Origin of the sequence: Nocardia sp. NBC_01730, assembly GCF_035920445.1 — a bacterium.
Classification (GTDB): domain Bacteria; phylum Actinomycetota; class Actinomycetes; order Mycobacteriales; family Mycobacteriaceae; genus Nocardia.
This window is the reverse complement of sequence record NZ_CP109162.1, coordinates 1,095,273-1,152,167: the sequence shown is the minus strand read 5'-3', so window position 1 is coordinate 1,152,167 and position 56,895 is coordinate 1,095,273. Positions and strand designations below refer to the sequence as shown.

56 protein-coding genes and 1 pseudogene (2 of these 57 running past the window's edge) are annotated in these 56,895 nt (G+C 65.6%); 23 read left to right on the top strand and 34 right to left on the bottom strand.

Features of this window, described 5'->3' with window-relative positions:
* The 4 genes in view from OHB12_RS04400 to OHB12_RS04385 are tightly spaced (at most 9 nt apart) and all read right to left on the bottom strand, a layout consistent with a single transcriptional unit that may run on beyond the window.
* Positions 1–195 carry the 5' end (the start) of a VOC family protein gene (locus tag OHB12_RS04400; protein WP_327116384.1) on the bottom strand. The gene continues 1,011 nt to the left of window position 1, outside the view, so only the first 195 of its 1,206 coding nucleotides appear in the window; it begins with the start codon at positions 193–195; its stop codon lies beyond the left edge, outside the window.
* 8 nt (positions 196–203) lie between these two features.
* A complete protein-coding gene (locus tag OHB12_RS04395) occupies positions 204–1,214 on the bottom strand; it encodes a fumarylacetoacetate hydrolase family protein (protein WP_327116382.1) in 1,011 nt (336 codons plus the stop codon).
* Between the two features lie 8 nt (positions 1,215–1,222).
* Positions 1,223–1,612: a nuclear transport factor 2 family protein gene (locus OHB12_RS04390; RefSeq protein WP_327116380.1), complete on the bottom strand. Its 390-nt coding sequence runs from the start codon at positions 1,610–1,612 to the stop codon at positions 1,223–1,225.
* 9 nt (positions 1,613–1,621) lie between these two features.
* Entirely contained in the window at positions 1,622–3,100 is a 1,479-nt protein-coding gene (locus tag OHB12_RS04385; RefSeq protein ID WP_327116378.1) for an aldehyde dehydrogenase, read from the bottom strand.
* A 367-nt stretch (positions 3,101–3,467) separates the two neighbouring features.
* On the opposite strand from OHB12_RS04385, the gene OHB12_RS04380 reads away from it, so the two are divergent.
* The 8 genes from OHB12_RS04380 to OHB12_RS04350 all read left to right on the top strand — a co-directional run bounded on the left by OHB12_RS04380 (position 3,468) and on the right by OHB12_RS04350 (position 11,156).
* On the top strand, positions 3,468–3,782 hold the full coding sequence (locus OHB12_RS04380) for an antibiotic biosynthesis monooxygenase family protein (protein ID WP_327116376.1): 315 nt from the start codon (positions 3,468–3,470) through the stop codon (positions 3,780–3,782).
* Entirely contained in the window at positions 3,779–4,717 is a 939-nt protein-coding gene (locus tag OHB12_RS04375; RefSeq protein ID WP_327116374.1) for an SDR family oxidoreductase, read from the top strand. The genes OHB12_RS04380 and OHB12_RS04375 overlap by 4 nt, the downstream gene beginning before the upstream one ends.
* A gap of 124 nt (positions 4,718–4,841) precedes the next feature.
* Complete coding sequence (locus OHB12_RS36090; protein WP_442800067.1) at positions 4,842–5,006, top strand: hypothetical protein; 165 nt, start codon at positions 4,842–4,844, stop codon at positions 5,004–5,006.
* Positions 4,939–5,094, top strand: coding sequence for a hypothetical protein (locus tag OHB12_RS36085; protein WP_442800172.1), 156 nt, complete (start codon positions 4,939–4,941; stop codon positions 5,092–5,094). Before OHB12_RS36090 ends, OHB12_RS36085 begins: the two co-directional genes overlap by 68 nt.
* On the top strand, positions 5,072–6,370 hold the full coding sequence (locus OHB12_RS04365; protein ID WP_327116372.1) for an NAD(P)/FAD-dependent oxidoreductase: 1,299 nt from the start codon (positions 5,072–5,074) through the stop codon (positions 6,368–6,370). Before OHB12_RS36085 ends, OHB12_RS04365 begins: the two co-directional genes overlap by 23 nt.
* Complete coding sequence (locus tag OHB12_RS04360) at positions 6,367–7,569, top strand: cytochrome P450 (protein WP_327116370.1); 1,203 nt, start codon at positions 6,367–6,369, stop codon at positions 7,567–7,569. Before OHB12_RS04365 ends, OHB12_RS04360 begins: the two co-directional genes overlap by 4 nt.
* Positions 7,570–7,646: 77 nt before the next feature.
* On the top strand, positions 7,647–9,965 hold the full coding sequence (locus tag OHB12_RS04355) for an ATP-binding protein (RefSeq protein WP_327116368.1): 2,319 nt from the start codon (positions 7,647–7,649) through the stop codon (positions 9,963–9,965).
* 225 nt (positions 9,966–10,190) lie between these two features.
* Positions 10,191–11,156 (top strand): LysR family transcriptional regulator, encoded by a 966-nt coding sequence (locus OHB12_RS04350; protein ID WP_327116366.1) that lies wholly within the window; start codon positions 10,191–10,193, stop codon positions 11,154–11,156.
* A gap of 85 nt (positions 11,157–11,241) precedes the next feature.
* On the opposite strand, the gene OHB12_RS04345 is transcribed toward OHB12_RS04350, so the two are convergent.
* The 13 genes from OHB12_RS04345 to OHB12_RS04285 all read right to left on the bottom strand — a co-directional run bounded on the left by OHB12_RS04345 (position 11,242) and on the right by OHB12_RS04285 (position 23,089).
* On the bottom strand, positions 11,242–12,297 hold the full coding sequence (locus tag OHB12_RS04345; protein ID WP_327116364.1) for a maleylacetate reductase: 1,056 nt from the start codon (positions 12,295–12,297) through the stop codon (positions 11,242–11,244).
* Positions 12,294–13,160 carry a dioxygenase family protein gene (locus OHB12_RS04340; protein ID WP_327116362.1) on the bottom strand — a complete coding sequence of 289 codons (867 nt, stop codon included), beginning with the start codon at positions 13,158–13,160 and terminating at the stop codon, positions 12,294–12,296. The genes OHB12_RS04345 and OHB12_RS04340 overlap by 4 nt, the downstream gene beginning before the upstream one ends.
* 27 nt (positions 13,161–13,187) lie before the next feature.
* Entirely contained in the window at positions 13,188–13,997 is an 810-nt protein-coding gene (locus OHB12_RS04335; RefSeq protein ID WP_327116360.1) for an HpcH/HpaI aldolase/citrate lyase family protein, read from the bottom strand.
* A 35-nt stretch (positions 13,998–14,032) separates the two neighbouring features.
* Positions 14,033–15,196 (bottom strand): CaiB/BaiF CoA transferase family protein, encoded by a 1,164-nt coding sequence (locus OHB12_RS04330; protein WP_327116358.1) that lies wholly within the window; start codon positions 15,194–15,196, stop codon positions 14,033–14,035.
* Between the two features lie 35 nt (positions 15,197–15,231).
* A complete protein-coding gene (locus OHB12_RS04325; RefSeq protein ID WP_327116356.1) occupies positions 15,232–16,419 on the bottom strand; it encodes an FAD-dependent oxidoreductase in 1,188 nt (395 codons plus the stop codon).
* A 78-nt stretch (positions 16,420–16,497) separates the two neighbouring features.
* Positions 16,498–17,721: an NAD(P)/FAD-dependent oxidoreductase gene (locus tag OHB12_RS04320; protein WP_327116354.1), complete on the bottom strand. Its 1,224-nt coding sequence runs from the start codon at positions 17,719–17,721 to the stop codon at positions 16,498–16,500.
* A 4-nt stretch (positions 17,722–17,725) separates the two neighbouring features.
* Positions 17,726–18,544 carry an FAS1-like dehydratase domain-containing protein gene (locus tag OHB12_RS04315; protein WP_327116352.1) on the bottom strand — a complete coding sequence of 273 codons (819 nt, stop codon included), beginning with the start codon at positions 18,542–18,544 and terminating at the stop codon, positions 17,726–17,728.
* Positions 18,537–19,928: an MmgE/PrpD family protein gene (locus OHB12_RS04310; protein WP_327116350.1), complete on the bottom strand. Its 1,392-nt coding sequence runs from the start codon at positions 19,926–19,928 to the stop codon at positions 18,537–18,539. Before OHB12_RS04310 ends, OHB12_RS04315 begins: the two co-directional genes overlap by 8 nt.
* Before the next feature lie 13 nt (positions 19,929–19,941).
* Positions 19,942–21,126 carry a cytochrome P450 gene (locus OHB12_RS04305; protein WP_327116348.1) on the bottom strand — a complete coding sequence of 395 codons (1,185 nt, stop codon included), beginning with the start codon at positions 21,124–21,126 and terminating at the stop codon, positions 19,942–19,944.
* The gene (locus tag OHB12_RS04300; RefSeq protein WP_327116346.1) at positions 21,123–21,326 is read right to left on the bottom strand and encodes a ferredoxin; all 204 of its coding nucleotides are present in this window, start codon (positions 21,324–21,326) and stop codon (positions 21,123–21,125) included. Before OHB12_RS04300 ends, OHB12_RS04305 begins: the two co-directional genes overlap by 4 nt.
* Before the next feature lie 31 nt (positions 21,327–21,357).
* Complete coding sequence (locus tag OHB12_RS04295) at positions 21,358–21,888, bottom strand: flavin reductase family protein (RefSeq protein ID WP_327116344.1); 531 nt, start codon at positions 21,886–21,888, stop codon at positions 21,358–21,360.
* 8 nt (positions 21,889–21,896) lie between these two features.
* Positions 21,897–22,136 (bottom strand): hypothetical protein, encoded by a 240-nt coding sequence (locus OHB12_RS04290; protein WP_327120885.1) that lies wholly within the window; start codon positions 22,134–22,136, stop codon positions 21,897–21,899.
* A complete protein-coding gene (locus OHB12_RS04285) occupies positions 22,061–23,089 on the bottom strand; it encodes an acyl-CoA dehydrogenase family protein (RefSeq protein WP_327116342.1) in 1,029 nt (342 codons plus the stop codon). The genes OHB12_RS04290 and OHB12_RS04285 overlap by 76 nt, the downstream gene beginning before the upstream one ends.
* 205 nt (positions 23,090–23,294) lie before the next feature.
* On the opposite strand from OHB12_RS04285, the gene OHB12_RS04280 reads away from it, so the two are divergent.
* Positions 23,295–24,194 carry a LysR family transcriptional regulator gene (locus OHB12_RS04280; protein WP_327116340.1) on the top strand — a complete coding sequence of 300 codons (900 nt, stop codon included), beginning with the start codon at positions 23,295–23,297 and terminating at the stop codon, positions 24,192–24,194.
* Here the strand turns inward: OHB12_RS04280 and OHB12_RS04275 are convergent.
* From OHB12_RS04275 to OHB12_RS04260, 4 genes are all read right to left on the bottom strand, one after another.
* The gene (locus OHB12_RS04275) at positions 24,170–24,409 is read right to left on the bottom strand and encodes a hypothetical protein (protein ID WP_327116338.1); all 240 of its coding nucleotides are present in this window, start codon (positions 24,407–24,409) and stop codon (positions 24,170–24,172) included. The two genes, OHB12_RS04280 and OHB12_RS04275, sit on opposite strands and share 25 nt — an antisense overlap.
* Positions 24,410–24,786: 377 nt before the next feature.
* On the bottom strand, positions 24,787–25,806 hold the full coding sequence (locus OHB12_RS04270) for a dihydrodipicolinate synthase family protein (RefSeq protein ID WP_327116336.1): 1,020 nt from the start codon (positions 25,804–25,806) through the stop codon (positions 24,787–24,789).
* 69 nt (positions 25,807–25,875) lie between these two features.
* Positions 25,876–27,360: an NAD-dependent succinate-semialdehyde dehydrogenase gene (locus OHB12_RS04265; RefSeq protein WP_327116334.1), complete on the bottom strand. Its 1,485-nt coding sequence runs from the start codon at positions 27,358–27,360 to the stop codon at positions 25,876–25,878.
* A gap of 9 nt (positions 27,361–27,369) precedes the next feature.
* On the bottom strand, positions 27,370–28,350 hold the full coding sequence (locus tag OHB12_RS04260) for an ornithine cyclodeaminase family protein (RefSeq protein WP_327116332.1): 981 nt from the start codon (positions 28,348–28,350) through the stop codon (positions 27,370–27,372).
* An 89-nt stretch (positions 28,351–28,439) separates the two neighbouring features.
* Between OHB12_RS04260 and OHB12_RS04255 the strand changes: the two genes are divergently transcribed.
* Positions 28,440–29,201 (top strand): GntR family transcriptional regulator, encoded by a 762-nt coding sequence (locus OHB12_RS04255; RefSeq protein ID WP_327116330.1) that lies wholly within the window; start codon positions 28,440–28,442, stop codon positions 29,199–29,201.
* 10 nt (positions 29,202–29,211) lie between these two features.
* On the opposite strand, the gene OHB12_RS04250 is transcribed toward OHB12_RS04255, so the two are convergent.
* Positions 29,212–30,492 (bottom strand): response regulator transcription factor, encoded by a 1,281-nt coding sequence (locus OHB12_RS04250; RefSeq protein ID WP_442799963.1) that lies wholly within the window; start codon positions 30,490–30,492, stop codon positions 29,212–29,214.
* Positions 30,493–30,663: 171 nt separating this feature from the next.
* Here OHB12_RS04250 and OHB12_RS04245 point away from each other — a divergent pair, with 171 nt between their 5' ends.
* The 4 genes and pseudogenes from OHB12_RS04245 (at position 30,664) to fdhD (ending at position 35,455) form a co-directional block, all read left to right on the top strand.
* Positions 30,664–31,749, top strand: coding sequence for an S-(hydroxymethyl)mycothiol dehydrogenase (locus tag OHB12_RS04245; protein WP_327116326.1), 1,086 nt, complete (start codon positions 30,664–30,666; stop codon positions 31,747–31,749).
* Positions 31,746–32,378, top strand: a complete 633-nt coding sequence (locus OHB12_RS04240; protein ID WP_327116324.1) for an MBL fold metallo-hydrolase — start codon at positions 31,746–31,748, stop codon at positions 32,376–32,378. The genes OHB12_RS04245 and OHB12_RS04240 overlap by 4 nt, the downstream gene beginning before the upstream one ends.
* A gap of 46 nt (positions 32,379–32,424) precedes the next feature.
* Positions 32,425–34,625 (top strand): annotated as a pseudogene (locus tag OHB12_RS04235) (FdhF/YdeP family oxidoreductase).
* The gene (gene fdhD, locus OHB12_RS04230; protein WP_327116322.1) at positions 34,622–35,455 is read left to right on the top strand and encodes a formate dehydrogenase accessory sulfurtransferase FdhD; all 834 of its coding nucleotides are present in this window, start codon (positions 34,622–34,624) and stop codon (positions 35,453–35,455) included. Before OHB12_RS04235 ends, fdhD begins: the two are co-directional and overlap by 4 nt.
* Positions 35,456–35,506: 51 nt before the next feature.
* On the opposite strand, the gene OHB12_RS04225 is transcribed toward fdhD, so the two are convergent.
* Positions 35,507–36,433: a LysR family transcriptional regulator gene (locus OHB12_RS04225; protein ID WP_327116320.1), complete on the bottom strand. Its 927-nt coding sequence runs from the start codon at positions 36,431–36,433 to the stop codon at positions 35,507–35,509.
* A 99-nt stretch (positions 36,434–36,532) separates the two neighbouring features.
* Here OHB12_RS04225 and OHB12_RS04220 point away from each other — a divergent pair, with 99 nt between their 5' ends.
* The 3 genes from OHB12_RS04220 to OHB12_RS04210 are packed head-to-tail and all read left to right on the top strand — an operon-like array spanning position 36,533 to position 39,221.
* Entirely contained in the window at positions 36,533–37,711 is a 1,179-nt protein-coding gene (locus OHB12_RS04220) for a cytochrome P450 (protein ID WP_327116319.1), read from the top strand.
* An 11-nt stretch (positions 37,712–37,722) separates the two neighbouring features.
* Positions 37,723–38,046: a non-heme iron oxygenase ferredoxin subunit gene (locus OHB12_RS04215; RefSeq protein WP_327116317.1), complete on the top strand. Its 324-nt coding sequence runs from the start codon at positions 37,723–37,725 to the stop codon at positions 38,044–38,046.
* Complete coding sequence (locus tag OHB12_RS04210; RefSeq protein WP_327116315.1) at positions 38,043–39,221, top strand: NAD(P)/FAD-dependent oxidoreductase; 1,179 nt, start codon at positions 38,043–38,045, stop codon at positions 39,219–39,221. The genes OHB12_RS04215 and OHB12_RS04210 overlap by 4 nt, the downstream gene beginning before the upstream one ends.
* 255 nt (positions 39,222–39,476) lie before the next feature.
* On the opposite strand, the gene OHB12_RS04205 is transcribed toward OHB12_RS04210, so the two are convergent.
* Entirely contained in the window at positions 39,477–40,532 is a 1,056-nt protein-coding gene (locus OHB12_RS04205; RefSeq protein ID WP_327116313.1) for a cytochrome P450, read from the bottom strand.
* A gap of 31 nt (positions 40,533–40,563) precedes the next feature.
* Positions 40,564–40,755 carry a ferredoxin gene (locus tag OHB12_RS04200; protein ID WP_327116311.1) on the bottom strand — a complete coding sequence of 64 codons (192 nt, stop codon included), beginning with the start codon at positions 40,753–40,755 and terminating at the stop codon, positions 40,564–40,566.
* Between the two features lie 230 nt (positions 40,756–40,985).
* Between OHB12_RS04200 and OHB12_RS04195 the strand changes: the two genes are divergently transcribed.
* From OHB12_RS04195 to OHB12_RS04180, 4 genes are all read left to right on the top strand, one after another.
* The gene (locus tag OHB12_RS04195; RefSeq protein ID WP_327116309.1) at positions 40,986–41,852 is read left to right on the top strand and encodes an ABC transporter substrate-binding protein; all 867 of its coding nucleotides are present in this window, start codon (positions 40,986–40,988) and stop codon (positions 41,850–41,852) included.
* Positions 41,849–42,286 (top strand): PaaI family thioesterase, encoded by a 438-nt coding sequence (locus OHB12_RS04190; RefSeq protein ID WP_327116307.1) that lies wholly within the window; start codon positions 41,849–41,851, stop codon positions 42,284–42,286. Before OHB12_RS04195 ends, OHB12_RS04190 begins: the two co-directional genes overlap by 4 nt.
* 105 nt (positions 42,287–42,391) lie before the next feature.
* Positions 42,392–43,909: a bifunctional 3-(3-hydroxy-phenyl)propionate/3-hydroxycinnamic acid hydroxylase gene (locus OHB12_RS04185; RefSeq protein WP_327116305.1), complete on the top strand. Its 1,518-nt coding sequence runs from the start codon at positions 42,392–42,394 to the stop codon at positions 43,907–43,909.
* 38 nt (positions 43,910–43,947) lie between these two features.
* A complete protein-coding gene (locus OHB12_RS04180) occupies positions 43,948–44,886 on the top strand; it encodes a VOC family protein (RefSeq protein ID WP_327116303.1) in 939 nt (312 codons plus the stop codon).
* Between the two features lie 547 nt (positions 44,887–45,433).
* Here the strand turns inward: OHB12_RS04180 and OHB12_RS04175 are convergent.
* From OHB12_RS04175 to OHB12_RS04160, 4 genes are read right to left on the bottom strand one after another with little or no spacing between them, the layout of a single operon-like run.
* Positions 45,434–46,405, bottom strand: a complete 972-nt coding sequence (locus tag OHB12_RS04175; RefSeq protein ID WP_327116301.1) for a fumarylacetoacetate hydrolase family protein — start codon at positions 46,403–46,405, stop codon at positions 45,434–45,436.
* Positions 46,402–48,348 (bottom strand): acetoacetate--CoA ligase, encoded by a 1,947-nt coding sequence (locus OHB12_RS04170; RefSeq protein ID WP_327116299.1) that lies wholly within the window; start codon positions 48,346–48,348, stop codon positions 46,402–46,404. The genes OHB12_RS04175 and OHB12_RS04170 overlap by 4 nt, the downstream gene beginning before the upstream one ends.
* Complete coding sequence (locus OHB12_RS04165) at positions 48,345–48,920, bottom strand: cupin domain-containing protein (protein WP_327116297.1); 576 nt, start codon at positions 48,918–48,920, stop codon at positions 48,345–48,347. The genes OHB12_RS04170 and OHB12_RS04165 overlap by 4 nt, the downstream gene beginning before the upstream one ends.
* Before the next feature lie 14 nt (positions 48,921–48,934).
* On the bottom strand, positions 48,935–49,954 hold the full coding sequence (locus tag OHB12_RS04160; protein WP_327116295.1) for a fumarylacetoacetate hydrolase family protein: 1,020 nt from the start codon (positions 49,952–49,954) through the stop codon (positions 48,935–48,937).
* Between the two features lie 103 nt (positions 49,955–50,057).
* Here OHB12_RS04160 and OHB12_RS04155 point away from each other — a divergent pair, with 103 nt between their 5' ends.
* A complete protein-coding gene (locus OHB12_RS04155; protein ID WP_327116293.1) occupies positions 50,058–50,654 on the top strand; it encodes a TetR/AcrR family transcriptional regulator in 597 nt (198 codons plus the stop codon).
* A gap of 33 nt (positions 50,655–50,687) precedes the next feature.
* On the opposite strand, the gene fahA is transcribed toward OHB12_RS04155, so the two are convergent.
* From fahA to OHB12_RS04130, 5 genes are all read right to left on the bottom strand, one after another.
* The gene (gene fahA, locus OHB12_RS04150) at positions 50,688–51,893 is read right to left on the bottom strand and encodes a fumarylacetoacetase (protein ID WP_327116291.1); all 1,206 of its coding nucleotides are present in this window, start codon (positions 51,891–51,893) and stop codon (positions 50,688–50,690) included.
* The gene (locus OHB12_RS04145; RefSeq protein WP_327116289.1) at positions 51,890–52,723 is read right to left on the bottom strand and encodes a hypothetical protein; all 834 of its coding nucleotides are present in this window, start codon (positions 52,721–52,723) and stop codon (positions 51,890–51,892) included. Before OHB12_RS04145 ends, fahA begins: the two co-directional genes overlap by 4 nt.
* Entirely contained in the window at positions 52,720–53,913 is a 1,194-nt protein-coding gene (locus OHB12_RS04140; protein WP_327116287.1) for a homogentisate 1,2-dioxygenase, read from the bottom strand. The genes OHB12_RS04145 and OHB12_RS04140 overlap by 4 nt, the downstream gene beginning before the upstream one ends.
* An 82-nt stretch (positions 53,914–53,995) precedes the next feature.
* Positions 53,996–55,609 carry an FAD-dependent monooxygenase gene (locus OHB12_RS04135; protein WP_327116285.1) on the bottom strand — a complete coding sequence of 538 codons (1,614 nt, stop codon included), beginning with the start codon at positions 55,607–55,609 and terminating at the stop codon, positions 53,996–53,998.
* Positions 55,610–55,619: 10 nt separating this feature from the next.
* The gene (locus tag OHB12_RS04130) at positions 55,620–56,582 is read right to left on the bottom strand and encodes an MBL fold metallo-hydrolase (RefSeq protein ID WP_327116283.1); all 963 of its coding nucleotides are present in this window, start codon (positions 56,580–56,582) and stop codon (positions 55,620–55,622) included.
* A gap of 121 nt (positions 56,583–56,703) precedes the next feature.
* Between OHB12_RS04130 and OHB12_RS04125 the strand changes: the two genes are divergently transcribed.
* On the top strand, positions 56,704–56,895 hold the 5' end (the start) of the coding sequence (locus tag OHB12_RS04125; protein ID WP_327116281.1) for a MarR family winged helix-turn-helix transcriptional regulator. 348 nt of this gene lie beyond the right edge of the window; the window shows 192 of its 540 coding nt (coding positions 1–192); its start codon is at positions 56,704–56,706; the stop codon falls past the right edge of the window.

Here is a 56,895-nt window from a genome sequence, read left to right as displayed (position 1 = left end):
AACACCGTCCATCCACTCCCCTGGCTCGACGATCTTCAGATCGATCTTGTCGGAGACGGAGAATCCGAGCACATCTCGATAGAAGGCGAGCGCGCGGCCGGTGTCATCCACGCTGATGCCGAAATGATTGAGTCGGCGGATCTTGAACGGGCGATCGTAGAGAACCCCGCCGACCGGGAATTGACCTGTGGCCATGACTTCCTTCATTCGGTGGGCGCGACGATCTTGTTGCGGATGGATCCGATGAGGCTGGAGTAGATCTCCACGACGTCACCCGGCTTCACGAAGAGCGTGTCCGGGAGCGTTCCATCGGGCAGTTGCTTGCTGGAATCGACGGCCGTGCCCTTCGGAGTACCACTACTGATCAGATCGCCGGGCCACAAAGTCGTGTCGGCGGACAGGTATTCGCCCAATGCGGCGAAGCTGTGCACCATCGAGCTGGTGTTGCCGTTCTGTCTGACCTCGCCGTTGACACGGCATTCGAGCGGGATGTTCTGCGGGTCGATGTCCTCGTCCACGACGATCCAGGGCCCGACGGTCGCCGAGGTGTCGAAGTTCTTCGAATACAGGAAGTCCGGGCCGAAGGAGACGTTGTCGCGCACGGACCAGTCGTTGTGCAAGGTGTAACCCCAGATGTATGAACGGAATTCACCGCCGGGGATGTCACGGCCACGTTTGCCGATCACGGCCGCTACTTCGGCCTCGTAGTCCAGTCGCTGGGTTCGCCTCGGATAGCGTAGGGGCTGCCCGTCGGCGGACACCGCCCGCGAGTCCTTCAGGAAGATCTTCGGACCGCCCGACGTGAGCCGCTGAAGCGTCTCGGCCTGATCCTCGGAGCTGGAATTCTGTGCGGCGCTGTCCATGTGGTCGGCGAAGTTGGCCAGCGCGGCGAAGATCCGCGATCGGCCCTCCACCGGTGCGTGCAGGATGACTTCGTCCGTCTCGTAGCGAAGTCGCTCTCCCGACACCCCGCGATCGTCGTACGCCTTGGAGGAGAGATACTCCAGAGCGTTTCTCGCGCCGTCGAGAGCCCGGTCGCTTTCCTCGATGAAGTCGTTCAGCGAAGCCGGGACCTCCGCCGCGGCACGGGCCTGTGGCCGCGCGGTATCGGACGTCTCGGCCAAATACTTTGCGTACGCACCGTTGATATCGACGATGGATCCTTCATGGACGACACCGACCCGGCGGGCAGGTCCAAAGACTGCAATCTTCATTATTCTCCTCACGAATTATCTTCAGCAGCGTCGAAGAACTTCGGGTTTACCGGATTGAGGCTGTAGATCGCGAGGCGATGAATTTTTCCCTCGCGAACCGTGAAGAAATCCCCGAGCTTCATAGGCTTCCCGTCGGCGTTCAGATCGATCTCGACGGCGACCTGTTCGCCGTCGACCACCAGGGGGCCGGGGCTGGGCTTCATGGCGCCGGTCCGGAGACCGCCCTCGTACATCCTCGTAATCGCTTCCGCGCCCCGAAGCGTGCCCGCCGCATTGTGCAATTCCGCGTCCGGCGCGAAAAGCGCTCCCACGGCACTCGGGTCACCGGCCGCGACGGCGTCGAAATAGGCACGCACCACGGCAACGGGATCACTCATATTCCATTTCCTTTCCGGCATTCACACCGATCAGGCCGACAGGTATTTCTTCGATGCGTATACAGCCTTGTATTCGAGGTACGCGTCGATTCCCTCCGGCCCGAGCTCACGGCCGACGCCGGAGGACTTCATGCCCCCGAACGGCGCGCCCAGGTCGAGCTCGTAATAGTTGAGTCCGATCGTGCCGGTGCGCACCCGCCCGGCGATTTCGAGCGCGCGATCCTCGTCCGCGCTCCACACCGAACCCGCGAGCCCGTAATCGCTGTCGTTGGCGATCCGCACCGCCTCCTCATCGGTGTCGAATGGCAGCAGCGCGATCACCGGACCGAAAACCTCTTCACGAGCGAGTAGGTCGTTGTTGTCCACATCGGCGAATACGGTCGGCTCGACGAACCAGCCCCGATCGAGACCGGTCGGACGGCCACCGCCCGTGACCAGCCGGGCATCCGATTTCTTCGCGATGTCGATGTAGCCCAGAACCCGGTCCAACTGTGCACTGGTCGCCATCGGCCCCAAGGTCACAGCCGGATCGAGCGGATTTCCGATATCCATGGCGGACACATAACCGGCCACCGCGTCGATGACCTCGTCGTACCTCGAACGGGCCACGAGAATCCGCGACTGCGTCGTGCACGTCTGGCTGTTGTTGAGGAACGAAGCGCCACCGAGACCCGCGAGCAAGGTGTCGATGTCCCCATCGTCGAGGAAGATCGCCGCGGAATTCCCGCCCAGTTCCAGGGTGTGGCGCCGGAGCAACCGCCCGCACTCGGCACCGATGATCCTTCCGGCCGCGGTGGAGCCCGTAAACGCGATCTTGTCGACCAGGGGATGCGAGACGAGCGCCGCTCCCGAATCACGGTCACCGGCAACGATATTCAGCACCCCCGCGGGCAGCCCGGCCTCGAGCCCCGCTTCCGCCAGTACATACGCATCCAACGCCGTCTCCGGCGACGGCTTCAACACCACCGTGCACCCCGCGGCAAGCGCGGGCGCCACCTTGAACATCGCCAACGCCTGCGGAAAATTCCACGGCGTAATCGCCCCCACCACACCAACCGGCTCCCGCCGCAGGATCGTCGACCCCTTCGGGCTCGGCCGCACCTCCTCCAGTGGAAGCTTCTCGACCACCTCCGCATAGATCCGCAGCAGCACGCCCGGCAGGCCACCGTTCACCTGCTGCGAGAACTGAATGGGCATACCGTTCTCACGCGTCACCAAGGTGGAGGTGTGATCGGCGCGCCGCTCCAGCGCATCGGCGAACCGCCGCATCGCCGCCGCACGCTCGGCCGCCGACGTGCGACCCCATGGCCCGTGATCGAGAGCAGTGCGAGCAGCCCGGACCGCGGCGTCGATGTCGTCCTCGCCACCCAGCGCGGCGATACCGAGCCCCTCCCCGGTAGCCGCCTCGACCGCGTGGTACACGCGGCTGCTCCGAGGCTCGGCCCACGCCCCGTCGATGAAGAATCGCGGGCGGTCGAGGTCGGTGTGTCGCTCGGCAATGAGGGACATGTGGTCCTCCTGGATTTGTCATCAGAGGCGATGGGGTGAATTTGCGTGGCGCGGCGAATTCCGTCGTAGCAAGCATGCGTATCGCATCAATGACGCGTAAAGGCCAGGAATTTCAGGCAGACCATGCATCGCATGCATGATCTGCCATTTCATGACGACAGCCGAGGCCGAGTGCGCTAACGCGGCGGGATAAAGGAATTCACGCACCGACCACGCTTCTTATGCGGTCAGCGCATCGTCGACCTGAACTTCTTGACCTTTACACGCCCCATGACGAATCCGCATTCTGACTTCCACCCACTGCGTGATCTCGATCACGGCATCGTGGGTCGGCAACACCCGAACGAGCGGACCCGGACGTGACCTCATGATATACGAGCACACCGAACTCCGTGTCCGGCCCGGCGACGGGCCATGGCTCACAACGGATTTCGCCGGAGTCCGGCACCTGCTGCTGCAGTCGCCGGGATGCGTTTCCGCCGAACTGATCCGCGGTGTCGATCACCCCGATACCTACCTGCTTCGGGTCGGCTGGGAACGACTCGAGGACCACGCCGAGACATTCCCCGCCACACCCCAATCGGACGTGATCGCGAACGCGATTGCGGCCCACTGCATCGCACCGCCTCGGATCGTTCACTACGCGAGCCCGGACCAAAAATCGACAGGAGAAACTCAATGAGTCGGATTGTTATCAGCGGAGCCTCGGGCGACCTGGGGCGGCGGGTCACCGCTCTGCTCGCGAACGCGAACCCGCGCCACGAGTTGACGCTCGTGACCCGCACCCCGGACAAGCTCGCACAGCGCGAGACGGAAGGGATCCACGTGCGACGCGGCGACTACCAGGAACCTAATTCACTGGACGCCGCCTACCGCGGCGGAGACGTCCTGTTCTTGATCAGTGGGCTCAACCTCGGACGGCGAGTTCCCGAGCATCTCAATGCCATCAACGCGGCACGGCGGGCGGGCATCCGCCACATTGTGTACACCTCGGTGGGCGGCGTGCACCCCACCAATCCGGCGCTGTCGGCGAAGGACCACTGTCAAACCGAGATCGACCTCCGCGACTCCGGCATCGCGCACACCATTCTGCGCAGTTCGCTCTACTCCGAAATCGTCAGCCAAATTCTGGTCGCGCCCGCCGCGCAAGCCGGAGTGATGGCCCAGGCCACCGGAGATGGATACCTGGCGCCGGTGGCGAAAAGCGATGTGGCCACCTGCGCTGCCGCATGCCTGTTGGAACCCGGCCGGCATGCGGGAGCCGTGTATGAAATCACCGGTCCGGAGCTGTTCAATTTCGAGAATATCGCGCGACTCGGCTCGGAGGTCTTCGGCGTTCCGATCAAATACGAGCGAGTGACGGCCGACGAGCGGCTGGCGTTCTTCGACTCCGTCGGCATTCCCCGCACCTATGACCCCAGCATGCCGCCCAGCCCCGACGGGCATATGTGGGCCAGCGATGAACTGGTTTCCGCCGAAGTCGCGGTGGCCGAGGGATACCAGGCCTTGCTGTCGCACCACGTGAAGCTGATCACCGGCCGTGAGCCCGAATCGCTGCGCATCGTGATGGAGCGCGTGAAGACCCGGCGCTACGACGAGATCGGCGCGGTCTCGTAGCGAGCACGCGCATTCACGCAGACCGAGCTTGTCGGCCGACCAGGAGGTTCCATTGCATAAGATCATCTTTCACCACGTCGGAGGCGATACCGACATCGTCGAGACCCGGGCCGGTGTCAGTGTGATGCACGCAGCCGTACACAACGGCGTCACCGGCATAGTCGGTGAGTGTGGCGGGCAGGCGATGTGCGCGACCTGCCATGTCCTCGTGCGAGCCCTACGTGGACAGACTGCCGCCCATCGGCGAGGACGAGGAGGAGATGCTCCAGTGCACCGCCAGCCCGCGTGACGGTCAGCGCAGCCGTCTGGGGTGCCAACTGCTGATCGGCACCGATCTCGAGGAGGTGGAGGTCGATGTCCCGGAATCCCAGGTCTGATCCTGCCGTTCAGCGTGTGGTCGTCATCGGCGCCGGACACGCTGGAGTCGAGGTCGCCGACGCGCTGCGAGCGCGTGGCCACGCCGGGCCTTTGACGGTTGTCGGCGACGAGCCTGGGCACCCCTACCAGCGCCCACCGCTGTCGAAGGAATTCCTCTCCCCCTCGGAGGGGCCAACGGCGATGCCGTTGCGGACGCCGAAATACTTCGCCGACCGCCGGATCGATGTGCGCACCGGTGTCACCGCGACCGAACTGGACCGCCTGTCGCGGACCGTGCGGCTCTCTGATGGCGGTGAATTGCCTTACGACACAGTCGTTCTCGCCACAGGGGCAGCCAATCGCACGATCACCGTCCCTGGAGCGGACCTAGCTGGTATTCACGCGCTGCGTACGCTCGCCGAAGCCGAGATACTGCACTCCGTACTGAGCCGGGGCCGGTCGATCCTGATCGTCGGCGCCGGATTCATCGGCCTGGAGGTCGCGGCGGCAGCCCGCGAGCACAGGCTCGCGGTCACTGTACTCGAATCCGGGGACCGCCCGATGCGACGAGCGGTGTCCCCGACAATGGCGAACCACCTCGCTGCCGCACACCGCGAGGCCGGCGTCGATATCCGGCTCGGCGAGGCGGTCGCGCGATTCATCGGCACCGACGATCACGTGGTCGGCGCGGTCGGTACCACCTGTGAGCGGTACCGCGCCGATATCGTCCTGGTCGGCATCGGAGTCGTGCCCCGGGACGAACTCGCGGCCGACGCCGGGCTTCCCGTGTCTGACGGGATCGTCGTCGACGAGAACCTGCGCACCGCCGATTCCGCGATCTACGCCATCGAAGACTGCGCCAACCATCCGAATGTCTACGCCGGTGTCCGAATGCGGGTGGAGTCGATCCAAAATGCCACCGATCAAGCCCGCCACGTGGCCTCGGCGATACTCGGCGACACCGATGGCTACACGGAGCTGCCGTGGTTCTGGAGCCACCAGGGTGAGCTGAAGTTGCAGATCGCCGGGGTGCGCCGGCCCGACGACGCACACGTCGTAATCGGCGATCCCAGCACCGGCCGGTTCTCGGTCTGCTGCTACCGGCAAGGCCGTCTCGCCGCGGTCGAATCACTCAATCGCCCCGCCGACCACGTCGCGGCGCGCCGCCTGCTCGCGGCCGGCCGCTCACCGGATATCCGCCAGCTGAGCGATCCGGCGTTCAGTCTCAAGGCCTTCGCGCAGGCCTCCGAGGCACCCCATCGAGAATCCGCCCGCTCCTCGAGGAGCTCTTCATGACAACGAAGTCGACTTCCGCGGTCCCCACCGCCGACTGGGTCGATCCCGCCGCGATGCTGACCGACCCCTACCCCACCTACCGGCGTCTGCTCGACGAGTCCCCCGTGGCCTGGGTCCCCGCGCTGAACCAGTACCTGGTGACCTCCCACCAGGCCTGCCGCGCCGTCGAAGCGGACCAGGAGACCTTCAGCGCGAATGTCACCACCGGAGCCACTGCGCAGATGGCCAGGGCAGTGGGCTCGCAGCCGATGGTGAACAAGGACGATCCCGACCATGCGCGCGAACGGCAACCCGTCAATCCGACCTTGCGGCCGGGAAGCATGCGTACACACTGGGCCCCCATCTTCGAACGCAATGCCCGGACTCATCTCGCCCTCATGCGCGAGCAGGGTCCCGACCGGGCCGACCTCAATCGCGACTATGCCGCGCCGGTCGCCGCGCAGAACCTCATCGACCTACTCGGCTTCCAGGACGTCGAGGTCGAGGTGATGCGCCGCTGGTCGAACACCTTCGTCGAGGGAATCGGCAATATCTTCGACGATCCGGAAACCTGGCGGCGCTGCGACGATGCCCGCGCGGAGGTCGACGCCAGGCTCGCGGAGCTCGTCCCCTACTACCGAATGCACCCGGACCGCAGCATCATCTCCGCGTTCACCCATGCGGGTATGCCGATGACGCAGATCGCCGCCAATGTCAACCTCGTCATCTCCGGCGGTATGAACGAACCGCAGCACGCGATCACGAGCACGGTGTGGGCGCTGGACCGCCATCCCGACCAGCGCGACCGCGTGCTCGCCGATCCGGCCTTGTGGCCCGCCGTGTTCGACGAGACGGTCCGGTGGTTGTCACCGATCGGCTACTACCCACGGGAGACGACACGCGAGACCGTGCTCGAGGACGTACGGTTGCCTGCCCGCACGATGGTCGGCATTCTCGTCGCCGCGGCCAATCGCGACACCACGGTTTTCGAGCGTGCCGACGAGTTCGACATCACCCGCCCGCGGCATCCGCACCTGGCCTTCGGCGGAGGTGTGCACCTGTGCGCCGGCCACTGGGCCGCGCGCATCGGCATCGGGGAGATCGCGGCACCCATACTGTACGCGGAACTCCCTGGGCTGCACGTGGATTCACGTCGTGACGAGGCATGGTTCGGCTGGGTGTTCCGCGGGCTCACCGCGCTGCCGGTGGCCTGGAACTGACATTGCCGCGGCCCGCTGGTTCGCTCGACCGGAGAAATCCATGACGACCGGTTTGGCGCTGGAGCACAATGGCCGGGATGAGCAACCAAGTATCTCGGGCTCGAGCACTGGCGCCACCACCGGCCGAATTGTTCGGGCGCCAGCGCGAGCTGGCGAGCGCACGTGAATTGTTTTCCGCTACCCGCCTCGTGACACTCACCGGACCCGGTGGCGTGGGCAAGACCACGTTGTCCGCGGCGTTGTCCGCCGCACTCGACCGGGCATTCCGGGACGGCACCTGGTTCGTCGAGCTCGGCGCGCAACGCAGTTCGGACACCGTCGCCGAGGCCGTGGTTACCCAGCTCGGGCTGAGCGCCCTGGCCACCATGGATGCCGAAGAACAGCTCTGCCGGCACGTAGCCGATCGCTCGATGCTGTTGATACTGGACAATTGCGAGCATGTCCTGCCCGGATGCCGGCGACTGCTGTCCGCGCTCCTCGCCGCGTCCGCTGAGCTACGGGTTTTGACAACCAGCAGAGAGCCATTGGGAATCAGGGGCGAACGTGTGATCGGCGTCCGCCCGCTGGCGATCCCCCCGAGCCATCGCGACGTTACCGCGGACGAACTACGCGAGTATCCGGCCGCGGCCATGCTGGAAGCCCGAGCGAGGGCCGTCAACGATCAATTCGAGATCACCGAGCACACCACGGCGGCGGTCGCGAGGCTGTGCGCCACTCTGGACGGAATGCCGCTGGCCATCGAACTCGCCGCCGTGCGGCTGCGGTCGCTGTCGGTGCAGGAGCTGCTGGCCCACATCGACGACCGATTCGCGCTGCTGACCTCCGGCGATCCCACCGCCGCACCGCACCATCGGTCCCTGGACGCGCTGGTGCGGTGGAGCTATGATCTGTGCTCCCCGACCGAACAGCTGCTCTGGGAGAGAATGGCCGTGTTCAGCGGCAGCGCCGATCTCCCCGCGATCCAGGCGGTGTGCGGACTCCCGCCACTGGAAGGAACCCAACTTCTCGACGCGCTCGACGGCTTGGTGTGCAAGTCGATCGTCCTCACCGAGACGGCACAGGGTGGTATGCGTTACCGGTTCCTGGAAACGCTGCGCGAGTTCGCTCGAGAGCAAGCCCGGGACAGCGAAGACTGCGGCCGCGCCCGCCGTGCCCACACGGAGTACTACCGAACCTGGGCGACCCGAGCCGCCGAGAACTTCTTCGGCCCGGGCCAACCCGAAATCGTCCGGCGGTGGGAGTCCGATATCACCAACCTCGAGCTGGCCTTCGATGATCTCGTGCGGGCGGCCCCGGGCTCCCATGGCGCGCTGGAGCTCGCCGCGGACCTCCGCTTCTCGTGGATGAGCGGCCATCTCCGCGCAGGTCGACGCTGGTTGGAGCGAGCCCTCGCAGCCGACACGACCGCCTGCGCCGAGCGCGGCAACGCGCTGTGGGCAGCGGGGTGGTTCGAGGCACTGCACGGCGAAACGCGCACTGCCCGAGACTTTCTCGACGAGGCCGACACGATCGCCCGGGAGATCGGCGATCCGCGCATGGCCGCACGTGCCGCCACGTGGACCGGCCTGACAGCCATGATCGCCGGGGATTTCGAGGCCTGCCGCTCAGCTCTCGAAGCAGCCTACATCGGGCACCGGGAGCATGCGGATGCCGAGGGTCTGCTGATGACCTTGTTCCTGCTCGGATTGATCAGGAGCATGTCCGGCGATCATGAGGGAGCCACAGCCGCCGGCCGGGAAGCCGTCGAGCGAAGCGAGCGCCTGGGCGATACGTGGGGCCGCTCCTACTCACTTTGGATGCTGGGATTCGACGCGTGGACGCGCCAGGACCTCGATGTCGCCGAGGAGTACGCCAAGCAGAGCCTCACCCTGCGATGGGACTACCACGACAATTTCGGCAGTGCGGTCGTCCTCTATCTGATGGCCGGAATCGCCCTGGACAACGGCGATCCCAAGAAGGCAGCGAAGCTGTTGGGCGTCGTCGCGGAACTGCTCGCCATTGTCGATACCGAGGTTCCGGGCATGCTGGGCTCGCGCTACCAGGAGGTCAAATCCGCCACTCGGGATCGGCTCGGGGAGGACCTGTTCGCCCGCCATCACGACACCGGGCGGCGACTGGACCGCGGCCAGCGGATCCGACTTGCGTTGGGGTCGGCCGCCACCGTCCCACCGGATCAGGAGGATGCGGTAGCCGCTGCCGACCTGCTGACGCCGCGCGAAAAGGAGGTGGCGACGCTGCTGGCGGAGGGTCTCAGCAACCGTGCCATTGCCGCCAAGCTGGTGCTCTCCCCGCGCACGGTGGAGGCCCACGTCGAGCACATTCTGACCAAGCTCAGCGTCAACTCGCGCACTGAAGCCGCTCTGTGGGCGGCCACCGCCCTCGGCGGAAAGGCATGACGCACATCCCCGATCCGGTGGCCCACGTCACAGGCCACGTAGCTCCCCAGATACGTAGCGCATAGGTGTTCCTCCGCATGTGACGGAGCGCACTCGCGGGGGAATGTGGAGTTCTCATCCCGAGGATCCAGGTGCGAGGGATGGCTCCAACGATCGACTGGGACTCCAGCGCTGGAACCGGATAGGTGCGCCAGTGTCGGCGTCCCTTCCCGAGGTAGGTTGACCATGCAATTGCGCGAGCTCCAGTGGTTCACAACGCTGGCCGAGACCGAGCACATCACGGAGGCCTCGATCCGGCTGAACATCAGCCAGCCGACACTGTCCCGGGCGTTGGCACGGCTCGAGCGCAAGCTCGGAGTGCAGCTTTTCGATCGCCACCAGAACCGGCTGCGGCTGAACAAATACGGCGAGCTCTTCCAGGCCCACGCGTTACGAGCACTGAACGAGATCGACCGTGGGGAACAGCGGATCGCCGCTTTGGTCGATCCGGATCGAGGCTCGGTGTCGCTCGGGTTCGCGCATTCCTTCGGCGGCTGGCTGATACCAGACCTGCTCAATCGGTACCGCGGGGTCGCGTCCAGCACCTCCTTCGAATTGCATGGCGGCGCTTGCGATTCCGTAGTCGACAGCGTGCGGCAGGGGCGAATCGACATCGGCTTCGTGGCTCCCGAGCCGGCCACGGACGATCTAGAGTGGGTACCGCTCGGACGCGAGGCGCTATGTCTGAGGGTTCCCGCAGGCCATGTGTTCGAAGGCCGCGATCACGTCGCGATGGCGGACGTGGCGGACGAGCCGATGATCGCACTGAAGGCCGGGTACGGCCTGCGTCAGGTCACCGACCGGCTGTGCCGGGAGGCGGGGTTCAGCCCTCGGATCGAAATCGAGGTCACCGAACTCTCCACACTGCACGCCCTGGTCGCGGCCGGAATGGGCGTCGCGGTCGTGCCTGCCGCCCACTCGGGACACGCGTCCACGATCGGTAACGTCCCACTCAGCGACCCGACCGCCTTCCGGTGTTACGGAGCGGTCGTCCGCCGCCATGGTCCGAGCGGCCAGGCCGCACGGCGCTTCCTGAAATTCGTCGCCGATGTCTCGCCGATGTCGGCGCGATCCAATCGCTCGCCGTCCGAAGGCGATCCGAAACGTATGCTGCGGACCCCGGTACCTGCCGCCTGGCCGGTGTCGGCGTAGTACCGACGAACAGCACGATCACACCGTACGGGCCGCAATGTGAATCAGGTCCGCGCACGGACCCGCAAGCGGCCAGAGCGAAAACTCAGTGGATGCCCTTCCAGGCATTGTGGAGGAGTTCGATCAATTCCTCCCGCGTGAACGATCGGGGGTTCGAGTACGGGTTACTCACGACCTCGTCAGCGACGCGAGTCAGGTCACTCTCGTTCACACCCAGCTCGAGGAGAGTTCGCGGTGCTCCGAGGTCGGCGGTCAATGCCAGGAGGCCGGTAACCGCGTTGTCGGTGCGTAGTGCGCGGGCGAGGGCAGCGGCGGCCGTGCGAGCCGACGGGAGGTTGAATGCCGTGACGTACGGGAGCATTACCGCATGGGTTTCGGCGTGCGGAAGATCCAGCAATCCGCCGAGGACATGGCACAGCTTGTGGTGCAGGCCCATGGTCGTCGCCCCGAGGCAGGCTCCGGACAGCCACGCGCCCTGCAATGCTGTCGCCCGTGCCCGCGCGTCGTTCGGGGCAGCCGATAACGCTGGTAGCGCGTCGGCGAGGTCGCGGATGCCCTGTTCGGCCATGGCGGCGATCACCGGCGAGCCGTCGGGGGCGTAGAGCGCCTCGACCGCGTGCGCCATCGCGTTGATTCCGCTCGTGCAGGACACCGGAACGGGCAGTGTCATCGTCAGATTGGGGTCGTAGATGACGCTGCTCGGAAGGACTTTGCGGTCGCGGCCGGTTGTCTTCTTGTCGCCCTTCGTGATTCCCCAGATGGGGGTCATCTCCGAGCCCGCGTAGGTCGTGGGTACCGCTACGATCCCGAGGTCGCTGCCGAGCGCGAGCGCCTTGGCCAAACCGATCGTTGATCCGCCTCCGACCGCGACACAGCCGTCGATCTCGAGCTCGGAGGCCACCGACTCCGCTGCCTGGACGGTCTCCACCGGAACGTGCATCCGTGCCGAATCAAATACTCCCACAGCGGATTTCCCGATCAAGCCGACCGCCCTGTCGGCGAGGTCGCGCTGCTGCGGGGTCGACAGGACGAGCACGCGCCGCAATCCCAATCGGTCCGTTTCGGCCGCGAGCCGCTCGATGCTCCCGGACCCGAATACCACCCGCATGGGCAGCGCGTCATACGTGAAGGTGTCTGTCATTGCGGTCCGCCCTCTCGACCAAGTCGAATATCGAAGTGCGCATGGCGGAAGGGTCCGGTCATGCCGTAGTGCTCGAACCCCGCGGTATCGTCGATTTCGGTGAAATCGACAATGAGGCTCTTCTTCACCGCGAACACCGCATCACTGTCGATATACGCGCTGTCCGCGACGAACAGGTGTGTCGTCACCGGCCCGTACCCCGCCGCTTCGGCGAGTACGTGAATGTGCGCGGGACGGAATGGATGGCGTCCGGACGCACCGAGCAGATCGCCCACCGGCCCGTCCGTGGGAATCGGATAGTGACTGGGCACTACCGTTCGGAACCAGAAGCGCCCCTGCTCATCGGTCGTGAACAGACCGCGCCCGTTGCCCGGCGGCTGCTTGTCGGGCTCTTGCACGTCGTAGAAGCCGTCCACGCTGCATTGCCAGATGTCGATGGTGGTGCCCGCCAATGGCCGGCCGGTGTCGTCCACTACCGCCCCGGTAACCAAGCAGGGCGTCGAACCGCCCATCAAGTCGATCGAGTCGCCGAGCTCGCGACGTGGCGACTCGGTCATGTGAAAGGGGCCGAGAACGGTGCCCTCGGTGCCGTGCTCGTCACCATTGATCGTCTCGACCAACATCGATACGCCGAACACATCGGAGAGGAGAACGAATTCCTGCCTGGTGTCATCGCAGGTGTGACCGACAGCCGTGAGAAAGTCGATGGCCTGCTGCCACTCGGTCTGCGTCGGCCGTAACTCACGAACCAGGGCATGGAGGTGACGCGTCGTCACCTGCAATATCTCTTTCAGCCTCGGGTCGGACGTACCCTCGAAGCTTGCAGCGACGGCATCCAACGCGGTCGTCTCATTGAAATCCACAGCGGTTTTCCTTTCGCGGTCGCCTCTTCAACGCACATCTCGCAAGATCGCCCGCGCCCGCGCGACGACAGGCGCGTCGACCATCTGCCCCTCGATTCGGACCGCCCTGCCTCCGGCCTCGGACTCGACCACCCGCCGAGCCCAGCGGACTGCCGCCGCGTCGGGCCGAAACGCCGCATGGGTGCCCACCACCTGACGTGGATGCACCAGCAGCTTTCCCGTCATGCCGAGCTCCTTCGCACACCTGAGATCCTCGTCCAGGGCCGCGGCATCATCCAGAGCGGCGGTCACACCGTCGATCGGTCCCGGAAGCCGCGCGGCCCGCGATGCGAGCACGAGCGCGGAACGGGCGTGGAGCATGGCCGGCCGGCCGGTGTCGCACCCCAGGCCGAGCGCATAGTCCAAGTGCCCGAACGCAATTCGCGAAACCCCAGGGGCGGCGGCTAGAGACGGTGCACGCACCATCCCCAGCGCCGACTCGACCAACGCGATCACGGGTACCCCGACCCGCTCGGCGACGGCCGACAGTTCATCGGGGCTTTCGGCTTTGGGGACCATCACGGCGATCAGCCCGGGCAGGCCCTTCAGTGCCGCCACCTCGTCCCAAAAGTGTTGACCCGCTGGGGAAGCCACTCGCACACATGCCGGTCCACCGCGGGACAGCCAGTCGACTACTGCCCTTCGGGCGCTGTCCTTGTGCTCGTCCGCGACAGCGTCCTCCAGATCGAGCACGACGACGTCGGTCCCGGACCGGATCGCCTTGTCGAAACGCTCCGGACGATCACCGGGTACGAAGAGAAACGATCTGGCGACCCGAATGGTTTCCTCCCGATTCATGGGTTCTCCGCCCTTCTCGGTTCGGTGGCCGGTGCTCAGTTCGGTAATTCGGCTGCCGCTGAGGCGATTCCGAACTCGGCGAGTACGGCTTCAGTGTGCTCACCGACCCCGGGCACGGGGCCCATCACCGGCTTCGCTCCGACAAAGGTCGCCGGTGGAACGAGTGCCCGCAGCGAACCGACGGGTGACTCGTAGTCGAACCACCGTCCCCTCGCCTCGAGTTGCGGGTGCTCCGCCAGGTCGTGCATGTCCCGCAGGATCGCGTTCGCGATGCCCGCCGCCTCGAGCCGCTTCGCGACCGTTTCGGCGCTCCACGCCGAGAAAGCGCGCTCGATCTCCTCTTGCAACTCTCGACTGTGGCTCACCCGCAACGAGTTTCGAAGGAACCGGGGATCCGCCGCTATGGCGGGGTCGTCCAGGATCTCCGCGCAGAACGTCGCCCATTCACGCTCGTTCTGCAGTCCGAGGAACACCTGATTTCCGTCTCCGCACCGGAACGGGCCGTACGGCGCGATCGACGCGTGCCGCGCACCCGTCCGCTGCGGCGCCGTGCCGCCATACATCGCGTAGTTCAGCGGATAGCCCATCCACTCCGAGAGCGCCTCGAGCATCGAGATCTCGATGGTGGCGCCCTCACCCGTGCGATCACGCTGGATCAGCGCCGTGAGAACACCGGAGTAGGCGAACATTCCGGAGGCGATGTCGGCGATGGATATCCCGACCTTCGCCGGCTCGTCCGGGGTACCGGTGATGGAGACCAGGCCCGCCTCGCACTGCACGAGCAGGTCGTAGGCCTTCTTCGCCGAGTACGGTCCACCGGGACCGTAACCGGAGATGGAGACATGAATGAGTTCCGGCTTGACCCTTCGCAATTCGTCGCTGCCCAGCCCGAGTCGTTCCGCCGCGCCGGGAGCGAGGTTCTGGACGAACACGTCCGCGTTGCGGACCAGGGTCTGGATGCTGTCCTTGCCGTACTCGGACTTCAGATCGAGGCAGACCGATTCCTTCGAGCGGTTGAGCCAGACGAAATGGCTGGCCATTCCGCGCACCGTCTCGTCGTATCCGCGGGCGAAGTCGCCGACGTCGGGACGCTCGACCTTGATCACCCGCGCACCGAGATCCGCCAGCTGGCGGGTGGCGAACGGGGCGGCCACGGCCTGCTCGAGCGATACGACGGTGAGTCCGTCGAGGGGGTTCATAGGAATTCCTTCGTTCGATACGAAACCAGCCACACTCAGTGCGCGATCAGGGAGGGTGTTTCCAGGGTTTTCGTGAAGTAGAGGCATTCCGCGGCGAACTCTCGGTCGCGGGACATCTTCCGGAACACGTCCAGGTCACGATCGAGTTGGGCCGGATCGGTGGAATGGAACAGCAGCCGCTTGTTGGCGCTGGCACGTGGACTCGCGACATCGACGAACGCGTGGCGGCGTTCGTCGGAGTAGACGTTGAGGATGCCGTCGTCGGCGCGGCCGGAGACGACCGCGCCCAGGGCTTCGTTCAACAGGTACGCGTCGAACAGGCCCATGGTCAGCCCGAGCCCGCCGGTGGGATTCGTCGCATGTGCCGCGTCACCAGCGAGCAGCACCCTGCCCGCACGGTAGGCCACCGCACTGCGCTGATGCATCCGGTACGGCGAGATCGCCTCGAGTTCTGCTGCGGCAGCGATCTTTTCGCCGAACACCGTGGTGAGGAACTCGGGCAGGCGCTCGGCCGCCGACTCGGCGGGCAGGGCGTCGTCCTCCATGTAGGTGTAGCGCCAGAGGCCGTGCGCACCGGACTCGTCGATCTTGGCGATAATCGCCCCGAAGACGTCGTCGACATAGAACGTCGACTGCGCCCAGCCCGAAAGATCCTCGGCGAAGCGCACATTGGTGGCGACGAACCGCTCCGGCCAGGTGATCCCCTCGAAGCCGAGATCCAGCTCGCTCCGAATCCTGGAGCCCGCGCCGTCGGCGCCGATGAGCCAGGACGCACGGAGTTCCTCTTCGCCGCGCTCGGACCGAACGGTGACCCGGACTTCGGCGTCATCCTGGGTGATCGCGGTGACCTCGTGGTTCCAGCGCACGCGTGCGTTGTCGAAGGTCTCCAGGCGCCGCAGAATCACGCGCGCCAGAGCACCCTGCCCCAGGTGCAGGTTGTAGGGACGTTCCACCTTTCCCTCGAGCGCCTCCAAGCCGTACTCGATGATTTCACCGGTCTTGTGCACCCGATAGGCGTAGTCCTGCTTCAGAAATCCGGCCCCTACAGCGTCGTCGAGGAGATCCAAGCGGGCCAGGCCATCCAGCGCTGCCCAGTGATAGACGATCGCCCGCGGCGCCTCCGAGAGAGTCGACGCTCGCTCGAGCACAGTGACGACGACACCTTGCTGCGCCAAACCCAGCGCATTCAAGAGTCCCACGGGACCTGCGCCTACGACTATCACTTGCTGTTCTTCTCGCACTAATCCTCCACAGTGAAGATCCCGAATGCCCGTCCGTTACCGGCCGGAGCCCGGGAAAACTCAGCCGATGCGCACTTCTTCGTGATCCGGCACATCGGGAACGACTTGGCGCAGTGAGGGATTCTCTCGCCTCAGTGCCGCACGAATTTTGACGAACTCGGACCGCCGCTCGAAGGCCAGCACGCCGGTCACCGCCTGGCCGCGCCGGTACAGGAAGAGCGAGCCGTCGGAATTGCGGTTCTCCAGCAATTCCTCGTCGCCCGTCAGATATCCGGCGAATTGAATGCGAATGCCATGCTGGTCGGACCAGAAATACGGCACGTTCGCGCAGGCTGTGCCATCGAGTTCCCGGATATGGTTCACGGCGTTCATGGCGGCGATACGTCCTTGCTCCGCCGCATTGGTCCAGTGCTCGACCCGCATGATCGCGTCGAATCGTGGATTCGGCCACCGGACGGCATCGCCGGCGGCGAAAACACCCTCCGACGCCCGCAGCAGGGAATCGCACAGAATCCCGTTGTCGAGGGTCAGTCCCGAGCCCTCCAGCCATCGCGTGGAGGGACGCACCCCGGCACCGACGAGAATGACGTCCGCGCGAACTCGGGTACCGTCGTCGAGAACCAATTCCCGGCCCTCCACGATGTGGGCGACATCGGTGACCGCCCTGCCGAGGAACAGCTCGACACCGGCGTCTCGATGCAACGCCGCGTAGGTGTCGGCTACCGGAGCTCCGAACCTGCCGAGGGGCTTCGGGGCCATATCGACGAGCGAGACCCCGCGGCCCGCCTTAACGAGTGTCGACGCGAATTCACCGCCGATGAACCCGGCGCCCACGATCGCCACCGACTTCGAGGTATCGGCGACCGCTGCACGCAGGGCGCGGGCATCCGCGAAACTACGCAGCGGATAAACCTCCGGAAGCCCGGCGAACACAGGCGGCATCACCGGGTCGCATCCGGTCGCGATGACGAGCGCTCGATATCCGATTTCGCCCTCGGGGAGGCGGACCCTTCGCGCGGCGAGATCGAGGCCCAGAGCAGGGGTTTCGAGCCTGAATTCGACTCCGTGCCGACCGAGCTCGCCGACCGACCGGTAGACCAGGTCGTCCAGTTCGAGGGGATCGTGCAACGCGACTTTCGACAGGGGCGGGCGCTCGTAGGGCAGGTGAGCTTCATCGCTCACAACCGTCACGCTCAGCTCGGGAGCAAGTCGGACGACGGTTTCCGCCGCCCGCAACCCGGCGATAGAACCACCCACGATGACCACATCGGATACCGCTGTCATGCCCTCAGAGCTCCGCCAGCGTGCTGACAGCGCAGACGGCGCCGGCGGCACTGCGCGCCTCGGCCCCGTGGATCAACCCTTCGGGGCCGGGTACGACGGTGAAGGTCTGTGGTTTCGTCATGGGTGAGACGAACCGGTAGCCGAATGTCTTGCCGCGCAGTTCGATTCCCTCACGACGCATGTGCTCGCCCATCATGAGCGCGAGCAGCGGTCCGTGGATGAGCAGCCCGTCGTAACCCTCCTGCGCTGTCCACCCGAGGTCGTAGTGGATCCGGTGCGCGTTGTATGTCAATGCGGAGAACCGGAACAACGTTCGCTCGTCCACGGCCAGCTCCAGCGTCGGCCCGCTCGGCGACGCGGGAGCAGTCGGCGCGGGCGGCAGCGTGCCGGATCCGGGCGCGCGGTAGACGATATCCTGCTCCTCGCGAATCACCAGCTCGCCGCCCTGGAAGATCTCCTGGAGGACCGTGACCAAGGTCAACGGGCCGGTTCGGCCGTCCTTGTCGAGCAAGCTCTTGACCGAGGTCACTTTGGTAGCGGACTCGCCGATCACCAAGTGACCGAAGGTCGTCACGCGTCCACCCCCGAACATCCGTCGGCGGTCGGGCCCGGGAGGGGCCGGTATCCCGGTGACCGGATGGCCGTCCGGACCGAGCTCACGTTGTGGATCGCGCTCCAGCAGATACGCCCAATGCCACAGCGGCGGCACTGGATCACCGGCGGCACAGGGCATCTCGATGTCGAGCATGGCGGCGAGCGACTCGGTTGGCTCGGCCGCGATCATTTCCGTTCGCTCGATCGTCTCCGACTTCTGATTAGTCACCAAGGCAGTTGTCTCGTCTCTCTGCTCGGAGTGCACTCAGCAGTTCTGAAAGATCGGAAGCGTCTTCCAGATTCTCGACCGCGTGCACGAGTCGGCGGGGAATCTCGGGGTCGATCGGCGCCAGCAGTGCTTCTGCCTTTGTGACGACCTCCTCGTGGGACATCGGGTTCAGCGCCGAGCCCTTGGCGGTAGTCGGGTTTCCGGCGAACAGGGTGATCGTTTCGCCACTGGTGAACTCCACGTCCAGACGTGGTCCGTCCTCCAGTTCGATGCTGGTGTCGACGTGCATCGAGATCTTCGCGAAGGTCTCCGCCACCAGCGGGTCGTTCATGCGGGGTGGCTCGAACTGGTCCAGTCCGACACTGCCGTTGCACAGTGCGACACTCATCGCGTAGGCGAGGCTGAACTGGGCATCGAAGACGGTCTCTATCGGGTCGACCGACAGCATGTTCACCGCGGTCTCCGAGGCTTTGATCGAAATGTGGTGTATATCAGCGGGGTTCACGTCGCGCGCGCGAATCATCGCCAGAACCGTGTCGATCGTGGAGTGGCACCCCCGGCAGCAGGCGTAGGGCTTGATGTACGCGGTGGCCACGTTGTAATCCACGCCCAGGTCGGCGAGCGCCTGCTCAGGGAACCCCTGTCCGTTGTTGTAGGTGGCATACAGGCCACCCCATTCGGCTTCGAAAACCCGACGGGGACCGGTAATTCCGGCCTGGGCGAGGAGCGCCGCGTCCACGCCGGTCTCCCCCGCTTTGCCGGGATGGATGCGTTTGGTCATGGCGCCGTCGTCTTTGAACGCCCACACACCACCGGTGAACGAGCCGGCGATTCCGAGCGCGTCGGCGAAGCGTTCCGTGTCCAGGCCAAGGGTTTTCGCCGCGGCCGCGGCCGCGGCGAAACTGCCCATGGTGCCGCTCGAGTGCCAGCCTCGGCCGGTATGCGCGGCGAAACCTCCGATCGCCTGCAACGCTCGGTAGCCGATGTCGTATCCGGCTATCGTTGCCTCGATGAGCGTCCGCCCGTCGCCGCCCGCCGCCTCCGCCACGGCCAGCGCCGCGGGCAGCACCGTCGCCCCGGCGTGGCCCGGCCCACCTCCGTCGTCGAAGTCGCGCGCATGGGCCGCGGTGCCGTTCGCGAGCGCGGCATGAGCCGGCGAAACCCGAAAGGGGGTGCCCCACACCAGGCTTCCGGACTCGGCGCGCACGCCCGTGAGTGCGGTCCGCACCCGCCGGGCCTCATCGGTGTGGGCACCGGCCATCGCCACGGCCAGGGTGTCCAGAATATTTTTCTTGACACCAGTGACGACCTCACCCGGAATATCGTCGAATTGAATTTCCGCCCAATTCGATGCCAGGCGCTCCGTCAAAGACTCGGCATTCATCACCATATTCCCCTTACACCGGATTCAAGTTCACGGTGAGCGCCTTGACGAGCCAGCGGCCGCCACTCTGTCCGATTTCGGTGCCGTCGTCGACCACCACCGCATCGGGGTGGTGGTCGGCCAGATACCTGACCACTTCTTCCATTTCCACCCTGGCCAAGCTTTGACCGAGGCAGCCGTGACTGCCGGTGCTGAATGTCAGCGGGGAATTGGATTCCCGGTCGAGGCGGAATTCGGTGGGGCGTTCGAAGCGCGCCTGATCGCGGTTCGCGGACCAGACCGCCACATGCACATCGGAGCCTTCCGGAATGATGGTTCCGTTCAGCTCGATATCTTCGGTCGCCACCTTGCTCACGATTCCGGGCCGCGGATACAACCTGATGGCCTCGACCACGGCGGCAGGAATCAGCTCGTGATCCTCGACGAGTCGCCGCCAGGCCTCTCGATCACGCAGCAGTGTCCACACGACCAGGCCGGTTTGATGCGAGGTATTGACCGAGCTCGCCTCGAGCATGGCGGCGGCCTCGTTGAGCAGTTCATCCTCCGACAGCTTGCCCGCTTCCTGCTGGCCGATGAGGAAGGACAGCATGTCGTCGCCGAGGGCCTGTTCCCGCTTTCGCGCGATGAGAGCACGCAGATAGGCGAAGAGTTCGGCATAGGCGTTCACGATCACCGGGGTGAGGGACCGGTCCCGATGCAGCAGTGAGAGCGTCCGCTCCGACAGGCTGGCGACCAAGGGCTCGTCCGCCGCGGGTGCGCCAGCGAGATAGCAATAGATCCGCGCGGGAATGCGCTGGTCGATCCCGGTGTGGAAATCGACGGGAGCGCTCGTGTCGAGATCCGTGACAATGCCCTCGACGATCTCGCGAACAATTCTGCGGATTTCCTGCACAGTGTGCGGACCCATGAACCGCGCCATCGGCGCGCGCAGTCGGAAATGACGCGCACCCTCCGCCATGATGACGCTATTGGCACGGAATTCGTGAGCCAGTCCGTCGGTGATTCCGAACTGTTCCATCAGTTCGAGCGCGGCGTTCTTGAAGCGCGTATTGCGCAGGACCGTGGTCGCGAGATCGTAGGTCAGCACTGTGTAACCGGATGGACCGAGCGCCAGTGGGCCGTCCGGCAGGGCTCCGCCCTCGTGCGCCTGGGCCTGCGGAGCGAACGGATCGAAGCGGGGCAGTAGTGTCTCCGTCATCGAGAGATCGCTCCCATCGGGCAGCACAGCACGACTTCGTCGAACTCCTCCTGCCGATCGTCCTCGATCCGCGTCTTCAATTGTGCGAGCGAGCCGTCCGCGCCGATCTCGAATACATCGGGCATCAGTGCGGCGCAGGTGCCGTTGGCATCGCAACGGCCGAAATCTACTTTGACATTGATCATCTCGGGGTCCTTCATCTGAGATGCGGCGTAATGCCGAATAATTCGGCTAGCTCCGCTGGGATTTGTCCGAGCCGTCGCTCAAGTCGACGAACCCACCGCGCAGGAAGATCAGCGGTGGTTCGCTGGCACGCAGTTCCAGCTTCTCGACCCGGCCGACCACTTGGTAATGGTCACCGATCAGGTCCACCTTGAATCGCGTGCACTCCAGGGCGACGATCGCCTCGTCGAGCAATGGCACGCCGTTGACCGACTCGCTCCAGCCCACGTCGCGGAAGCGGTCGTCACTCGGTCGCGAGAACGTCCGGCACACCTCGCTCTGGTTGTGCCCGAGGATATTGACGCCGAAGCGACTCGCGCCGTACAGGCGCGGCCAGCTCCTGGAGGAGCGGTCGATGAAGAAGGCGATCAGCGGCGGATCCAGCGAGACCGAGGTGAACGAGCCGATCGTCATACCGACCGGCCCGGACCTGGTGGCCGCGGTGACCACGGCCACGCTGGTCGGGACATGGCCGAGAGCGTGCCGGTAGCCGATGGGAGCCGCGGCCGGTTCGGTGTCGACGGCTTTCACGGTATCCATGGCCGTCCCTACAGAACCGTCGTGGGCTCTTCGTTGCCCAGCAGGACCCGACCGTAGGCTTCCCTGCCGATGTCGGCGCTGACGTAGGCGTGCCGGGCCGCGATCGAGGAGTCCCGCCAAATTCGGCTCAGCACATTGACTTCGGCGAACGAACCCGAGCCATTGGCGTTCATCAGCTCGTCGATCGCTCGCGTGGCCAGCTCGGCGACCACGCCGGTGTCGTTCCGGATGCGCGCCCGGGTTTCCAGGTCGAGTCGCCGGCGTTCGGCGGCCGCCTGGTCGATGTCGAGGCAATCCGATTCAAGGTCATTTCCGCGAGGTGCAAATTCGTGGCTGCCTTCGCGACGGCGATCTGATGGGTGGCCGACAGCTTCGCGTGCGGGAAATTCGTGTAGGCTACGGGCTTTTCCGGCAATTTGGCTCGGGTGATTTCCAGCGCGTGCCGAACCATACCGATCTGTGCCGCTACGAGAATGGCCGAGGCGACAGCGGTGAAGCCGATCGATGCCATGTGTTCGTCTTTGTGCGGAGTGAGGTATCGGCCTTCGGTCATTTCTTGGAAGCGCTGTACCCGATGCTCCGGCACGAAATGGTCCTCCACCACGATGGTGTCGCTACCCGAGCCCCGCATTCCGGTGACGAACCAGGTCGGTTCGATGGTGAAGGCTTCGGCGGGAATCAGCGCCAGGCCCACCTCCTTGCCACTGTCGAGGGGAATACCCACGGTCGCCCAGTCGGCCGCGAAGGAACCGGATGCGTACGGCCAGCGGCCATTGATGCGATAACCGCCCTCGACCGGCTCCGCCTTACCCGGTGAGAAAATGCCACACGACGTCGCCTTCGGATGCGACCCGAACATGTCCTCCCGTGCGTTTTCGGAGAAGGTCGACGCGAATCCGGTGGCGGAGGCGAGCAATGCGGCAATCCACGCGGTGGAACCGTCGCCTCGTGCGACCTCGGCGACCGCCTCAACGGTCGTCCGCATGCTGGCCCCGTGCCCGCCGAGTCGCCGATCCACGAGCAGATGGAACAGGCCGGCCTCGGTCATCGCCTTGACCACCTCCGGGGCGATTCGGCGAGCCTCGGAGCCCTGCGCGGCGTATTCGCGGATCAATGGGACCAGATTGGTTGCGCGGCCAACCAACTCCGCGTCCGGAGCGCCGATGTCGGACCTGACGGCGGTCAACGACGACTGTGTCATGGTGCCTCTTTCCTGGTGATCATGCGAGAAACTGTCGTGATCGACATCACGGACCAGCTATTTCAGAATGCGGAATCGGCAGGATGGAGTACAAGACCAGGAACTTCGCACACACTATGCGTCCGGCGCATAGTCACATTCGGGCAGCTACCGACCTAAAAAGTCGACTCTCGGCCGCAACGTTTTTCGACGTATCATCCCCGGCATGCAATTGCGTGAACTCGAATGGTTCATCACTTTGACAGAAACCGGAAATATGACAACTACGGCCGAACAACTGAACATCAGTCAGCCGACGCTCTCACGGGCTTTGGCCCGGCTCGAACGCAAGCTCGGCGTGAAACTCTTCGACCGTAACCAGAATCAGCTGCGGCTCAATAGGTACGGCGAGATTTTTCGCGCGCACGCGGTCCGCGCTATCGATGAGATCAACCAGGGAGAAGAGAGAATCGCCACCCTCGTCGACCCGGACCGCGGAGTGGTCTCACTGGGGTTCCTGCATTCATTCGGCGGATGGTTGATACCGCGGCTTCTAGATCGCTATCGTGCCCTCGCGCCACGCACATCCTTCGAGCTCTGCGGCGGTGCATCCGACGCGGTGGTCGATGATGTCCGCCATGGGCGAATCGATATCGGCTTCGTCGCTCCCCATCCCACCGCGGACGATCTGCATTGGCTGCCGCTGGGCAACGAGGAACTAGGCCTCGGCGTCCCGCCGGGCCACGCGTTCGAGGGTCGCGGCGATATCGCGGTCGCCGACCTGATGGACGAGCCCATGGTAGCGCTCAAAGTCGGGTACGGCCTGCGTCAGGTGACCGACCGCCTCTGCCGCGAGGCGGGATTCAGCCCCAGAATCGAAACCGAGGTGACCGAGCTGTCCACCCTCCGGGCACTCGTGGCGGCGGGAATGGGCGTAGCCATCATCCCGGCAGCACAGCCGGGGCACCCGCCCACGACTCCTACCATCCCGTTTCGCGACCACGCTGTCTTCCGGCAGTACGGTGCGGTGACTCGCACACATGGTCCGAGTGGGCGCGCCGCCCGGCGGTTCCTGGAGTTCGTCGCGGAGCAATCCAGACATCAGCAGCCCCCCACGAGTCGATGAATCACCGCAACCGCTCGGACGAGGTGGGGCTCCTCGCGGTCGGCGCGATGGGCGACCGCGAGTTCCACCGTGGTGGCGGCCAGCCAGCGGCCGATAGGCCCGCCCTCGAGGGCCAGCGCGGTCACTGCCTCGGGAACTATCGTGGCGCCGACTCCACCGGCGACCGAGGTGACCAGGGTCGAGGTCTCACCGACCCGAACGGCCGTGCTGGACACCCGCGGCGACGAATCACGATGCGCCGCATGCCTTCGTGGTGCTCGACGAGCCGCACCCGGTGCGTTACGTCCGGGTTACGGCCGGTCGGCTGCCCTTCGACAGGTCCTTCGCAGGGAGCGGGCTGCGCGTATTCGGGCACGGCAATCTGCCTCCGCCACAGGCGGTCACAGCGCAGGCGCACCGCGTCAGCGACCGCGCCGCCCACCTGGAATGGGACGCGATAGCCGGCGCGCACGGCTACAACGTCCGCTACGGACGACACCCGGGGAAGCTGCACTCACAGCTGGCCGGTACACGAGCAGACCGAACTGGACATCCGTGCACTCGCGTTCGGCGAAGGCGGAGTGACACCAGGCCCGGTCGTCCCGTAACTCGCTTACGCGGGATTGCGGCCGATGAAGAACTCCTTGAAAGGGTCCATGCTGGGCTCGAAACCGGAATCGATCAGGCCCTTGCGCAGCGCGTTCATCTGGTGGTCGTGGATGCGCAGGGTGGGCATACGCAGTGGGCCGCCGTTGTAGCCCTGCAGCCAGCCCTGGAATTTCCACGCCTGACGGTTCAGGATGGACCCGCCGTGCAGTCCGTTGAACAGCGCGGCCTTGGCTTTGCGCGCCGGGTGCAGCTGCCAGTAGATCTCAGTGGCGTCGTCGTACTTGCCGTCCCGCAACAGCTGCATGACACGCGGGATCATCGGACCGAAGTACTCGTGGTCGCTGGTGGCCGACAGCTGAATGGGCATGACCTGCGAGAGCGGTATCAGTTCACCCTCGATCGGGTTCGAGATGACGACTTCCTTGCCGAACAGCCGCGTGCATTCGATGACGCTCTGGATGCTCGGGAATCCGCCCTCGGCTTTGATCACCGCGACGTTGGGAATCTCGTCGATCATGCGGCGGATGAGCCGGGTGGGGATATCGGACGGGTGGATCCGGCTGCTGAAGCCCCAGGACACCATCGGGAACAGAATTATGGCGAGGTTCGTCGCATCGGCCACCGCCTTGGTGTAGTCGAAGATCTCCTGTTCGGACTCGGGATAGAAGTTCGGTGGGTAGGACAGCAGCACCAGGTCGGCGCCGACTTCCTCCGCTCGCTTGACCGCCTCGATGTTCTGCTCGAGGTCGTTCCAGCTCGCGTGGTGGACGATGTAGAAGTCGCTACCGCCCTCATCCTTGGCGATCCGCAGGAAATTCACGTATTCCGGCAGCGTGATGCTGACTTCGGAAATACCCAGGCTGCCGATGAAGCCGTGCTCCTTCGCCAGCCGGATGTCGTGGCGAATGCCCTGCTCGTTGATGTCGCGCAGGTCGTTGGTGAACGACGGAATGGTGCAATTGATCGCACCGACAAGCTTTTCCCGAGCCCAGTCCCGGACTTCAGAAAGGTTGTACTCGGCCATGTGGGCCTCCTTGTCGCTGTTTCGATGGATGGAAGGTGATGAAGTGGGTGAGTTCTCGAACGGCCGCGATCAGAGCGCTCCGCTGCCCGCCCATGCCAGGTACTTCATCTCCAGGTATTCGTCGATGCCGTAGATCGATCCCTCCCGGCCGAGGCCGGACTGCTTGATGCCGCCGAAGGGTGCGGTCTCGTTGGAGATCAGGCCGGAGTTGATGCCGACCATGCCGGCCTCGAGGGCCGCCGCCACGCGCCAGATCCGCTCCGCATCGCGACTGAAAAGGTAAGCGGCCAAACCGAATTCGGTGTCATTCGCCTGCCGGATCACATCGGCCTCGTCGGTGAACGGAATCAGCGGAGTGATCGGGCCGAAGGTCTCCTCGCGGGTGATCTTCATACCGGCGGCGACATCGGCCAGCACGGTCGGCTGATAGAACAGGTCGCCGCGCTCATGCCTCGCGCCGCCGCACACCACCCGCGCCCCGTGCTCGACGGCGTCGGAGACGTGTTCCTCGACTTTCGCGATCGCCGCGCGATCGATCATGGGGCCCTGCGCGACACCGGATTCGAAGCCGTCGCCGACCGTCAGCTCGGCGACTCGCTCGGCCAGCCGCGCGGTGAAACGCTCGTAGATACCCGACTGCACATACACGCGGTTCGCACTGATGCACGCCTGACCGGTGTTGCGGTACTTCGCCGCGAGCACGCCCGCGACGGCGACCTCGAGGTCCGCATCGTCGAACACGATCGCCGGCGCGTTACCGCCCAGCTCCATCGACGCCTTCTTGACAGTCGCCGCGCACTGCTCGAGCAGCAGCCGCCCGACCTCCGTCGAACCGGTGAAACTCACCTTTCGGACCAGCGGATTGCCGGTGAGTTCCGGGCCGATCTCGCGCGCATTGCCCAGCACCACGTTGAACACACCGGCCGGCACCCCGGCACGCCGGGCCAGCTCCGCGAGAGCCAGTGCCGTCAGTGGTGTCTGCTCAGCGGGCTTGACCACCATCGTGCAGCCCGCGGCCAGCGCCGGCGCCGCCTTGCGGGTGATCATTGCGGCGGGAAAGTTCCACGGCGTGATCGCGACACAGACACCCACGGGTTCTTTGAGCACCAGAACTCGGTCCGCGGGATCCGGCGCCGGGAAGATGTCACCGCGCACCCGCTTGGCCTCTTCGGCGAACCACTCGATAAACGACGCGGCATAGGCGACCTCGCCCCGTGCCTCGGACACCGGCTTGCCCTCTTCGACGACGATCAGCCAGGCCAGGTCCTCGGCATGCTGGGTCACGAGGTCGAACCACCGCCGCAGAATCTGGGCGCGTTCCTTCGCGGACCGGGCCCGCCATCCGGGCAGCGCCCGGTCCGCGGCATCGATGGCACCGGCCACCTGCGTGCGGCTCAGGGACGGAAGCTCGGCCAAATGTTCGCCCGTCGAAGGGTTTTCGACGACAAAGCTGCCAGAGTCGCCCTGTTCGACCCACTCGCCGTCGATATAGGCCGCGCTGCGTGACAGCAGGGCGTCGGCGAGCATCGGCTTATCAGTGAGAGGAATTCCCATGGTGCGTCCCTACTTTCGAACGGGCTGAATCCGGATCGGAAGTTCCGACCCGAGCCCTGCTTTGCGAGCGGCATCCGCGCACATGGCGGCGACGGCCAGGTCCTGCACCGCGGAGCCCACGGACTTGTACACAACGATCTGCTCCGCGGTCGTACGGCCGGGGTGCCGTCCGGACACCAGATCCGACAGGGCGGCGATCCGGTCGGTCACGTCGATTCCCGCTGCGGCCGCGGCGATGAGATCGCCGCTGTCGTGCAGCACTTCCTCGAGTACGTCGGCAATGACGACATCGGCACGCGCGATCACCTCCGGATCGACTTCGCGCTGTTCCCGCACGGTGGAGCCGATGGAGACGACGGTCGTGCCCGGCTGGAGCCACTCACCGAGCAGGATCGGCGACTCGTCATAGGAGCGCGCCGCGCAGATCACCAGATTCGCGCCCGCCACAGCGGCTTGCGGCGACTCCGCCGGAACGATCGAGGTGTCCAGATCCGCCAATTCCTCGGCGAAGCGCGCGCGGCTCTCCGCGCGCGGGCTGAACACGCGTGCGGCATCGAACTCGCGTACCGCGGCGAGTGCGCGAACGTGCTTTTTCGCCTCGAAGCCCGAACCGATGACGCCTACGGTCACCGGTCCGGGCACGGCCAGCAGGTCAGCCGCCAGCGCGGATGTGGCCGCGGTGCGGAAGCCGGTGATCGAGTTCCCGTCGAGCAGCGCCACCAGTTCCGCGGACTGCTGATCGAACAGGGAGATGAGATAGGAGAACTGGCGCACGCCGATCGCACCGGCGATGGTCTTCAAGCCCATCAGCCCGCCGCTGCCCGGCACGCCGCTCATCGTCCGCAGCATCGAGGTGCCGCCGCGTGCGATCGTCCGCTCCGGGAAGCGCGATTCTTCGGACGCCGCCGCGTATGCCTCACGCAGCGCGGCGATCGCCGGTTTCCAGTCGAAGACCGATTGCACCGTGGTGTCATCCAGCAGGAGCGTCAATCGTCTCCCCTTCCCCTCCAAACGGTAGCGATACTAAACGGATCGTATCGGACACGGATATGATGCACCATAGCGTTGGACATTGGATATTGGATCTGCTGGACCGCCGCGAGCTGGCGACAGCACAGGGAGTGGTGAATATGGATTCGATCCATCGACGGGTGGCGGACAAAGTCTGCGATCGACTGCGTGAACGGATCGTCGGTGGCGAACTGGCTCCCGGAGACCGCATCGACCCGACCGAGGTCGCCGAATCCCTCGGCGTCAGCCGTACCCCGGTGCGTGAGGCACTCCTGCAACTAGAGGCGCAAGGGCTGATCGAGCGACTCCCCTACCGAGGCGTGGTGGTGACCGGCATCGATCTGGCCGAGGCGGAGGACATCGCCGCGCTGCGCATCCATCTGGAGACGTTCGCCACCCGCATCGCGGTGCCTCGTCTGCGCCCGGAGGACCTGGACCGCATGCGGGAGGCCAATGAGGAACTGACCCGGGCCATGGCCGGACCGACTGCCGCGCAGACCTCCTTCGGACGGTTCAACTGCGCGTTTCATCAGGCGCTGTACCAAGCGGGCGGCTCAAAGACGCTGTCGCGCATGACGAGCGACCTGTCCTCGCAGGCCGAGCGCATCCGAATGCACTTCGACCTCCGGCGCGGCAATGCCGTGGCCGAGCACGAACGCATACTCGGCGCGTGTGCGGCAGGCGAAGTCGAGGAGGCGGTGGCGGCCACCCGCGATCACCTGCTCGCGGTCCACCTGCGGGTGATGCCGGACGACTACCGGATTCCGCCGGGTTCGGCCCTCGAAGTCGCCCTGCTCGAAACCGGTTGGGAACCAACAGTATCGGCGTGACCTCGCGCGGCTACTGAGTGAGTGCGGCGCGCATGCCGATCGCCGCAGCCTCTCCGCGCGAGGACACCGCGAGCTTCCTGAGCAGCGCCGCGACATGAAACTTGACCGTGCTCTCGGCGACACCCAGCTGCGCCGCTATGGCCTTGTTGCGCTTACCTTCCGCGACCAGCGCGAGCACCTCTCGCTCGCGGGCATTCAAGCGCGCCAGTTCCGGCTGGTCGGGCAGCGACAGCGGTGGGTCGAGCGGAAGCCGGATCAGCACCCGGCTCCCCCAGCCCGGCACGGACTCGATCTCCAGTTCCGCGCGCAGCGTGTGCACCCGGCCTTCGAGGTTGCGCCACAACGTGTTCGAGTTCCAGCGGCCCGCGGCGCGATCGCGAATATCGACGACGAGCGCACCCGATTCGCATCCCCAGGCGATGCGCAGGCGATCGAGATCGGGCTGAGTGGCTAGGGCGAGCACCGCGGCCTGCGTCATCGCGCGGGCGCCGACCGCGACCTCACCCGGAATCGGTCGTCCGTCCAGCGGTGGCGCGACGAATTCCGTTTCGACCTGCCGATGACGCACCAGGGGTCCGATCTCGCGCTGCATCCGCTCGAAGGCCGCGACCGGCGGTTCCTCGGCGAATGCCCGATCGGTGGCCTGCCGGGACCGCAGTGCGATCAGCGCCTCCGAGGCGGCGGCCGTCGCTACCGTCCGGGCCTGACGGTCGTCCAGGCCCGACGATCGCAAGGTCACGAGAATGCCCGCCAGTGCCGCTTCATGTGAGGCGGTCAGTTCCGCGGTGGTGCGAGCCCGCGCGTCCGACGCCGCACGCGATTCGGCAAGGTACTCCGGGCTCGCCTGGATCACCTGTTGCCGAATCGATGTCGCGACGATCCCGAATGCCGCCGCCAACTCCGCTTGGCCGGGTAGCTCACCGGACGTGCGCGGGACCAGCACCAGCAAGGTGTTCGAGGTGTCCCGAATCGCCCAGACCCACCGGCCCTCGCCGTTCAGCGCGGCTGACCCCGCATAGGAACCACCCGGTGCGACCACCGATTTCAGCTCCTCTAGCTCAGCGATGGTGATTCGATCGATGATGTCGGCGGCGCCTGCGACCTTGCGTGGACGGCCGGTGCATTCCCGAGTGAAGATCACCAGTGCGCGGTGCGGCCACTGTTCGGCGAGGAAGCGCGAGAATCGACGAGCGACATCGGTGAGCGGACCATCGATCACTTCCCGGAGCCCTTCGAGGGCGGACACTCGCTCCACGGGAGGCAAGGCTACCGGAGTACTCACATGGTCCATTGTAAAACGAAACGGTTCGTATAGAATGGTCATGCGCGAGTCGGCCCACCAAAGGGATAGGTCGTACTGTCCGTCCGGCCAGGTCCGCGATCGGATCGCCCGGAGCTAGCCTCGCTGCCTAACCATGCGCGTGAACGCATGCTCGATCATTCATCGGAGGAACCGCCAGTTATGCCGCAGCAGGTCCGTGGAGTCATCGCCCGTAAGCCGGGCGCACCGGTCGAGTTGACCGACATCATCGTCCCCGATCCTGGGCCGGGCGAGGTTGTAGTCGCCGTCGCCGCGTGCGGCGTGTGCCATACCGACCTCACCTACCGTGAGGGCGGTATCAACGACGAGTTCCCCTTCCTGCTCGGCCACGAAGCGGCGGGCACGGTCGAAAGCGTCGGCGCGGGAGTCGATTCCGTCGAGGTCGGCGATTTCGTCATTCTGAATTGGCGGGCCGTGTGCGGCAGCTGCCGGGCCTGCCGGCGGGGCCGCCCTCAGTACTGTTTCGACACCTTCAACGCCACGCAGAAGATGACGCTGACCGACGGAACCGAACTCACCCCAGCACTCGGTATCGGCGCGTTCGCCGAGAAGACCCTCGTCCATGCCGGCCAGTGCACCAAGGTCGACCCCGCCGCCGATCCGGCGGTCGCGGGCTTGATCGGCTGCGGCGTCATGGCCGGGCTCGGTGCCGCCGTCAACACCGGGAACGTCGGCCGCGGCGACTCGGTGGCGGTGATCGGCTGTGGCGGCGTCGGGGACGCCGCCATCGTCGGTGCCCGGCTGGCCGGAGCGTCCACGATCATCGCCGTCGACCGTGACGAGCGAAAACTGGCGTGGGCCACCGACCTCGGTGCCACCCACACCATCAATGCCGCCACCACCGATACGGTGGCCGCCGTCCAGGAGCTCACCGGCGGGTTCGGCGCCGACGTCGTCATCGATGCCGTGGGCCGTCCCGAAACCTGGCGGCAGGCGTTCTACGCCCGCGATCTCGCCGGCACCGTGGTGCTGGTGGGCGTCCCCACCCCGGATATGCGGCTGGAGATGCCGATGATCGACTTCTTCTCCCGCGGAGGAGCGCTCAAATCCTCCTGGTATGGCGACTGCCTGCCAGACCGGGACTTCCCGATACTGATCGACCTGTACCAGCAGGGACGCCTGCCCTTGGACAAGTTCGTCACCGAACGCATCACCCTCGACGAGGTGGAGCAGGCATTCCACACCATGCACGAGGGCAAGGTGCTGCGGTCGGTGGTCGTGCTGTGAGTGGCCGGCTCCGCATCGAGCAGGTGGTGACTTCCGGAGTCTTCGAACTCGATGGCGGTTCCTGGGATGTCGACAACAATGTCTGGGTGGTGGGCGATGACGACCAAGTGATCGTCATCGACGCGGCCCATGACGCCAAACCAGTCATGGAGGCCATCGGCAACCGCGATGTCGTCGCCGTCGTATGCACCCACGGGCACAACGACCACGTCACCTTCGCCCCGCAACTCGCCGAAGATGTCTATGCACCCGTTCTGGTGCACCCCGGAGACGACTCGCTCTGGCAGCTGACACACCCTGGTGAGTCATACTGGCCGCTTACCGACGGACAGCGCATTGCCATAGCGGGGACGGAGCTGCACGTCATCCACGCGCCCGGCCACTCACCAGGGTCGGTTTGCCTGTACATCCCCGACGCCGACACCCTGTTCTCGGGCGACACCCTGTTCGCGGGCGGACCGGGGGCCACCGGCCGGTCGTTCTCGGATTTCCCCACCATTATCGGTTCCATCCGCGACCGCCTGCTCACGCTCCCGGAGCACACCCGTGTCTACACCGGCCACGGTGACGGAACGACCATCGGCACCGAAGCACCCCACCTGGCGGAGTGGATCGCCCGCGGGTTCTGATCTGCCAGCGCCCCTACACATTTCGAAGAAGAGAGTGGTTCCCGCCATGCACCGCAACGCGCCGACCCGAGATATCGACGAGTCCGAGCTCTCGGTCACCACCCCGAAAACCCAGGCGGCGGGCGTGACCGCGGTGATGGTGGCCTTGAACCACGCGGTCGGGGAGATGGGCGTGCTTCGCACGGCGCGGACGCTGGCGCGCGTCAATCAGCGGCACGGCTTCGACTGCCCGGGCTGCGCGTGGCCGGAGCCGGCCGGGCATCGGCGTCCGGCCGAGTTCTGCGAGAACGGGGCGAAGGCCGTCGCGGAAGAGGCGACGCTGCGGACCGTCGGACCGGAGTTTTTCGCCCGGCATTCGGTGCGGGAGCTGGCCGACGAGTCCGGGTACTGGCTCGGCCAACAGGGTCGGCTGACCCATCCGATGGTGTTGTGGCCCGGCGAGACTCACTACTCCCCCATCGACTGGGCGGATGCCTACCGATTGATCGCGGTCGCGTTGCGCGGCCTCTCGTCCCCCGGTGAGGCGCTGTTCTATACGTCGGGCCGTACCGCCAACGAGACCGCGTTCCTCTACCAACTGCTCGTGCGCAGCTTCGGCACCAACAACCTGCCCGACTGCTCGAACATGTGCCACGAGTCCTCGGGCACCGCGCTGACCAGATCCATTGGTATCGGCAAGGGCTCGGTGTCGATCGACGATTTCGAGCAGGCCGACCTGATTGTGGTGGCGGGTCAGAATCCCGGCACCAACCACCCGCGCATGCTGTCCGCGCTACAGCGGGCCAAGGCGGCGGGGGCGAAGATCATCGCGATCAATCCGCTGCCCGAGACGGGCCTGATCGGCTTCCGCGACCCGCAGACGGTCAAAGGTCTCACCACCGGTGTCGAGATCGCCGACGACCTTCTCCAGATCCGCCTGGGCGGCGATATGGCACTGTTCCAGGGGCTAGGCAAACTACTGTTCGAGGCCGAGGATCGCGCACCCGGCACCGTGATCGACCGGGAGTTCGTGGACCGGCACGCCGCGGGCTTCGAGGCTTACGAAAAGCACATGCGCGCAGTGGATCTCGCCGTCGTCGAGGAAGCGACCGGCCTGACTCGCGAACAGCTCGAACGCACCGCCGCCCGGCTCGCCGGTTCGAAGGCGACCATTCTGTGCTGGGCGATGGGACTGCCCCAGCAGCGCCACGGTGTCGCCACCATCGAGGAGGGCACGAACCTGCTGCTGGCGCGCGGCATGATCGGCAAACCGGGTGCGGGCGTGTGCCCGGTGCGCGGGCATTCGAACGTGCAGGGCGACCGCACTATGGGCATCTGGGAGAAGATGCCCGAAGCCTTCCTCGCCGCATTGGATTCCGAATTCGGGATCACCAGTCCCCGCAGGCACGGTCATGACGCCGCGAGTTGACCGTGCACGTCTCGACCAAACTCAATCGCAGCCACGTCGTGCACGGCACGATGGCGCTGATCCTGCCCACCCTCGGCCGCAGCGATCTCGACCTCTCCCCCACCGGAGCCAAACAGCAAGTTTCGGTGGAGGATTCGATGTCAATGGTGCACCTGTCCACCGGACGGCTGCGGCCGGTGAGCGAGCACCTGCGCAGCGAGGTCGCCATCGTCTGCGAACTCGCGCACGAGCTCTTCGGCCCCGGCCATCCGGTGCCGTGGAACGAATTCCGGCATGACTACGACGCCATTCGCGATGCCATCGCCCGCGTGGTGCCCGGCTGCGTCGACTACAACGAGCGGGTGCGCCACCGCGACGGCTTCCAGCTACCCCACCCGCCCCGCGACGCCCGCGAATTCCACACCGCCACCGGCAAAGCCAATTTCGCGGTCAACGATCTGCACTGGCTTCCGGTCCCGCAGGGCCGGCTCATCCTGCAAACCCTGCGCAGCCACGACCAGTACAACACCACCATCTACGGACTCGACGACCGGTACCGCGGAATCCACAACGGGCGCAAGGTCGTTCTTGTGCATCCCGACGATATCGCCGCCCTCGGTTTCACCGAGGACGACCTGGTGGACCTGGTGTCGGAGTGGACCGACGGCATCGAACGCCGGGTTACCGGTTTCCGGCTGGTCCCCTATTCCACGCCACGCGGCAATGTCGCCGCCTACTACCCCGAAACCAACCCGCTCGTTCCGCTCGACCACGTCGCCGAACGCTCCAACACGCCGGTCTCGAAGGCTGTCACGATCCGCCTGGAACCAGCATCGTTCCCGGCTGGAGCGCAGCCATGAGCAGGGTGACCGCACGCCGCAGAATGGTGCGGGTGACCGCGACCGGCGAAATCCGTCGCCCCGATACCTTGGCGGTCGAAGAACCCCTGGAAATGCGCATCGGTGGCGAGTCACTGAACGTCACCATGCGAACCCCGGGCAACGACATCGACCTGGTCCACGGATTCCTGTACAGCGAGAACATCATCCAATCCGTCGACGACATCGTCTCCGCGCGATATTGCGCCGGAACCGATGCCGACGGGCAGAACACCTACAACGTCCTCGATATCCAGCTACGTCGGACGCGACCGCTGCCGAAGCGCCGGTCTATCACCAACAGCGCCTGCGGACTGTGCGGCAAGACCACGGTCGACGACGTCCGGATCCGAAGCCGATTCCGGCCCGGATACGGCGATTTCACGATCGACATACACGTGCTGTCCACATCGCCCGACGAATTGCGCTCCCAGCAGCAGGTTTTCGCCGCGACCGGCGGATTGCACGCCGCCGGCCTGTTCACCGCCGACGGCACGGCCCTGGTGGTCAGGGAGGATGTCGGGCGACACAACGCGGTGGACAAGGTGATCGGCTGGGCCGTGCGCGAAAACCTTATTCCCACAGCGGATCTCGTTCTCATCGTGAGTAGCCGCGCCTCGTTCGAGCTGGTACAAAAGGCCGTGATGGCGGGTATTCCCATGCTGGGCGCGGTCTCGGCCCCCAGCTCACTGGCGGTGGATCTGGCCGTCGAGGCCGGGCTCACGCTCGTCGGCTTCCTGCGCGGCGACACCATGAATATCTATACCGATGTGCATCGCATAGCCCTGCGCCCGATCGCCGCAGCCTTGTAATTCATTACCGGCGCAAAGTCCGATGCCACGGCGAGCGTCGGCCGCCGTGACTCATATTCGGGCAGGTACCGGGCCGGTGCGCAGCAGTTCACGAGCCATGTCCGCGAAGGCCCGCGCGCGCCGGGTCATTCGCGCAGTGGAGTTCATGACGAGTAGAACTTCGACCGGCGGGCCCATTCCCTCGAGATCGACCGACGCGACCGCACTGCCGTCGTAGCTGCGCTCGGTCCCGGGCCGGTGCAGCAGCACCGCCCAGCCCATACCGCGGCCGACGAAAGTGCGCACGGTCTCGACGCTTCTGGTCCGGTAGCGGATATCAGGCGTAAAGCCGACCTCGGCGATCCGGCCGGTGAAGAACTCCAGGCTGGGCGGCATATCGATCATCACCATCGGCTCGTCTATCAGTTCGGACAGCGCGACGGTGCGCCGCGCGGCGAATCGATGTCCGGCCGACAGCACCGCGTAGGGGGCGCACGAATACAACGGCTGGGTCATGACATCGCTGCCCAAGCCGATGTCGTACATGATCGCCAGATCGCACAGTCCGTCGGCGAGCCGCTGCTGCAGGCCTTCGACGGTGTCCTCGACGAGGTCGATCTCCAGTTCCGGATAGCGGACCGGCGCCTCCTCGAGAATTCTGCCCATCACGAACGGGGTGATCGTCGGAAAGCAGCCGACGGCGAGCCGACCCGAGATATCCCCTCCGATGGTGCGCACGGCGCTTTCGAGCTCACCCGCATGGCCCAGCACCTGCCTGGCATCGACGAGCAACTGCCGTCCCGCGGCCGTGAGCGCGGGCGCTTTGGCGGGTCGGCGGACCAGAACCTGAACGCCGAGCGCTTTCTCGAGCTGACTGATGGCCAATGACACGGCGGTCTGCGAAACGTGGAACTCCGCAGCCGCCGCGCTCAATGTTCCGCGTTCGACGGTGGCCACGAAGAATTCGAGTTGGCGCAAGGTGACGTCGAGCGACTTCATAAGAATAACTTAGGTCAAATGCCCGATATATGTGCTTTTCATAGAAGATGGCGCGGATCACACTCATGAGGTGCAACACGCTCGATGAGGAGGAATTCGGTGCCGACACCGCAAATCGCTCTCGACCTCGACGCCATGACGGTCGACCCCTTTCCCACCTTCGCCACCCTGCGCGAGTCCGAACGCTGGACCTGGTCCGAAACCATGAAAATGTGGCTGGTCAGCCGTTTCGATGACGTCGTCTTCGTGGACTCACATTCGGAGATCTTCTCCACCGAGATTCCGGGCGCGCTGCTCACTCGCACCCTCGGGCAGACCATGATCCGCAGTGAAGGAGACCTCCACCGACGCCTCCGTGGCTCCGGCGACGAGCCGCTCAAGCGCCGCTCGATCCAACGCGCCTGGCCCGAGGTCATCGACGACCTCGCCCGGCAGTACCTCGAGCCACTTCGCGGTCGCGACCAGGCCGATCTGGCGGCCGATTTCGCCAATGGCTTCACCGGGGCCTGCCTGCGGGAGGTGCTTGGCCTCCTCGACGCCACATCCGAGGACATCCATCGCTGGTCCGACGCCTACATCGGCGGATTCATCAACAACACCGACGACCCCGATGTGTGGAAGGTCGTCGAGAACGCGCGCGCCGAGAACACCGAAGCGGTCCGGCTGGCCATCGAACGTGTTGGCCGCGAGCCCGACGCTACGGTGGTCTCGGCCATGGTCCACGCCAGCCCGGACGAGCCGCTGTCGCTCGAGGAGATCGCGGCCAATATCCAGCTCATGATCGCCGGCGGTTTCAATGACGCCCGTGACGCGATCGCTACCCTGCCGTGGTTGCTGATGACCCACCCCGAGACGCGCCAGCGGGTTCGCGAGGACAGTGCGGCATTCGAACGCGCCATTGACGAATCCGTGCGGTGGCTGACACCGGTCGGCAGTTACCCGCGCATTCTGATCCAGGACTTCTCCGGTCCCGCAGCGGATTTGAAGGCCGGCGACACCGTTCTGGTGCTGGCCATGTCCGCTGACTACGACGAGCGGAAGTTCGCCGATCCGGAGAAGTTCGACATCGACCGCCCGGCACTCGAGGATCACCTCGGCTTCTCCGTAGGCGCGCACTTCTGCCTCGGCAGCCACCTGGTGCGCGCGATGATGCGCGCCGCCGTCCCCTTGATCCTCGACCTGCCCGGTATTCGGCCGGCCGCCGAACCACGGTTCATCGGCTGGCAGTTCCGGGGTCCGGCATCCGTGCCGGTGCTGTTCGACCAAACGGAGAAGTAATGAGCGACAACATGATTCGATTCAAACTGTGCGATCGTGCGGACGTCCCCGTGAACGGCATCATCCGCGTCACCGATGTGCCGGGGATCGACATCCCCCTCGCGGTAGCCGACTCGGATGGCGAGATCTTCTGTATCGCCGATACCTGCAGCCATCAGACCGCCTCGCTGTCCGACGGCTGGATCGAGCACGGCTGCGTCGAGTGTCCGCTGCACGAATCACGTTTCGATCTCGCGACCGGGTCGCCCGATGTACCCCCTGCCCGTACACCGATCGCCACGTTCCCGGTGGTGGTCGAGAATGGCCAAGTCTTCCTCGTGGAGGCGCGATCATGACCCACATCGCCGTGGTCGGCGCATCGCTGGCGGGCCTCCGGGCCGCCGAAACCCTGCGCGCGGAGGGATTCGACGGTGAGTTGACCATCATCGGGGACGAGCCCCACCTGCCTTACGATCGCCCACCCCTGTCCAAGGACTTCCTGCTCGGTAAGGTCGAGATCGCCGATATCGCGTTGGCGGACAGCGCCTCTCACGACTACCTCGACGCACGCTGGGTATTGGGGTCGGGGGCAACACGCCTGCGGCCGGGGCAGGTGACCATCGGTGACGGGGAGGCCCTGGCCACCGATGGAATTGTCCTCGCCACCGGAGCCCGTGCCCGGCGAATTCCCAAGGGCGACAGGCTAACCGGAATTCGCGTCCTGCGCACTCTCGACGATGCCGTCGCGCTTCGACAATCACTCGAGTCCGCGCAGCGGGTTGTAATCGTGGGCGCCGGTTTCATCGGCGCCGAAGTCGCCTCCACGGCGGCCGCTCTCGGCAAACAGGTGACCATTGTGGAAGCCGCGAGACAGCCGTTCCAGGCGCACCTGGGCCGAGTGGCGTCCGATCTGCTCCGCCGGACGATAAACGACCACAACGTCGAGCTTCGCACCGGCCACACAGTCTCCGAATTCGATGGCGCTCAGCGGGTCTCGGCCGTCGTACTGGACGATGGCACGCGACTACCGGCCGACCTGGTCCTGGTCGGCATCGGCGCGATTCCCAATACGGAGTGGCTCGCGGGATCCGGCGTGCTCTGCGACAACGGTGTGCTGACCGATGCCTGGGGCCGGACGAATGTGGCGGGCATCGTGGCTGCTGGCGACGTGGCGCGGTTCCAGCGCGGCGACCGGCAGATCCGGGTGGAGCATTGGACGTCGGCGTCCGGCATGGCGGCCACCGCGGCGCGAGCGTTGCTTGCTCACCTCACGGGTGTAGCGCCGGGTGCCCCACATCTCGACGCACCGTACTTCTGGTCCGAGCAGTTCGGCCACCGGATCCAAATGGTCGGCCGACTCCAGCCGGACCTCTCGGTTGACATTGTCGAGGGGGCGGTCGACAACCGGAGATTTGTGGCAGTGCAACGCAGCGCCGACGCCGTCACCGCGGTGCTGGGCTGGAGCATGCCGCGCGAGTTCACGCAGTGGCGACGTCGGAACACTGATTCGCTCCGGGAAGCCGCTCACTGACGACAGTGATATCGAAGTCCGGTACATCCGTGCCGGACTTCGATACCAATACGCACGGTTTGTGGTCCAGCCCAGCGCCCCGTCGCACGCCCGGGTGCGGATGAATGTTCGACCGGGAGCCGGTCAGATCAGCCGGTCGTCACAGTGACCGGCAGAGATGCCAAGCTGCGCAACACATTGTTGTAGTGACGAACCGGAGCGTCGGCGTGGATGTGACTGACCTTGTGCAGCAACGCGTTCAGGACCGCCTCGCCCTCAATCGTCGCCAGCGCCTGGCCCGCGCAGCCCGTAGCCGAAGCCGAGATGGTCGGTGTTCGCACGGGTGATATCGAATCGATCGGCATCGGCCCATTTGCGCTCGTCCCGATTGGCCGAGTCGTACAGGACCGCCAGGCGCGACCCTGCCGACAGGTCGACGCCCCCGAGGGTGACATCCGTTCGCGCGGTGCGCCCGAACAGTTGCGCCGGAGATTCACAGCGCACCACCTCGCGCAGCGCCTGCGGAACCAGCGTCGGATCGGCGCGCAGCGCCTGCCACTGGTCGGGGTTCTCGGCGAACAACCACACGGCATGACCGAGCGCGTGCACCGTCGTATCCATACCCGCGGCGACATAGGCCAATACAACGAAGGGCGCGGCTTCAGCTGGGATCCATCCCGCGTCGGCTGCCTCGTAGACCGCGCGGCCCATACTGCCCTCGGCCAGCGCGTCGCGGGTCGCGGTGACCGTCACATATTCGGTCAACGCGTCCAGTGCAGGGAGCGCCGCACGGGTGCGGTCGTTATCGGGGCCGAAGGTATTGAAGTTCGCGTCGAGTAGCGGCAGCAGATCCGCACGCCCCTCTCGTGGTAGCCCGATGAGATCACCGACGATGTCGACGGGGAAGCGGTGGGCGAGCTCGGCGACCGCGTCGAATGAGCCCTGATCGACCAGTCGATCGACGAGTTCCTCGGCACGGTACGCGATTTCGGGTCGCAGGGCGCGCACGGCACGCGGTGCCAGCCGCTCGGCCAGCACTCCGCGCATCTGATCGTGCCAGGGCGGATCGGCGCGAATGACGCCGCGATCGCTGATGAACTTCTTGGCGGCCTCGTTGAACGCGACATCGGATGAGGAGAACGACTTCCAGTCCCCGAGTACTTCGCGAGCCTGCTCGTACCGAGGTATCGCGTACGCATCGATCCGATTGAGATACACAATCGGACCCGCATCGCGCAGCTCGCGGTAGACCTCGTAGGGAGCGGCCATCACCTCATCGGAAAACAGGTCGATATCGGACCGCGGAACGAGAACGGACGTGGGAACGGGCATGTGCAGATCCTTTGGTACAGGCCGACTTCGGCTAGGCCTCGAGGTGCAGGGCGGCGACCGGGCACAGCCGGGCCGCGGACTCGGCTTTGCGGACGAACTCCGGCGGTACGACCGCTCGGGTGACGACCACGACGGCGTCGTCGTCCAGGTCGAACACCTCGGGCGCCGCTTCCACACAGAGTCCGTGGCCTTCGCAACGAGAGAGGTCTGCGCTGATCCTCATGTTCTCCTCCTGATCACGGATGCACTAACAGAAACGATCCGTTTCGTTGCATACGATATGTAGAGCAGATGGAAGAAATGGGCGAATCGCGGAAATTTCCCGGGGCCCCCCAATCGGCGAAGGGGGGCCCGGCTGAGAACCGTCATCTACAGTGAGCAATTGTGTACTAGACGTACCGTTTCGTACGCGCGATTCCGCCAATCGGGGATCCAGGAAAGGTAGACACAGCCATGACCGTTCGACTGCGCCAATCGGTGTTCGTCCCCCCGCCGCTGTATGTCGTAGCCGACCAACGCGGCTTCCTCGCCGAAGCGGGAGTCGAGGTCGAGACCACGCTCACCCGATCCTCGGACCAGCAGCGCGCCCAACTCGTCGCCGGAGACTGCGACCTGGCCGTGACGGCCATCGACAACCTGATCGTCTGGAATGCCACCGGAGCCTCGATCCGGCTGCTCGCGCAGGTGGAGCGAACCACCCCGCTGCATCTTTTGGGGCGCAAGGGTTTCGACACGATCACGGCTCTGCGCGGGGCCGAGCTGGGGGTGGACGCGGTCGACAACGGGTTCGCCATCGTCCTGCGGCACCTACTGCGCTCGCACGGACTCACCTCCGACGACTACACCCTGACCCCTGTGGGCGGGGTGCGCGAGCGCTACGCTGCCTTGCTCGCCGGCGCTATCGCGGCAACCCTGCTCGGACCACCCCTGGACGAGCTGGCCCGCGGGCAGGGCTTGCCGGTACTGCTCGCCATCGGCGACGAACTGCCCGACTACCCAGGGCAAGGCCTGGTGGCCGGACCGGCCGGGCTGGCATCCGCCGAGGCGATCAGCACCTATCTGGCCTGCCTGGACCGGGCTCGGCACTGGCTCGCCACAGCCGAGCCCGCGCATGCGGTCGACCTGCTGATTCGGGGCGGGTACACCGAACTCTCGGCCCGCGCGAGCCTGCGGTCCGCCCCGGACTCGCTCACACCCGCGGCCGCCGGGTTGCGCCGCCTCTACGCGATTCGCACCCAGTTGGCGATGGTGCCTCCCGGCGCACCCGTGGTCGACGAGCTTTTCGAGCCCGCTCCCCTGACCTCGGCGGTATCCCCGTGACCACCGCCGTCGACGGGGCCGACGAGGACCGTGTCGTCGACGCAGTACGCCAACTCCTGGCCACCGACCAGGTATCACGAACGCTCGGCATCGAAATGCTGTCCGCCCGACAAGGTCGCGCATCGGCACGTATGCCGGTTCGGCCGAACATGGTCAACGGCCACAACATCTTGCACGGGGGGCTGGTTTTCACCCTGGCCGATACCGCGTTCGCCTGTGCCGCAAATAGTTTCGGTCCCGCCGCGGTGACCGCCGCCGCCGATATCCAGTTCCTTCGCCCGGCATATCTCGGTGACGTCTTGACCGCCGAGGCGATCGTCCGCTCCCGCTCGGGACGGACGATGGTTTGCGATGTGACCATTCGATGTGCCGACGAGGTGATCGCCGAATTCCGAGCACGCGGCAGCCTGCTCGGCGAAAGCCGCCCGGAGTAGCAACCCGAGGACCCGCACGAAATCTCGTCGACCAGAGGGATTGTGATCCACGCCGCACCGACGTACAGTCGATTCGATACGATACGTTTAGTACACAAGGGAGTGATGGTGTCGTACGACTACGAAGTAGCTGTCATCGGTTGCGGACCGGTAGGGGCAACCGCTCTCGCCCTACTGGGACGCGCGGGAATCTCCGCGATCGGAATTGAACGCGAGGCCTCCACCTGGCCCCATGCCCGCGCCGTGCATTTCGACGGCGAAACACTCCGAACACTGCAGGCATTGGGTATCGGCGAGCGGGCGTCCGCGATCTGCGAGCCGATGACCGAATTCCGCATGGAGAACGAGGCGGGCGAGATCCTCTTCGAGCTGCCCACCGGTCAATTCGGCACTCAGGCATGGCATGACGATTTGATGTTCCATCAGCCGGATATGGAGGCGCTGCTGCGCGAGGAACTCGAACGACACCCGAATGTACGACTGTGTTCGGGGCGCACGCTCCTCGATTTCACGCAGGACTCCGACGCTGTCCGATGCCGGGTCGAGAATGCCGATGGTGCGACGGAATTCATTACCGCCCGCTGGATGATCGCGTGTGACGGCGCCAATTCGCCGGTGCGGCGACAACTAGGCGTCGAGACCGAGAAGCTCGGTTCCGACGACCCGTGGCTGGTCGTCGACGGTCTGCTGCACGGCGGCCCGGGCCTGCCCGGCACGATGGCATTCCTCGGACACCATTCCCGGCCCGGACTGTGGGTCCGGTTGCCCGGCGACCGCGTACGGATGGAATTCAAGGTCATGCCCGGCGACGACCCCGCCGAGATCGTGACCCGTTCGGCCATCGATCGCATCAGCCGGGGCGTCCTGTCGGTCACCAACTTCGAACCCGACCGGATCGCCATCTACACATTCCGGGCTCGCGTCGCGGAGCAGTGGCGCGTCGGGAACGTCTTCCTCGCGGGCGACGCCGCGCACCAGGCGCCACCGCTGTTCGGCCAAGGTCTCTGCGCCGGTATGCGCGACGTCGCCAATCTGGTGTGGAAGCTGAAAGCGGTGGCCCGCGGCACCGCCGCGCCGACCCTGCTCGATACCTACCAGAGCGAACGGCTACCGCATGCCCGCTACTGGGTGGAGAAGGCGGCCACCATGGCCCATCTCGTCCAGACGACCGATCCGGCAACGGCCGCGGGTCGCGACGCGCACATCCGCAGCCACCCTCAGGACGTGTATCCACCCCTCCCGGCGCTCGGACCGGGATTGCATGCGGGTCCTGACGATCCGAACGCAGGACATCTCTCGAGCCAGCCCATGCTGGCGGACGGGACTCGCCTCGACGACATCGTTGGTGCGCGCTTCCTGCTGGCGACCACTGCCGAGTTATTCGCTGGGCTCCCCGAGGACCGGCGAATCGAGGTCGAGGCCAATCCCGGGATTGTCATTCTGACCAACCCTGAACAGGTCCGCGAGCTTCTCACCGCGGTCGACTCGCACGCCGTCGTGGTGCGGCCGGACCGGTATGTACTCGGCGCCGCCGATACCGCGACGCGACTAGCGGAGTTGCTCACCATGATCCCCGCGCTCACCGCCGCACCGCCGACACCCGCCGCACCCGTAGTGGCGTAGAAGCCGGCACCGGCAGATTGAATTTCGAAGGAGGAAGAATGTCGTTCAGTCCGATCACCCATCTGCGTCACGTCGATATCGCCGTGCCCGACTACGACAAACAAGTCGAGTTCTATGCCAAGCACTGGGGTTTGGCCACCACCGGCGACGAGCGCGACGTGAGCTACTTCGCCGCGGAAGGCTCACCCGAGCAGTACAACGTGCGCGTCCGGAAGGCTGCGGAGAAGCGGCTCGACCTGATCTCGCTCGGCGCGGCCGACCGCGCGACCGTCGATGGACTCGCCGCCCGTCTCGGCAGCGAGGGCGTGCAGCTGATCAATGAGCCGGATATCCTCCAAACCCCCGGTGGCGGTTACGGTTTCCGGTTCTTCGACCTCGAGGGCCGCACCATCGAGGTGTCGTCGGATGTGGAGACCCGCAAGCATCGCAAGATCGAGGAGAAGGAAGACATTCCGGTGCGCCTGTCGCACGTGGTGTTCAATTCGCCCGAGCCGGAGAAGATGACGGCGTGGTACGAGAAGCATCTGAACTTCCGGCTGTCCGACACGAATACCCATCCCCGGATGGGCGGGCTGTTCTGGTTCTTGCGCTGCAGCGACCAGCACCACAGCATCGCGATCTCCCGCGGTCCGCACACCGCGCTGAATCATGTCTCGTTCGAATTGCGAGGCCTGGACGAATACCTGTACGGCAGCGGCCGTCTCATGCGCGCCGGGATCCCCAAGATCTGGGGCCCCGGCCGGCACCGCGCCGGTGACAACACCTTCACGTACTTCCACGACCCCAACGGCAACACTATGGAGTACACCACCGAGCTCGCCACCATCGACGAGGACACCTGGCACCCCAGCATCTACGACGTCTCCGATCCGGCAACCTCCGATATGTGGGGGATCGCGGAGACCGCGGACGAGTGGATCAGCAAGCAGATGTTCAACGACCCCGACAAGGGCCAGTTCGTCGCACCGCCCATGTGAGATATCGGGCCCGGTCAGCGGGCGGGAGGCAGCGAATTTCCAGCTGCCCCCGCCCTTTTCGGATCCCAAGGCGTTACAACAAGTTTCATGATCACCTCGAGCAGCCCGAGGGTTTCCCCAGACGGATCGAGCAGGGATTGGATGCGCAGGCCATCCATCACCGCGAGCGTCAGGGTAGCCCTCTCGTCCGCCGATAGGTCCGCGCTGTCCATCGACGTGGGTAGCGCACTGCTGCTGAAGCGCGTGCGGATGCGCTCGCGTCGATAAAGAACTCGGCGCGCGGGATGTGTGGGGTCTGTGGCCGCCCGGTATTCCCGACGACATCGCCCGCGTCGTCCTCTCCTGCGCATCGGATCTGTCGGCGCCTTCATGACGGGCAGCACGCTGCTCGGCGACGGCGGCAGCACCGTCTGACCAAATCTTCTTCAGTTGCCGCATTGGAAGCTTCGGTGCCGCCGGGGGCCGAGCACTGGATGCCCCGGCGGCATCGACCGAGGGCCCGACCGCGGTGGTACTGCGGTCGGGCCCTCGGTGCGCTCGCCCCCGATCAGCCCTGGGTGGAGGCAGATCGGCAGACGGTGCGCTGCTTTCCGAGGCCGGTGATCTCGGCCTCCATCACGTCCCCCGCGCGCAGGAACCGCCCATGGTGTGAGCCGTTGCCCGCGGGTGAACCGGTGATGACCATGTCGCCCGGCTCGAGCGTGGTGTAGCGGGAGATATAGGAGATCAGCTGCGCGGGGCCGAACAGCATGTCGCTCGTCGAGCTCTTCTGCATCAGGTCGCCGTTGAGGTGCAGGGTGATCTCCAGATCGAGCGGGTCCGACACGAATTTCGCCGGGGTGAGATACGGCCCGGTCGGATAGAAGGTGGGCGCGTTCTTCGCCCGCATCCAATCGGTGCCCATCATCGGAATATCGCTGCGGGGCACCAGACTCCGCGTGGTCAGGTCGTTGCAGATGGTGTATCCGGCGACCGAGTCGATGGCCTCGGCCACGCCGACATCGCGAGTCCGGCATCCGATGATCACGCCGAGTTCCAGTTCCCAGTCGTGGTTTTCGCCCACGGACGGCAGAATCACGTCGTCATAGGCACCACTGATGGCTGTCGGCACGCCGACCCAGACATAAGGGTCGCCATGGGCGGCCCGCTCGTCGGTCTCCCGGGCTGCCTGCTCACGCAGTTCTGCCTCGGACGCGCCGGGGGTTCCGATGCGGTGGGCGACCGTGATCTGGATGATGTGCTCGCGGTAGTTGGCGCCCGCCGCGAAGATCTGCCCCGGCTGTTGCACCGGCGCGAGCACGCGCAATTCCTCCACCGGACGGCCGTCGCCGGTCACCGTGTTCGCGAAGTCCTGCAAGGATCGCAGGACGGGCTCCCAGTCGCGAAGCATCGCCGCCGTCGACGTATGTGGCAGGACTGTGCGGGTGTCGTACACGCGCCCGGCCACGACGATTCCCGGATACGGCGGCTGGTCTCCGTCTGCGAAGGTGCCGATGTGAAAGCTGACATCGTTGCTCATACTGTCTCCAGAGTGTGTCGCCGGCGTGCGAAGTCCTCGTATTCCCGCAGCAAGCCGCTGTCGTCCACCGCGCCCAGGTCCACGACATCCGTCAGGGCCGCGCCCTGGAGCATGCGCTTGACGGGGACCTCCAGCTTCTTCCCGGTCCGCGTGTGCGGGATGGCGCGCATGAACACGATGTCGTCGGGTACATGCCGCGGCGACAGCAAGGTACGCAGCGCTTCCGCGATCCGAGGCCGCAGTGCCTCGTGATCCACACCGTCGATCGCCACCACGAACAACACCATGTCGTAGTCGTCAGCGCCGAGTTCGGCTCCCACGATCAGGGATTCCCGCACCTCGGGGAAATCCTCGACGACACGGTAGATCTCCGCCGATCCGATCCGGATGCCCTGGCGGTTCAATGTCGAATCCGAACGCCCGTGGATCACCGAACTGCCGTCAGCGTCGAATTCGATGAAATCGCCGTGCCGCCAGATGCCGGGGAACATCTCGAAGTAGCTGGCCAGGCAACGCCTGTTGTCCGGGTCGTTCCAGAATCGCAGCGGCATGGACGGCATCGGCTTGGTGACGACCAGTTCGCCCTGCTCCCCCGCCACTGGATTACCGTCAGCGTCCCATGCGGCGACCGCGACACCGAGCGCCGGTGCCTGTAGTCGCGGCTTGCGAACCGGCAGTTCCGGGACGCCGCCGACGAAGATGGAACAGATGTCGGTGCCACCGCTCATCGATGACAGCCACATATCGTCGAAATGCTCGTAGACCCAATCGAATCCGGCTTCCGACAGCGGTGATCCGGTCACCTGGAGCGTGCGCAACCGGCTTTGGGGTGGCTGCACGCCCGCCTTCAGGCAGGCGTGGATATAGCCAGCGCTGAGTCCCATGACGTCGACGTCGTGTTCGGCCGCGACCTGCCAGACGCGGCCCAGTTCGGGCCGGACCGGGCTACCGTCGAGCAGCACCACCGTCGCGCCGACGCCCAGGCCGGAGACCAGCATGTTCCAGACCACCCAGGCCGTGCTGGCGACGTTCATATAGTGATCGCCCGCCCGCACATCGCTGTGGATGCGCAGCATCTTCAGATGCTCCAACAGCACACCGCCGTGGCCGTGCACGATGCCCTTGGGGATTCCCGTTGTGCCGGAAGAGAACAGCACCCACAGCGGATGCTCGAACGGCACATCGGTACATTGAAGTTCGATGTCTGCGTCGGTGACGGCAGCCCAGGTTCGCACCGGAACATCGAAGGCGGGCCGTTGCCCCGGACGCAGTTCATCCACCCAGATCACGTGCTCGAGATCCGGCAATTCGGCTGCCACCTCGGTCATTTCGGCGGCTCGCTCGTGCTCGCGCCCACCGTGCCGGTAGCCGTCCGCGGCGATGAGTACCCGCGGGCTCAGTTGAGCGAAGCGGGAGACGATTGCACTGGTGCCGAATTCCGGCGAACACACCGACCAGATGGCACCGACCGCCGCACACGCGAGCAGCGCGACCACGGCCTCGGATCGGTTGGGCAGTACCGCGGCCACCCGGTCACCGGGCAGCACGCCCATCGACCGCAGCGCCGCGGCCAGGGCCGCGACCTGCCGGTGCAGCTCGGCGCGCGACACGGCATGCGACCGGTTGTCGTCGTCCACAATTATCAGCGCAGTCTCGGGGGCCTTGCGCAGCATGTGCTCGGCGTAGTTGACGGTGCGGCCCGGAAACCAAGCGCCACCGATCATTTCGTCCGGAGCGACCGGACCGGTCGGTGCGCCGCCCAGCCGGACATCCTCGAAGTCGGCCATGGCCAGCCAGAACCGGTCCGGATGTTCGGTCGACCAGCGCCACAGATCCAGGTACTCGGCATCCCGGAGTTCGGGGGGCAAACCCGCCCGGAAGCGGGTCACCTCCGCGGCGGCCACACGCTCCGAGCTGGGCCGCCACACCACATCACTGGTCACGGCCGCGCCTCGTCGAACAGCGGCAGCGAACCGAGCAGGATGAACGCCATCCGGCACGGCTTGTCGCTGCGGTTGGACCACGAATGGCTGGTGCCACGCTGGACGACAACGTCGCCGGGTTTCATCAAGCACTCACCCTCGTCGGTCATCAGCCAGACCTCACCGTCGAGCACGATGCCGTAGTCGAGGGAGTCGGTGCGATGGAACCAGAAGTGCCGCGAATCCTTCTCCGACGCAGCGCGGGCGTGCTCGCCGCCGAACTCACTGAACATCGTCTGCGCCGCCTGGTCGCTGTAGGCGGCATCCGGCGGGAAGGTAGCGATCCGGAAGATGCTGCCACCGACCTTGGGGTACATGGGCACCTGCGTATCGGCGGTGGCCGTATCCTCGTTGCCGGCATTGGAGATATCGCCGGGCTCGGTGAGCCAGGCGACACTCGCACCGAAGCCCGGAATATCCTCGGATACAAAGACATTCGGGCAATCGCCGACACTCACAATGATCGATCGGCCGTTCTCGTCGTGACCCGTCACGATCCGACGAACGGGCGGAATCGCAGTGTTCTCACTCATTGGGGCGTTTCCTCTCAGACTGTGGCCGCACCGAAGGGATACGGACGCGGCTCCGGCCACCACGGCGCTGTCGCGGGTTCGGCACTCAGGCGGTTGCGCAGGACACCGACACCGCTGATCTCGAGTTCGACGATATCGCCCGGCCGCAGCTTCTTGTCGATTTCGAGGCCGGAGCCATTGGGCAGCGTGCCCGAGCCGATGAGATCGCCCGGCTGCAGGTTGTCGCCGATAGAGACATATGCCAGCATTTCGGCGGGGGTGTAGATCATGCCTTCGGCCTTGGTGCTGGTCCACTCCTCGCCATTGACGCGGACGGAGCCGGTGATGGCGTCGAAGTCCTGGATCTCATCGATCGTCGTGATCCACGGGCCGATGCCGTAGGCGAAGTCCTTGCACTTCTGCGGTCCCATACCCATACCCATTTCGGAACCCTGCACATCGCGGGCGCTGAAGTCGTTGAAGATGGTGAGACCGAACAGCTTGGCCTGCGCCTCGTCGGGCGTGAGGTTGCTGCCGCAGCCCCCGACGATCAACCCGATTTCGAGTTCGTAATCGACGAATTCGGAGTAGCCCGGGTACGGCACCTCCTGGTCGTGCCCGTAGACCACGCCGGTGGACCCCTTGAAGTAGCCGGGGGTCTTGAACAGCTGCGGGTTCGGCAGACCACCGCCGACCTTTTCGTGGAACTGCTTCATATGCAGCGGGAAGGTCAGACCGTCGCGGATCACCGGCGGATCGACAGCGGGCTGCCAGTCGACCTCACCGATCGGCAGCGACGCATCGTCACCCGCCTGATCCACCGCCCAATGCGCGGCCTCGAGGAATACCGGACCGGCCGCGATCGCGGCGGCCATGCTCGACGGGAAGTACGCAGCCGCTAGCCTCTGCGCGGCCGCGCTGGACGCCGACCCGCGCTGACGGCCGATGCGGTACGCCTGGGCCAGATCCACCACTCGATCCCGGTCGGGTTCGACCGCTACGAGTCTGGTTTGGTCACCGTCCGGCGTCGAACGGGAGATTCGGCTGAGCTTCATTGCTAACCACCCTCTATGTCATCCGAAACGTTTCGTATCGTATACGGAACATAGAACCATGCCAATACCGTGTTTGACAATGGATTCGGGATAACATCCACTTGTGGCTGTACGAAGCGAATCGAGTCGACAGGCGATCCTGGACGCAACCATGGACCTACTGGTCCGGGATCGGAGACGGGCGACCACCGTCCAGAAGCTGACCATCGAGATGATCGCCAAGCGGGCGAAGGTCAGCAAGGCGACCATCTACCGGTGGTGGCCCAACAAGGCCGCCGTGGTCATAGACGCCTTCATGGAGGGGCATCTGCCACAGGTCCGCATCCCGGATGATCTTCCGGTCCGCAAGGCCCTCGAAACCCATGTGAAGTCACTGGTCGCGCGGTACGCCGGACCGCAAGGGCGGCTGATCGCCCAGATCATTGCCGAGGGACAGTACGACCCGGCGACCCTCGCCGATTTCAAGACCCGGTTCTGGAACGACCGATACGCCGCGGTGGACAAGCTGATTCGCCGAGGGGTCGACGAGGGCGTGTTCCGTTCCGACATCGAACCGGGCGATGCGGCCGAGATGATCTACGCGCCGATCTACTTTCACTTGCTCTTCGGTACCGGCCCGCTGGACGATTCGCTTGCGGAGCGGCTCGTCGACCAGGCTATCCGTGGACTCGCGGCATCAGCGGCGGGTACTACGGACTGACTCGCGGTACCCGCCGCCGCACAGAACAATGCGTCAGGAACCCGCCGCTTCCGGCGGTTGAATGCGGGCGGTGACCTCGCCGAGGCTGATCAGCGCACCGGAAGGACCGGGGGCAGATCCGCGCAGCGTCACGATATCGCCATCTTCCAGGAAGGTACGGGTGCCGCCATCGGGCAGGCGCACCGGCTCGGTTCCGTTCCAGGTGAGTTCGATCAGCGAACCGCGCTGATCCACAGCCGGTCCGGACACCGTGCCCGAAGCGAACAGATCACCCGTACGCAGGCTCGCACCGTTGACCGTCATGTGCGCGAGCATCTGCGCCGGAGACCAATACATCTGCGCGTACGGCGGCCGAGACACCGTGTGCCCGTTCAGCGCGAATTCCAGCCGTAGATCCAGTCCCCATGGCTCCGACTCCGCGAGATACGGCAACGGTTTCGGATCCTGTGGCGGCGTCGGTACCCGCGCGGCGGCCAGTGCTTCCAACGGAACGATCCATGGCGAGATCGAGGTGGCGAACGACTTGCCAAGGAACGGCCCGAGCGGTACGTATTCCCAGGCTTGGATATCGCGGGCCGACCAGTCGTTGACCAGGCACACACCGAAGACATGGTCGGCGAAATCCTCGGTGGACACCGGCTTTCCCAGTTTGCTCGGTGCGCCGACCACATAGCCGACCTCGACTTCGATATCGAGGCGCGCCGACGGCCCGAACATCGGCACCGGATCCGACGGAGCCTTGCGCTGCCCCCGGGGACGAATCACCGAAACGCCGGAGGCGATGACCGTGCCCGCCCGGCCGTGGTAGCCGACCGGTAGATGCTTCCAATTCGGCAGCAGCGCAGCCGAATCCGGGCGAAACATGGTGCCCAGGTTGGTGGCATGGTGCTCGCTGGCATAGAAATCGACGTAATCGGCTACCTCTATCGGTAGGTGCAGTCCGACCTGGTCCACCGGATGCAATATCTCGGCCGCGCGGTCTCGTTGCATCGGGTCGGTGAGCAAGTCGATGATCCGACGGCGGGTCGCTGTCCAGAATTCCCGCCCACAAGCCATGAAGTCGTTCAACGAAGCGCTTTCGAATACCTGGTCGCCCAGAGCCGCCCGTAGATCGAGCACATGATCGCCGATCCGGACTCCGACGCGGGCAACTTCGCCCGATGGCGAGAAGACTCCGTAGGGCAGGTTGTCGATTCCGAAGCCGGAGCCCTCGGGTACCGGCGCCCAGGTGGTGGTCATTGTGAAACCCTTTCCGTGTCAATAAGTCCGAAGGCCTGGGCCTCGGCCACCGGGATGGTCGTGCTGCACGATCCGTAGCTGGTGAGCAGGCTGCGTGTGGCCGTGATGGCCGCGGCATCCAGGGTGGTGGCCGTGCGCACCAACCGCAGGGAGTCGTCGGTCAGCAAGGTGGCCTCGATCGCTCCTGCGTCCGTGCCCCCGGCGGCGGCCGCGGCGGCGAGCACCAGATTCAGGAATCCGTGGTGGGTGAATCCGGTCCGCTCATCGGTGTAACGAACCGCGTGATGCAAACCGGCGGTGGCTTTCACGGGAACGCCCGCTCCAGCAGCGGCGACCAGTGCCTCCGCCAGTGCGGGCGCCGAGGGGAACAATTCCGGCCGAATGCCGCCGCAACGGAGCTTCAGGCCGACGCCGAGCCGTGCCAGTTCGGGGGCGAGGTCGGCGATGTCGGAGTAGGCCGCGGGCTCGACGAAAATCGGCACGCGGTCCGGCAGCTGGGCGACCGCCTCCGCCACCGGTGCGTTCGCCGCGGCGAGTGGGAACTCGATCAGCGCCAAATCGAAAGCCGGGTCGGCTGCTATGTCCGACAGCACGGTGGCCAGTCCGGACATGCCTTTGTCCGCGATTAGGCCGACGCGAATGCGGTCGCCGATTTCGAGTTGGGCGCGCAGTTCGCCGATACGGCTCGCCGGGCACAGGAATCGGTGCGTCAGTACCGGATTGGCCGCGAGGCTGTCGGCCCTGTGCCGCGCGACCGCTTCGGGCATGCTCAATGCGGTCGGCGGGAACAGTCCGGCATCGTCGACCAGGCCGCCCAGCAGTCCGGTCATGAGTTCGCCCGCGACCAGCTGCCGACGTAGACGCCGTCATCGCAGGCCATTGCGCCCTCGCCGAGCTGCAGCGGCCGGAAGGTGTCGACCATGACGGCGAGCTCGTCGAAGAATTCCTTACCCAGGCTGCGCTCGACCGCTCCGGGCTGTGGGCCGTGCGCGTGCCCGCCCGGGTGTAGCGATATTGATCCCTGCCCGATTCCGGTGCCCTTGCGCGCCTCGTAGTCGCCGCCGCAATAGAACATCACTTCGTCGGAGTCGACATTCGAGTGGTAGTACGGCACCGGCACCGATAGCGGGTGGTAGTCCACCTTGCGCGGCACGAAGTTGCAGATGACGAATTTGTCCCCCTCGAACACCTGATGCACCGGCGGCGGCTGGTGCACCCGGCCGGTGATCGGCTCGAAGTCGGAGATATTGAAGGTATACGGGTAGAGGCAGCCGTCCCAGCCGACAACGTCGAACGGGTGGTGCGGCACCAGATAGCGCGTACCGGTGATCCCGTTGGGTCCCCGGTGTTTGACGAGGACTTCGACGTCGGTCTTCTCCGACAGCAGCGGCTCGGCGGGGCCGTGCAGATCTCGTTCGCAGTACGGGGCGTGTTCGAGTAGCTGGCCGAAGCGCGACAGGTACCGCTTGGGCGGCGCGATATGACTGTTTGCCTCGATCACGTAGGCGCGCAGCGGGTTTCCAGTTTCCGGTAGCCATCGGTGCGTGGCCGCCCGGGGCAGGACGACGTAGTCGCCTTCCCGCACCGGCAGCGCTCCGAACACGGTCTCCACGAGGCCCGCGCCCGACTCGACGTACACACACTCGTCGCCGATGGCGTTGCGGTACAACGGTGATTCCGTACCGGCGACGACATAGGAGATACGGACGTCGTCGTTGCCGAGTACCAGTCGACGACCCGTCACCACGTCGATCGACTTCCACTCCTCACCCGCAAACAGCGCGGGCAACAGCAAATGCCGCGGGATGAGCGGATGGTTGGGACTCAGCGAAAGGTCTCCGGGCTCCCATGTCGCCGCTTCCCGGATCGCCGAGGGGATATGCCGGTGGTACAGCAGCGACGAATCACTGGAGAAGCCCTCCTCCCCTACCAACTCCTCGTAGTACAGCGCACCGCCGCCGGTGCGGAACTGGGTGTGTCGTTTGGGTGGGATCTGTCCTACCTGGCGGTAGTACACCATGTCAAACTCCTCGATTATAGTCAAAGCATTGACTATTTAGGTGGTCGGCCATGCTGAAACGAAGCCCTCGAAGGCCGCGCTGTCAGGCCACCACGGCGACCTCGGCCGGCGCACCGCCGGCCCGCCGGATCGCACTGGTCAGTTCTTCGACAGTCGGTTCGACCAGTGCCGCGGCAATATAGGCGTCGGGTCGCACCAGCCAGACTTCACCGGGTTCGGATCGCAGCGCGGCAGTAAGTGTCCCTTCGCGGTCGATCGCCGCGATCTCCAGCACCCGGATCGGCGCGGGTGTGGCGGTGGTCGCGCACCGCGCCAGCGTCTGCACATCCACACCCGGTCCGGCCAGCAGCAGCAACCCGTCGCGAGCGAACTCCCGTAGCCGTCCGTGCCCGCCATCGGGCAGGGTGACCGGCGCGTCGGGCGCGATGATGCCCGGGGCAGTGGGAGCGACGGTGCCGCGGGGCGGCCGACCATGGAAGGGACGGCCGGGATCCGGGGTGGTCAGCGGCGAATCGACATACCAGAACGGCTCGGACAGCCGACCAGAGTCGACCGCCGCACTGGTAGCGGGATCCACCGCTGCGCGTTCGAGGGTGTCGCGGCGTACCCGGCGCTGCTGGTCATCGCGCGGCACCAGGAAGTTCATAGTGTCGGTGGTGACCTCGATATTCTCCAGAGCGGCCGCGTGTCTCTCGACGTGGTAGCTCTCCAGCAGTTCCGCCGGCGCCCAGCCGTTGAGCACGAAAGCCAGCTTCCACGCGGCGTTCTCGGCGTCCGCGACGCCGGAGTTCAATCCACGCGCGCCGAAGGGCGACACCAGGTGGGCGCAGTCGCCGGCCAGCAGTACCCGGCCCACGCGCATGCGGTCGACGACGCGAGAGTGGAAGCGGTACACCGAGTTCCATACGATCTCGTAGTCCGTGTCGCCGATGATCCGGCGAATCCGCGCGTCCAGCGCGCCGCTGGCTCGCTCCGCGTCGAGGTCGTAGTCGCCGGGCACCTGCCAGTCGATGCGGAACGTCGAGTCCGGGCAGGGATGAATGAGCACCTGCCGGCCGGGATTCCACTCCGGGTCGAAGTAGAAGCGGCGTTCGGTGGCCCAGTCCGGCAGATCGGCCCGGATATCGCAGATCAGGAACCGATCATCGAAGGATTCACCGCCGAAGTCGATGCCGAGCTCCCCGCGCAGGTCATCGCTGCGCGGGCCGCCGCACGCGACGGCGTACGCAGCGGTGGCGGCCGTCTCCCCCGCCGGAGTGACGCAGCGCAGGCGGACACCGTTGTCGTCCTGCGCGATTCCGGTGACGGTATGGCCCCAGCGCACGTCGATCAGTTCGGACGCCGCGATGGTTTCGTCGAGGATCTGCTCGGTGCGGGTCTGCGAAATGTTGACGAACGCCGGGAACGCCGACTTGCCGTAGTCCGGCAGGTCATAGGAGAACAGTTCGCGATTACGGTAGAAGGTGCGGGCCGTGGTCCAGGTAACGCCCTCCTGCGCGATCCGGCGTCCAGCGCCGACGGATTCCCACACATCGAGCACGTCACGCTGCTGACAGATGGCCTTGGAGCCGATTTCGTCGCGCTGTGGCCGGGCGTCCAGCACGATCACGGGGATACCCCAGCGGGCCAGCAGCAGCGCGGTCGTCTGACCGACCGGCCCATTGCCGATGACGGCGACCGTCTTATCGGTTGTCATGCCGAATTCCTCAGTTCTGCAGCTGATTCCAGACTTCACGGTCACGTTCGGCGGTCCAGATGACCGGCCGCTCGATACCGGACAATTCGTCCCACACGCGGGAGACATCGAACGGCAGGCAGTGTTCGAAAATCGGCCAACGCCCGTAGCGGTCGAACAGCGCCACGTGCGTGGCCTGGAACGCCTCCTTCAGGGTTCCGCCACGCTGGTGCACCGTTCCCACCTCGGTCAGCATGACCCGCAGGAAGTGCCGGGTCTGCTCGATCGCGGCGTCGCACGCATCGCGCCCCCGGGCCACCGCGCCGCGGCCACCGATGAGCAGTTCGGCGCTCAGGGCTTTGACGGCGTCGAGGGTGCCGGTGGCCCATTCTCGATGGAAGGCGTCGCCGGTGTACAGTGCGGCCTCGGCCTCGACCAGGTCCCCGGTGAACAGGATCTTGTGCTGGGGCAGCCAGGCCACGATGTCGCCCTCGGTGTGCCCGCGGCCCAGGAACTTCAGCTGTAGGTCGCCGCGGTTGCCACCGAGGTCGATGGTGACCGCGTCGGAGAAGGTCTGAGTGGGCCAGGCCAGTCCGGGAATGGTGTCGGGCTCCTTGAAAAGCCGCGGCATACGCCCATACTCGGAATCCCAATCCTGTTGTCCGCGTTCGGCGATGAGCTTGCGCGTGTTGTCGTGCGCGATGACCACTTCCGCGTCGTAGGCGCTGGCGCCGAGTGTGCGCACCGCGTGGTAGTGCGACAGGATCAGGTATTTGACCGGCTTGTCGGTGTGCTCGCGCAGCTTCGCCAGCCATTGCCGCGCCGCGACCGGCGTGGCCAGTGCCTCGAAGCAGACGACGAAATCCTCGCCCTCGATTGCGCCGATATTGGGGTCACCCTCGGCGGTCAGCGCGTACACACCGTCGGCGAGCACCTCGAGCGTCTGCACCTTCTCGCCGAGATCCGCCGACGAGGCGAAAGCCTTCGTGGTCATCAGCTCTCCATTAGTAAATGGTTTGATTAATTTGGGTCGAGTGTAGCCCTAACCGCACCAATGGCAAGACCTCCTCCCCGTCACACCACGCGCACCGGGGAGACGTCATTACCCTGTGCTCATGACCACGGCTCCGGAATCCCCCAGCAACCTCGACTACCTGACCTTCGTCGACTACGCGGTGGACAAGGCCAATCGGGAACTCCCCCAGGTCGACCCGACGGCGATGCGGATGGTACTGACGCTGCACCGGGTGACCAGCGCACTGGTCTACGACCTGGAATCCTCGGTGCACCGGCCACGCGGCTGGAGC

Coding starts and splice junctions, on each gene's coding strand:
- OHB12_RS04395 (WP_327116382.1), bottom strand. CDS start 1,214: ATGAAGATTGCAGTCTTTGGACCTGCCCGCCGGGTCGGTGTCGTCCAT.
- OHB12_RS04175 (WP_327116301.1), bottom strand. CDS start 46,405: ATGAGCAACGATGTCAGCTTTCACATCGGCACCTTCGCAGACGGAGAC.
- OHB12_RS04225 (WP_327116320.1), bottom strand. CDS start 36,433: ATGAAGTCGCTCGACGTCACCTTGCGCCAACTCGAATTCTTCGTGGCC.
- OHB12_RS04180 (WP_327116303.1), top strand. CDS start 43,948: ATGTCGTTCAGTCCGATCACCCATCTGCGTCACGTCGATATCGCCGTG.
- OHB12_RS04210 (WP_327116315.1), top strand. CDS start 38,043: ATGACCCACATCGCCGTGGTCGGCGCATCGCTGGCGGGCCTCCGGGCC.
- OHB12_RS04305 (WP_327116348.1), bottom strand. CDS start 21,126: ATGACGGAGACACTACTGCCCCGCTTCGATCCGTTCGCTCCGCAGGCC.
- OHB12_RS04285 (WP_327116342.1), bottom strand. CDS start 23,089: ATGACACAGTCGTCGTTGACCGCCGTCAGGTCCGACATCGGCGCTCCG.
- OHB12_RS04360 (WP_327116370.1), top strand. CDS start 6,367: ATGACAACGAAGTCGACTTCCGCGGTCCCCACCGCCGACTGGGTCGAT.
- OHB12_RS04250 (WP_442799963.1), bottom strand. CDS start 30,492: ATGGACCATGTGAGTACTCCGGTAGCCTTGCCTCCCGTGGAGCGAGTG.
- OHB12_RS04280 (WP_327116340.1), top strand. CDS start 23,295: ATGCAATTGCGTGAACTCGAATGGTTCATCACTTTGACAGAAACCGGA.
- OHB12_RS04245 (WP_327116326.1), top strand. CDS start 30,664: ATGCCGCAGCAGGTCCGTGGAGTCATCGCCCGTAAGCCGGGCGCACCG.
- OHB12_RS04200 (WP_327116311.1), bottom strand. CDS start 40,755: ATGAGGATCAGCGCAGACCTCTCTCGTTGCGAAGGCCACGGACTCTGT.
- OHB12_RS04295 (WP_327116344.1), bottom strand. CDS start 21,888: ATGGATACCGTGAAAGCCGTCGACACCGAACCGGCCGCGGCTCCCATC.
- OHB12_RS04215 (WP_327116317.1), top strand. CDS start 37,723: ATGATTCGATTCAAACTGTGCGATCGTGCGGACGTCCCCGTGAACGGC.
- OHB12_RS04320 (WP_327116354.1), bottom strand. CDS start 17,721: ATGACAGCGGTATCCGATGTGGTCATCGTGGGTGGTTCTATCGCCGGG.
- OHB12_RS04165 (WP_327116297.1), bottom strand. CDS start 48,920: ATGAGTGAGAACACTGCGATTCCGCCCGTTCGTCGGATCGTGACGGGT.
- OHB12_RS04385 (WP_327116378.1), bottom strand. CDS start 3,100: ATGTCCCTCATTGCCGAGCGACACACCGACCTCGACCGCCCGCGATTC.
- OHB12_RS04310 (WP_327116350.1), bottom strand. CDS start 19,928: ATGAATGCCGAGTCTTTGACGGAGCGCCTGGCATCGAATTGGGCGGAA.
- OHB12_RS04355 (WP_327116368.1), top strand. CDS start 7,647: ATGAGCAACCAAGTATCTCGGGCTCGAGCACTGGCGCCACCACCGGCC.
- OHB12_RS04265 (WP_327116334.1), bottom strand. CDS start 27,360: ATGGGAATTCCTCTCACTGATAAGCCGATGCTCGCCGACGCCCTGCTG.
- OHB12_RS04185 (WP_327116305.1), top strand. CDS start 42,392: ATGGTGTCGTACGACTACGAAGTAGCTGTCATCGGTTGCGGACCGGTA.
- OHB12_RS04330 (WP_327116358.1), bottom strand. CDS start 15,196: ATGAACCCCCTCGACGGACTCACCGTCGTATCGCTCGAGCAGGCCGTG.
- OHB12_RS36090 (WP_442800067.1), top strand. CDS start 4,842: ATGCACGCAGCCGTACACAACGGCGTCACCGGCATAGTCGGTGAGTGT.
- OHB12_RS04300 (WP_327116346.1), bottom strand. CDS start 21,326: ATGAAGGACCCCGAGATGATCAATGTCAAAGTAGATTTCGGCCGTTGC.
- fahA (WP_327116291.1), bottom strand. CDS start 51,893: ATGACCACCACCTGGGCGCCGGTACCCGAGGGCTCCGGCTTCGGAATC.
- OHB12_RS04365 (WP_327116372.1), top strand. CDS start 5,072: ATGTCCCGGAATCCCAGGTCTGATCCTGCCGTTCAGCGTGTGGTCGTC.
- OHB12_RS04375 (WP_327116374.1), top strand. CDS start 3,779: ATGAGTCGGATTGTTATCAGCGGAGCCTCGGGCGACCTGGGGCGGCGG.
- fdhD (WP_327116322.1), top strand. CDS start 34,622: ATGAGCAGGGTGACCGCACGCCGCAGAATGGTGCGGGTGACCGCGACC.
- OHB12_RS04135 (WP_327116285.1), bottom strand. CDS start 55,609: ATGACAACCGATAAGACGGTCGCCGTCATCGGCAATGGGCCGGTCGGT.
- OHB12_RS04160 (WP_327116295.1), bottom strand. CDS start 49,954: ATGAAGCTCAGCCGAATCTCCCGTTCGACGCCGGACGGTGACCAAACC.
- OHB12_RS04195 (WP_327116309.1), top strand. CDS start 40,986: ATGACCGTTCGACTGCGCCAATCGGTGTTCGTCCCCCCGCCGCTGTAT.
- OHB12_RS04205 (WP_327116313.1), bottom strand. CDS start 40,532: ATGCCCGTTCCCACGTCCGTTCTCGTTCCGCGGTCCGATATCGACCTG.
- OHB12_RS04350 (WP_327116366.1), top strand. CDS start 10,191: ATGCAATTGCGCGAGCTCCAGTGGTTCACAACGCTGGCCGAGACCGAG.
- OHB12_RS04130 (WP_327116283.1), bottom strand. CDS start 56,582: ATGACCACGAAGGCTTTCGCCTCGTCGGCGGATCTCGGCGAGAAGGTG.
- OHB12_RS04380 (WP_327116376.1), top strand. CDS start 3,468: ATGATATACGAGCACACCGAACTCCGTGTCCGGCCCGGCGACGGGCCA.
- OHB12_RS04145 (WP_327116289.1), bottom strand. CDS start 52,723: ATGACCGGACTGCTGGGCGGCCTGGTCGACGATGCCGGACTGTTCCCG.
- OHB12_RS04335 (WP_327116360.1), bottom strand. CDS start 13,997: ATGAATCGGGAGGAAACCATTCGGGTCGCCAGATCGTTTCTCTTCGTA.
- OHB12_RS04270 (WP_327116336.1), bottom strand. CDS start 25,806: ATGGCCGAGTACAACCTTTCTGAAGTCCGGGACTGGGCTCGGGAAAAG.
- OHB12_RS04345 (WP_327116364.1), bottom strand. CDS start 12,297: ATGACAGACACCTTCACGTATGACGCGCTGCCCATGCGGGTGGTATTC.
- OHB12_RS04390 (WP_327116380.1), bottom strand. CDS start 1,612: ATGCCGGAAAGGAAATGGAATATGAGTGATCCCGTTGCCGTGGTGCGT.
- OHB12_RS04140 (WP_327116287.1), bottom strand. CDS start 53,913: ATGGTGTACTACCGCCAGGTAGGACAGATCCCACCCAAACGACACACC.